This window comes from Streptomyces sp. NPDC060209 (genome assembly GCF_042728155.1).
GTDB lineage: Bacteria > Actinomycetota > Actinomycetes > Streptomycetales > Streptomycetaceae > Streptomyces.
Genome location: NZ_JBHWZS010000025.1, coordinates 1 through 53,805, shown reverse-complemented (window position 1 = coordinate 53,805; position 53,805 = coordinate 1). Strand labels below are relative to the sequence as shown.

Annotated in this window: 53 protein-coding genes and 1 pseudogene; 38 read left to right on the top strand and 16 right to left on the bottom strand. The window is 70.3% G+C overall.

Going from position 1 to position 53,805, the window contains the following annotated elements:
- Positions 1-13: 13 nt before the first annotated feature.
- Positions 14-538 (bottom strand): MarR family winged helix-turn-helix transcriptional regulator, encoded by a 525-nt coding sequence (locus ACFWFI_RS07865; RefSeq protein ID WP_387386881.1) that lies wholly within the window; start codon positions 536-538, stop codon positions 14-16.
- 39 nt (positions 539-577) lie between these two features.
- On the opposite strand from ACFWFI_RS07865, the gene ACFWFI_RS07860 reads away from it, so the two are divergent.
- Both ACFWFI_RS07860 and ACFWFI_RS07855 read left to right on the top strand, forming a co-directional pair.
- Positions 578-1,474, top strand: coding sequence for an EamA family transporter (locus ACFWFI_RS07860; RefSeq protein WP_387386878.1), 897 nt, complete (start codon positions 578-580; stop codon positions 1,472-1,474).
- A gap of 114 nt (positions 1,475-1,588) precedes the next feature.
- Entirely contained in the window at positions 1,589-2,434 is an 846-nt protein-coding gene (locus ACFWFI_RS07855; protein ID WP_387386876.1) for a S1 family peptidase, read from the top strand.
- A 50-nt stretch (positions 2,435-2,484) separates the two neighbouring features.
- Here ACFWFI_RS07855 and ACFWFI_RS07850 read toward each other — a convergent pair whose 3' ends face one another.
- A complete protein-coding gene (locus ACFWFI_RS07850; RefSeq protein WP_387386874.1) occupies positions 2,485-4,107 on the bottom strand; it encodes an N-acyl-D-amino-acid deacylase family protein in 1,623 nt (540 codons plus the stop codon).
- A gap of 41 nt (positions 4,108-4,148) precedes the next feature.
- Positions 4,149-5,450, bottom strand: a complete 1,302-nt coding sequence (locus ACFWFI_RS07845) for a type III PLP-dependent enzyme domain-containing protein (protein WP_387386872.1) — start codon at positions 5,448-5,450, stop codon at positions 4,149-4,151.
- A gap of 139 nt (positions 5,451-5,589) precedes the next feature.
- On the opposite strand from ACFWFI_RS07845, the gene ACFWFI_RS07840 reads away from it, so the two are divergent.
- The 4 genes from ACFWFI_RS07840 to ACFWFI_RS07825 all read left to right on the top strand — a co-directional run bounded on the left by ACFWFI_RS07840 (position 5,590) and on the right by ACFWFI_RS07825 (position 9,471).
- Positions 5,590-6,648 carry a sugar kinase gene (locus ACFWFI_RS07840; RefSeq protein ID WP_387386870.1) on the top strand — a complete coding sequence of 353 codons (1,059 nt, stop codon included), beginning with the start codon at positions 5,590-5,592 and terminating at the stop codon, positions 6,646-6,648.
- Positions 6,645-7,403: an IclR family transcriptional regulator gene (locus tag ACFWFI_RS07835; RefSeq protein ID WP_387386868.1), complete on the top strand. Its 759-nt coding sequence runs from the start codon at positions 6,645-6,647 to the stop codon at positions 7,401-7,403. Before ACFWFI_RS07840 ends, ACFWFI_RS07835 begins: the two co-directional genes overlap by 4 nt.
- A gap of 6 nt (positions 7,404-7,409) precedes the next feature.
- Positions 7,410-7,820 (top strand): RidA family protein, encoded by a 411-nt coding sequence (locus ACFWFI_RS07830; RefSeq protein WP_387386865.1) that lies wholly within the window; start codon positions 7,410-7,412, stop codon positions 7,818-7,820.
- Positions 7,821-7,995: 175 nt separating this feature from the next.
- Positions 7,996-9,471, top strand: coding sequence for a GntP family permease (locus ACFWFI_RS07825; protein WP_387386863.1), 1,476 nt, complete (start codon positions 7,996-7,998; stop codon positions 9,469-9,471).
- Between the two features lie 65 nt (positions 9,472-9,536).
- On the opposite strand, the gene ACFWFI_RS07820 is transcribed toward ACFWFI_RS07825, so the two are convergent.
- Positions 9,537-11,630 (bottom strand): serine/threonine protein kinase, encoded by a 2,094-nt coding sequence (locus tag ACFWFI_RS07820; protein WP_387386861.1) that lies wholly within the window; start codon positions 11,628-11,630, stop codon positions 9,537-9,539.
- Positions 11,631-11,809: 179 nt separating this feature from the next.
- On the opposite strand from ACFWFI_RS07820, the gene ACFWFI_RS07815 reads away from it, so the two are divergent.
- Positions 11,810-13,117 carry an Nramp family divalent metal transporter gene (locus ACFWFI_RS07815; protein WP_387386859.1) on the top strand — a complete coding sequence of 436 codons (1,308 nt, stop codon included), beginning with the start codon at positions 11,810-11,812 and terminating at the stop codon, positions 13,115-13,117.
- A gap of 79 nt (positions 13,118-13,196) precedes the next feature.
- Here the strand turns inward: ACFWFI_RS07815 and ACFWFI_RS07810 are convergent, their stop codons facing one another.
- Positions 13,197-14,930 (bottom strand): chitinase, encoded by a 1,734-nt coding sequence (locus tag ACFWFI_RS07810; protein ID WP_387386856.1) that lies wholly within the window; start codon positions 14,928-14,930, stop codon positions 13,197-13,199.
- A gap of 542 nt (positions 14,931-15,472) precedes the next feature.
- On the opposite strand from ACFWFI_RS07810, the gene ACFWFI_RS07805 reads away from it, so the two are divergent.
- The 15 genes and pseudogenes from ACFWFI_RS07805 to ACFWFI_RS07735 all read left to right on the top strand — a co-directional run bounded on the left by ACFWFI_RS07805 (position 15,473) and on the right by ACFWFI_RS07735 (position 28,809).
- The gene (locus ACFWFI_RS07805) at positions 15,473-16,357 is read left to right on the top strand and encodes a hypothetical protein (protein WP_387386853.1); all 885 of its coding nucleotides are present in this window, start codon (positions 15,473-15,475) and stop codon (positions 16,355-16,357) included.
- Positions 16,358-16,441: 84 nt separating this feature from the next.
- On the top strand, positions 16,442-17,146 hold the full coding sequence (cpaB, locus tag ACFWFI_RS07800) for a Flp pilus assembly protein CpaB (protein WP_387386850.1): 705 nt from the start codon (positions 16,442-16,444) through the stop codon (positions 17,144-17,146).
- A gap of 7 nt (positions 17,147-17,153) precedes the next feature.
- Positions 17,154-18,428 (top strand): AAA family ATPase, encoded by a 1,275-nt coding sequence (locus ACFWFI_RS07795; protein ID WP_387386848.1) that lies wholly within the window; start codon positions 17,154-17,156, stop codon positions 18,426-18,428.
- Complete coding sequence (locus ACFWFI_RS07790; RefSeq protein ID WP_387386845.1) at positions 18,428-18,841, top strand: TadE/TadG family type IV pilus assembly protein; 414 nt, start codon at positions 18,428-18,430, stop codon at positions 18,839-18,841. Before ACFWFI_RS07795 ends, ACFWFI_RS07790 begins: the two co-directional genes overlap by 1 nt.
- A 6-nt stretch (positions 18,842-18,847) precedes the next feature.
- Positions 18,848-19,243: a TadE/TadG family type IV pilus assembly protein gene (locus tag ACFWFI_RS07785; RefSeq protein WP_387386842.1), complete on the top strand. Its 396-nt coding sequence runs from the start codon at positions 18,848-18,850 to the stop codon at positions 19,241-19,243.
- Positions 19,244-19,274: 31 nt separating this feature from the next.
- On the top strand, positions 19,275-20,612 hold the full coding sequence (locus ACFWFI_RS07780) for a CpaF family protein (protein ID WP_387386839.1): 1,338 nt from the start codon (positions 19,275-19,277) through the stop codon (positions 20,610-20,612).
- 11 nt (positions 20,613-20,623) lie between these two features.
- Positions 20,624-21,559 (top strand): type II secretion system F family protein, encoded by a 936-nt coding sequence (locus tag ACFWFI_RS07775; protein ID WP_387386837.1) that lies wholly within the window; start codon positions 20,624-20,626, stop codon positions 21,557-21,559.
- Between the two features lie 13 nt (positions 21,560-21,572).
- The gene (locus ACFWFI_RS07770) at positions 21,573-22,460 is read left to right on the top strand and encodes a DUF5936 domain-containing protein (RefSeq protein ID WP_387386835.1); all 888 of its coding nucleotides are present in this window, start codon (positions 21,573-21,575) and stop codon (positions 22,458-22,460) included.
- 11 nt (positions 22,461-22,471) lie between these two features.
- Complete coding sequence (locus ACFWFI_RS07765; protein ID WP_387386832.1) at positions 22,472-23,785, top strand: sensor histidine kinase; 1,314 nt, start codon at positions 22,472-22,474, stop codon at positions 23,783-23,785.
- 119 nt (positions 23,786-23,904) lie between these two features.
- Entirely contained in the window at positions 23,905-25,041 is a 1,137-nt protein-coding gene (locus ACFWFI_RS07760) for a response regulator (RefSeq protein ID WP_387386829.1), read from the top strand.
- A 224-nt stretch (positions 25,042-25,265) separates the two neighbouring features.
- On the top strand, positions 25,266-25,496 hold the full coding sequence (locus tag ACFWFI_RS07755; protein WP_387386828.1) for a hypothetical protein: 231 nt from the start codon (positions 25,266-25,268) through the stop codon (positions 25,494-25,496).
- A gap of 35 nt (positions 25,497-25,531) precedes the next feature.
- Positions 25,532-26,143, top strand: a pseudogene (locus ACFWFI_RS07750) (pilus assembly protein TadG-related protein); the annotation flags it as partial.
- Between the two features lie 27 nt (positions 26,144-26,170).
- Positions 26,171-26,758 carry a hypothetical protein gene (locus ACFWFI_RS07745; RefSeq protein WP_387386886.1) on the top strand — a complete coding sequence of 196 codons (588 nt, stop codon included), beginning with the start codon at positions 26,171-26,173 and terminating at the stop codon, positions 26,756-26,758.
- A gap of 8 nt (positions 26,759-26,766) precedes the next feature.
- Positions 26,767-27,417 (top strand): OmpA family protein, encoded by a 651-nt coding sequence (locus ACFWFI_RS07740; RefSeq protein ID WP_387386884.1) that lies wholly within the window; start codon positions 26,767-26,769, stop codon positions 27,415-27,417.
- 99 nt (positions 27,418-27,516) lie between these two features.
- Complete coding sequence (locus tag ACFWFI_RS07735; RefSeq protein WP_387386826.1) at positions 27,517-28,809, top strand: hypothetical protein; 1,293 nt, start codon at positions 27,517-27,519, stop codon at positions 28,807-28,809.
- On the opposite strand, the gene ACFWFI_RS07730 is transcribed toward ACFWFI_RS07735, so the two are convergent.
- Together ACFWFI_RS07730 and ACFWFI_RS07725 are read right to left on the bottom strand one after the other, a co-directional pair.
- The gene (locus tag ACFWFI_RS07730) at positions 28,797-28,988 is read right to left on the bottom strand and encodes a hypothetical protein (RefSeq protein ID WP_387386823.1); all 192 of its coding nucleotides are present in this window, start codon (positions 28,986-28,988) and stop codon (positions 28,797-28,799) included. The two genes, ACFWFI_RS07735 and ACFWFI_RS07730, sit on opposite strands and share 13 nt — an antisense overlap.
- An 11-nt stretch (positions 28,989-28,999) precedes the next feature.
- Positions 29,000-29,851, bottom strand: coding sequence for a helix-turn-helix domain-containing protein (locus ACFWFI_RS07725; protein ID WP_387386821.1), 852 nt, complete (start codon positions 29,849-29,851; stop codon positions 29,000-29,002).
- Positions 29,852-30,302: 451 nt separating this feature from the next.
- On the opposite strand from ACFWFI_RS07725, the gene ACFWFI_RS07720 reads away from it, so the two are divergent.
- From ACFWFI_RS07720 to ACFWFI_RS07710, 3 genes are all read left to right on the top strand, one after another.
- Positions 30,303-30,623, top strand: coding sequence for an ATP-binding protein (locus ACFWFI_RS07720; RefSeq protein WP_387386819.1), 321 nt, complete (start codon positions 30,303-30,305; stop codon positions 30,621-30,623).
- 135 nt (positions 30,624-30,758) lie between these two features.
- Positions 30,759-31,301 (top strand): hypothetical protein, encoded by a 543-nt coding sequence (locus ACFWFI_RS07715; RefSeq protein ID WP_387386817.1) that lies wholly within the window; start codon positions 30,759-30,761, stop codon positions 31,299-31,301.
- A gap of 172 nt (positions 31,302-31,473) precedes the next feature.
- A complete protein-coding gene (locus ACFWFI_RS07710; RefSeq protein ID WP_387386815.1) occupies positions 31,474-31,977 on the top strand; it encodes a DUF3885 domain-containing protein in 504 nt (167 codons plus the stop codon).
- 40 nt (positions 31,978-32,017) lie between these two features.
- Here ACFWFI_RS07710 and ACFWFI_RS07705 read toward each other — a convergent pair whose 3' ends face one another.
- The 5 genes from ACFWFI_RS07705 to ACFWFI_RS07685 form a co-directional block, all read right to left on the bottom strand.
- Entirely contained in the window at positions 32,018-32,938 is a 921-nt protein-coding gene (locus ACFWFI_RS07705; protein ID WP_387386813.1) for a hypothetical protein, read from the bottom strand.
- Between the two features lie 119 nt (positions 32,939-33,057).
- The gene (locus ACFWFI_RS07700) at positions 33,058-33,501 is read right to left on the bottom strand and encodes a DUF3592 domain-containing protein (protein WP_387386811.1); all 444 of its coding nucleotides are present in this window, start codon (positions 33,499-33,501) and stop codon (positions 33,058-33,060) included.
- Between the two features lie 20 nt (positions 33,502-33,521).
- Positions 33,522-34,103 carry a hypothetical protein gene (locus tag ACFWFI_RS07695; protein WP_387386809.1) on the bottom strand — a complete coding sequence of 194 codons (582 nt, stop codon included), beginning with the start codon at positions 34,101-34,103 and terminating at the stop codon, positions 33,522-33,524.
- Between the two features lie 20 nt (positions 34,104-34,123).
- Positions 34,124-36,127 carry a hypothetical protein gene (locus tag ACFWFI_RS07690; RefSeq protein ID WP_387386806.1) on the bottom strand — a complete coding sequence of 668 codons (2,004 nt, stop codon included), beginning with the start codon at positions 36,125-36,127 and terminating at the stop codon, positions 34,124-34,126.
- Positions 36,128-36,478: 351 nt separating this feature from the next.
- Positions 36,479-36,919 carry an Lrp/AsnC family transcriptional regulator gene (locus tag ACFWFI_RS07685; RefSeq protein WP_387386804.1) on the bottom strand — a complete coding sequence of 147 codons (441 nt, stop codon included), beginning with the start codon at positions 36,917-36,919 and terminating at the stop codon, positions 36,479-36,481.
- A 118-nt stretch (positions 36,920-37,037) separates the two neighbouring features.
- On the opposite strand from ACFWFI_RS07685, the gene ACFWFI_RS07680 reads away from it, so the two are divergent.
- From ACFWFI_RS07680 to ACFWFI_RS07670, 3 genes are all read left to right on the top strand, one after another.
- Positions 37,038-37,631 (top strand): RBBP9/YdeN family alpha/beta hydrolase, encoded by a 594-nt coding sequence (locus ACFWFI_RS07680; protein ID WP_387386801.1) that lies wholly within the window; start codon positions 37,038-37,040, stop codon positions 37,629-37,631.
- A 173-nt stretch (positions 37,632-37,804) separates the two neighbouring features.
- Positions 37,805-39,256: a Hint domain-containing protein gene (locus ACFWFI_RS07675; RefSeq protein ID WP_387386798.1), complete on the top strand. Its 1,452-nt coding sequence runs from the start codon at positions 37,805-37,807 to the stop codon at positions 39,254-39,256.
- Between the two features lie 111 nt (positions 39,257-39,367).
- Complete coding sequence (locus tag ACFWFI_RS07670; RefSeq protein WP_387386796.1) at positions 39,368-39,742, top strand: hypothetical protein; 375 nt, start codon at positions 39,368-39,370, stop codon at positions 39,740-39,742.
- 178 nt (positions 39,743-39,920) lie between these two features.
- On the opposite strand, the gene ACFWFI_RS07665 is transcribed toward ACFWFI_RS07670, so the two are convergent.
- Entirely contained in the window at positions 39,921-41,210 is a 1,290-nt protein-coding gene (locus ACFWFI_RS07665; protein WP_387386794.1) for a benzoate/H(+) symporter BenE family transporter, read from the bottom strand.
- Between the two features lie 403 nt (positions 41,211-41,613).
- Between ACFWFI_RS07665 and ACFWFI_RS07660 the strand changes: the two genes are divergently transcribed.
- The 4 genes from ACFWFI_RS07660 (at position 41,614) to ACFWFI_RS07645 (ending at position 44,748) form a co-directional block, all read left to right on the top strand.
- Positions 41,614-42,093, top strand: coding sequence for a hypothetical protein (locus ACFWFI_RS07660; protein ID WP_387386792.1), 480 nt, complete (start codon positions 41,614-41,616; stop codon positions 42,091-42,093).
- A gap of 134 nt (positions 42,094-42,227) precedes the next feature.
- Entirely contained in the window at positions 42,228-42,671 is a 444-nt protein-coding gene (locus tag ACFWFI_RS07655) for a hypothetical protein (protein ID WP_387386790.1), read from the top strand.
- Between the two features lie 31 nt (positions 42,672-42,702).
- Positions 42,703-43,890 carry a hypothetical protein gene (locus ACFWFI_RS07650; RefSeq protein WP_387386787.1) on the top strand — a complete coding sequence of 396 codons (1,188 nt, stop codon included), beginning with the start codon at positions 42,703-42,705 and terminating at the stop codon, positions 43,888-43,890.
- A gap of 84 nt (positions 43,891-43,974) precedes the next feature.
- Positions 43,975-44,748, top strand: a complete 774-nt coding sequence (locus tag ACFWFI_RS07645; RefSeq protein ID WP_387386785.1) for a hypothetical protein — start codon at positions 43,975-43,977, stop codon at positions 44,746-44,748.
- On the opposite strand, the gene ACFWFI_RS07640 is transcribed toward ACFWFI_RS07645, so the two are convergent.
- Positions 44,720-45,109, bottom strand: a complete 390-nt coding sequence (locus ACFWFI_RS07640) for a DUF192 domain-containing protein (protein ID WP_387386783.1) — start codon at positions 45,107-45,109, stop codon at positions 44,720-44,722. The two genes, ACFWFI_RS07645 and ACFWFI_RS07640, sit on opposite strands and share 29 nt — an antisense overlap.
- Positions 45,110-45,214: 105 nt before the next feature.
- Between ACFWFI_RS07640 and ACFWFI_RS07635 the strand changes: the two genes are divergently transcribed.
- The 3 genes from ACFWFI_RS07635 to ACFWFI_RS07625 all read left to right on the top strand — a co-directional run bounded on the left by ACFWFI_RS07635 (position 45,215) and on the right by ACFWFI_RS07625 (position 47,455).
- A complete protein-coding gene (locus ACFWFI_RS07635; RefSeq protein WP_387386781.1) occupies positions 45,215-46,006 on the top strand; it encodes a prepilin peptidase in 792 nt (263 codons plus the stop codon).
- A 71-nt stretch (positions 46,007-46,077) separates the two neighbouring features.
- Positions 46,078-46,896, top strand: a complete 819-nt coding sequence (locus ACFWFI_RS07630) for a class I SAM-dependent methyltransferase (RefSeq protein WP_387386779.1) — start codon at positions 46,078-46,080, stop codon at positions 46,894-46,896.
- Between the two features lie 103 nt (positions 46,897-46,999).
- Positions 47,000-47,455: a hypothetical protein gene (locus tag ACFWFI_RS07625; RefSeq protein WP_387386776.1), complete on the top strand. Its 456-nt coding sequence runs from the start codon at positions 47,000-47,002 to the stop codon at positions 47,453-47,455.
- Between the two features lie 18 nt (positions 47,456-47,473).
- On the opposite strand, the gene ACFWFI_RS07620 is transcribed toward ACFWFI_RS07625, so the two are convergent.
- Both ACFWFI_RS07620 and mgrA read right to left on the bottom strand, forming a co-directional pair.
- The gene (locus ACFWFI_RS07620) at positions 47,474-48,652 is read right to left on the bottom strand and encodes a winged helix DNA-binding domain-containing protein (RefSeq protein ID WP_387386774.1); all 1,179 of its coding nucleotides are present in this window, start codon (positions 48,650-48,652) and stop codon (positions 47,474-47,476) included.
- Positions 48,653-48,973: 321 nt separating this feature from the next.
- The gene (gene mgrA, locus ACFWFI_RS07615) at positions 48,974-50,011 is read right to left on the bottom strand and encodes an L-glyceraldehyde 3-phosphate reductase (RefSeq protein WP_387386773.1); all 1,038 of its coding nucleotides are present in this window, start codon (positions 50,009-50,011) and stop codon (positions 48,974-48,976) included.
- A 207-nt stretch (positions 50,012-50,218) separates the two neighbouring features.
- Between mgrA and ACFWFI_RS07610 the strand changes: the two genes are divergently transcribed.
- The 3 genes from ACFWFI_RS07610 to ACFWFI_RS07600 all read left to right on the top strand — a co-directional run bounded on the left by ACFWFI_RS07610 (position 50,219) and on the right by ACFWFI_RS07600 (position 53,746).
- The gene (locus tag ACFWFI_RS07610) at positions 50,219-50,980 is read left to right on the top strand and encodes an isoprenyl transferase (protein WP_387386770.1); all 762 of its coding nucleotides are present in this window, start codon (positions 50,219-50,221) and stop codon (positions 50,978-50,980) included.
- A 347-nt stretch (positions 50,981-51,327) separates the two neighbouring features.
- Positions 51,328-52,650: a PhoH family protein gene (locus ACFWFI_RS07605; protein ID WP_387386768.1), complete on the top strand. Its 1,323-nt coding sequence runs from the start codon at positions 51,328-51,330 to the stop codon at positions 52,648-52,650.
- Positions 52,651-53,038: 388 nt separating this feature from the next.
- Entirely contained in the window at positions 53,039-53,746 is a 708-nt protein-coding gene (locus ACFWFI_RS07600) for an aggregation-promoting factor C-terminal-like domain-containing protein (RefSeq protein ID WP_387386766.1), read from the top strand.
- Positions 53,747-53,805: the final 59 nt, after the last annotated feature.

Sequence of the window (53,805 nt, the reverse complement as noted above, 5' to 3'; positions counted from 1 at the left end):
GTCGTACTCCGGGTCAGGCGTCCGGCCGCGGCGGCTCGACGCGGGCCAGCCAGGCGGTCAGCAGTGTCTCCAGCTGCACGGCCTCCTCCGGCGACAGTGCGTCCAGCAGGCGGCGTTCGTTCTGCATGTGCGCCCCGAAGGCCTGGTCGATCAGGTCCCGTCCGGCCGGGGTGAGCGCCACGACCCGGCCCCGTCCGTCGGCCGTCGAGCGGCGGCGCGTGACGAGGCCGTCGCGCTCCAGGCGGTCGATCCGCTTCGTCATGGCGCCGGTCGTGACCATGGTGTGAGCCGCCAGCTCACCCGGGGCACGCTCGAACGGTTCGCCCGCGCGCCGGAGTGCCGCCAGCACGTCGAATTCGCCCTCGCCCAGACCGTGACGGCGGTACACGGCGCACAGTTGCTCGGTGAGCAGCGCGCCCAGCCGGTGCAGCCGCCCGATCACGGCCTGCGGGCGCACGTCGAGATCCGGGCGCTCCCGGGCCCACTCGGCCTGGATCCGGGCGACGTGGTCCAGCGGTTTCTCGGGATGTTCCTGCATGACTTCACTATAGCTTCCGAGGAAGACATAATAGCTTCCATGGAAGCTGGTCTGCGCTGGACGCTCGTCACGGCTGTGGCACCCGTGTCGTGGGGCACGAACTACTTCGTCACCCAGGCCTGTCTGCCCGCCTCGGACCCCCTCTACGGCGCGGCGATCAGGGCCCTGCCCGCAGGCCTGCTCCTCCTGGCGGTGCGCAGGGAGCTGCCGCGGGACTCGTGGTGGTGGCGCAGCGCCGTGCTCGGTCTGCTCAACACGGGCGTCTTCTTCGCCCTGGTGTACATCGCCGCCCAGGCGCTCCCGACCAGCCTGGCCTCGACGATCATGGCGACCTCGCCGATGGTCATGATGGCGGTGGCCTGGGGGCTCGTCGCGGAACGTCCGCACGCGCGGCACCTGGCCGGTGCGGTCATCGGTGCCGGGGGAGTCGCGCTCATGCTGCTCGGCGGTGCGGCGTCGGCCTCGCCCGGCGGAGTGCTCGCCTCCGTGGCGGCCATGCTCCTGTCGTCCCTGGGGTACGTCCTCGCCAAGCGGTGGGGCGGCGAGGTCGATGTACTCGCCTCGACATCCTGGCAGTTGATCGCCGGCGGACTGTTGCTGCTGCCGTTCGCCGTGCTCGTCGAGGGCGCGCCGCCCCACCTGGACGGGCCGGCCCTTCTCGGCTTCGCCTACGTCGCCGTGGTGGCGACGGCCCTGGCCTTCGCCGCCTGGTTCGCCGGCCTGCGGCACCTGCCCGCCGCGACGGTCGGCCTGGTGGGGCTGCTCAATCCGGTGACGGGGGTGCTGCTGGGAACGCTGGTCGCGGGCGAGACGCTCACGGCCCGTCAGTTCTGCGGGCTCGGCCTGGTGCTGGCGGGGGTCCTCCTCGGGCGGCCGGTGGCCAGGGGAGGGGTCGAGGCCCGTGCGGCCTCGCGGGTGGCGGGGCCGGTGCGCTGATCCGTGCGGCGGCTTGATTTCGCCCCTTGTTGGACCTCCCTCCTGTGCGCAAGCATGCGCATGTCAAAAACCGGAAGAACTCCGGTCACTGGCACATCTGGAGGGGACCCCCACATGAACAAGCCTCTCGTCGGCGCACTTCTTTCCGTCCTGCTCCTCGGAGCGGGCGTCGCACCCGCGGCGGCGTCCACGGCCACGAGCCCGGGCGAGGCCGAGGTCCGCGCCAAGGCCGTCACCTTCGCCGGTACGGTCGCGCTCAGCAACTGCTCCGGCTCTGTCGTCCGGGCGCCGTCGTCGCTGCCCGGCGACCCCGCCCTCGTCCTGTCCAACGGCCACTGCCTGGAGACCGGCTTCCCGGATCCGGGCGAGGTCGTGATCGACAAGGCGTCGACCCGCAGCTTCACCCTGCTGAACGCCGCGGGCAGCGGTGTCGGCACCCTGCGAGCGTCCAAGATCGCGTACGGGACCATGACGGACACCGACGTCTCGCTGTACCAGCTGACCCGCACCTACGCCCAGATCGAGAGCTCCTACGGCATCAAGGCCCTGGAACTCGACGCCGCCCACCCCGTGAAGGGCTCGGCGATCACGGTCGCGTCCGGTTACTGGAAGCGCACCTACAGCTGCGCCGTCGACGGGTTCGCGTACCGCCTCAAGGAGGGGGCCTGGACCTGGAAGGACTCGGTCCGCTACACCTCCGCCTGCCGGACCATCGGAGGCACGTCCGGGTCCCCGGTGATCGACGACGCCACGGGCAAGGTGGTGGCCGTCAACAACACCGGGAACGAGGACGGGCAGCAGTGCACGGACAACAACCCGTGCGAGGTGGACGAGAACGGCACCGTGACCGTGCGCGAGGGCATCAACTACGCCCAGCAGACCTACGGCATCGTGCCGTGCATCGGCACCGGTAACCGGATCGACCTGAACCGGGCGGGCTGCGCACTGCCCAAGCCGTAGGGACGGCGACGGGGCGGGGGCCGGTCAGGTCCCCGTCCCCGCCCCCGCCCTCAGCCCCGGGTGACGCCCGTGCCGCGCACCGCCCGGCCCGCCAGGGTGGAGGTCCGCTTGCCGTCCTCGACGACGAAGCGGCCGTCGATCAGGACGTGCGGGATGCCCACAGGGAGCGTGCGCGGCTCGTCGAAGGTCGACCCGGCCGCCACCGTGGCCGGGTCGAAGAGCACCAGGTCCGCGCGGTAGCCCTCGCGGACGTGGCCGCGGTCGGGCAGGCGCAGCCGCGCCGCGGGCCGTGAGGTGAGGTGGGCGACGCACTCCTCCAGGGAGAGGATGCCCAGCTCCCTCACGTAACGGCCGAGGTACTGGGGGAACGTGCCGTACGCGCGGGGATGCGGCTTGTCGCCCTGGAGGATTCCGTCGCTGCCGCCGGTGTGCACCCGGTGGCGCATGATCTGCCGGACGTTCTCCTCATGGCCGACGTGCTGGAGGATCGTCGTGCCCAGCCGGTCCTCGACGAGCACCCGGCGGGCCGTCACCCACGGCTCCTCGCCGTGCAGCCGGGCGGACTCGGCCACCGTACGGCCGACGTAGCCGGACAGGTCCGGGTTGCCGACGCCGGAGATCTCGATCCGGTCCCACTCGATCGGGACGCCGTGGCAGCCGTCGGAGCCCAGGACCTCCATGTGGTGGCGGATCCGCTCCGCCGTCGCCTCGTCCGCGAGCCGGGTCAGGATCGACTCGGGCCCGCCCTCGCTCGACCAGCTCGGCAGCATCGCCACGAGGGTCGTGCAGCCGGGCGTGTACGGATAGGTGTCGAGGGAGATGTCCGCGCCCGCCGCGAGGGCGTCGTCCAGGAGGGAGAGGAGTTCGGGGGCCTTCCCCTTGTTCACGCCGAAGTTCATGGTGGCGTGGGCGAGATGGAGGGCGCAGCCGGCGTCGCGGGTCAGCTGCACCATCTCCTCGTACGCCTGGAGGGCTCCGGCGCCGTACGAGCGGTGGTGGGGGCAGTAGTAGCCGTCGTGCGCCGCCACCACCCGGCACAGCTCGGTGAGTTCGGCGTCCTTCGCGTACATCCCGGGGGTGTAGGTCAGGCCCGAGGACATGCCGACCGCGCCCTCGGCCATGCCCTGGGCGACGAGCTCCTTCATGCGGTCCAGCTCGGCCGCGGTGGCGGGGCGGTCGTCCCAGCCGACGGCGAGCATCCGGACCGTGCCCTGCGGGATCAGGTAGGCGGCGTTGACGGCGATCCCCTGGCCGCCGAAGTTGCGGTCGAGGCGGTCCAGGTAGCCGCCGACGGTGCGCCAGTCGAAGTCGATGTCACTGCCGTCGCCGTTCCAGCCGGCGATGGAGCGGCGGACCTCGGCGAGGGTGCGGTCGTCGGCGGGGGCGTACGACAGGCCGTCCTGGCCGAGGACCTCCAGGGTGACGCCCTGTGCGGCCTTCGCGCTGTGGTCGGGGTCGCGCAGCAGAGCGAGGTCGCTGTGCGCGTGCATGTCGATGAAGCCGGGCGAGAGCGCGAGGCCGTCGGCCTCCAGGGTGCGGGCGGCCGTGGGGCGGGGGCCGTCGCCCTCCCCGCGGATCTCGGTGATCCGGCCGTCCGTGATGCCCACGTCGGCGCGGTAGGAGGGGGCGCCGGTGCCGTCGATGACGCGGGCGTCGCGGATGACCAGGTCCATGGGTTGTCGCCTTTCGGGGTGGGGGAGCGGTTCCGCCGGGATCAGAAGAAGGTGCGGATGTAGTCGGTGACGGTGCCGTCCGCCTCCACCAGCGGGATCAGCTGCCACTTGTCGAAGGAGGTGCAGGGGTGCGAGAGGCCCATGCCGATCCAGTCGCCGACCTCCAGCTCGGCGCCCGCCTCCGTGCGCACCCAGCCGTGCTGGTCGGACAGTCCGCTGACGGTGATGCCGGTGGCCGGACGCACCGAGCCGTCGCGCGCGGAGCGGACGACCTGCGCCTCGGGGAGGTCCAGGTCGTAGGCGGCGTCGCGCTTGCCGGCGTTGACGAAGGCCTGCTCGGGGGTGGGGCGGGAGACCACCTGGGCCCAGAGGCGGAAGGCGGGCTGCAGGGTGCCCTCCTCGGGGATCCGGTTGAAGGGGGTGAGGTGGCGGTAGTGGCCGTCGTCGTGGCTGACGTACGCGCCGGATCGCAGCAGCTTGAGGACGGGCCGGCTCAGTGAGGGGATCTCCGCGAAGACATCGGCGACCGCGTCGAACCACGCGCTGCCGCCCGCGCTGATCAGGATCTCCTCGCCGTCGGCAAGCGCGCCGAAGCGTCCGGCCCCGTCGAAGTCCGCCGCCAGCGCGACGAGTCGGCGCAGCCACTCCCGTACGCGCTCGGGGGAGGCGTCCGGCACCTCGCCCTCGTAACCGGCGACGCCCACCAGGCGCAGGGTGGACGCGTCGGCCACCGCGTCGGCCACCGCCGCGCAGTCGGCCTCCGTGCGGGCACCGGTGCGGGCGCCCTGGCCGGCTCCCAGCTCCACCACGACATCGACGGGGCGCACGGCACCGGCCGCGCGCAGGGCCTCGTCCATCAGCTCGACGCCGCGTACGGAGTCGACGTAGCAGGCGAACGTGAAGTCCGGGTCGGCGTCCAGCTCGCCGGCCAGCCAGCGCAGCGCCACCGCGTCGACGAGCTCGTTGGCCAGGAAGATCCGCCGGATGCCGTAGGCGCGGTACACCCGGGCCTGATGGGGGACGGCGGCCGTGATGCCCCAGGCGCCGTACTCCAGCTGACGGGCGAAGAGCTGCGGGGACATCGACGTCTTGCCGTGCGGAGCGAATGCCAGGCCGTGCCGCTCCGCGTACGTCTCCAGCAGGGCGAGGTTGGCCTCGACCGACTCGGCGGAGAGGGCCAGCACGGGGGTGGTGAAGCCCCCCGTGAAGAGGTTGCGGCGCTCGGCCGCCAGGGCGCCGACGGTCAGCCCCTCCGCGTCGGGCGGCAGCGCCTTGAAACGGTGGTCGACCCGTTCGCCGGCGAGTGCCGTCACGGACTGTTCGGGGGACTGCTCGGCGGCCAAGAGGATCTCCTCGGGGAAACTAGTCGTTGCATTCTGTGCAACAGGCGTTGCGTATATCGCTCAAGGCTGTCTAACATCCGAGCCGATGCCGGGTCAATGGTGAGCACCGGCGCCCACGGCCGACCATGAGGAGCCCAGAGTGCCCGGATACGCAGCCAGGACAGCCACCGCGGACGTCGTCTGCCTCGGTGAGTCCATGGTGACGTTCCTGCCCTCGCAGCCGGGCCGCCTCGCCGACGTCCCCTCCTTCGGCCGGGGCATCGGCGGCGCCGAGTCCAACGTCGCCTGCGCGCTCGCCGCCGCGGGCCACCGCGCCAAATGGGTCGGACGGGTAGGCGCCGACGGCTTCGGCGACCACCTCGTCGACACGATCGCCGGCTACGGGGTGGACACCTCCGCCGTACGGCGCGACCCGGGCCGCCCCACCGGCATCTACTTCCGCACGGCGACCGACCGGGCCACCGACGCCCACGAGGTGGCGTACTACCGGGCCGGTTCCGCGGCCTCCGCGATGTCCCCGCACAACGTCCCGTACGAGGACCTCCTCTCCACCCGGATCCTGCACCTGTCCGGCATCACGGCGGCGCTCTCCGCCGACTGCCTGGCACTCCTCCACGACCTCACCGCCCCCCGCGACGGCCGCCCGCCGATCTCCTTCGACGTCAACCACCGGCCCGGCCTGTGGCGGGACGGCGAAGCCGGCCCGGAGGTGCTGCTCGACCTCGCCCGCCGCTGCGACCTCGTCTTCGTCGGGGAGGACGAGGCGGAAGAGGCATGGGGAGTCCACGGCACCGAAGCGATCCGTGCCGCCCTGCCGGAGCCGGACGTCCTGGTCGTGAAACGGGGCTCGGAGGGCGTCACCGTCTTCTCGCGTACCGGCGACAGCCCGGAGAGGGACACCGTGACCACGGTCCCCTCCCTCCGTGTCGACGTCGTCGCCGCCGTCGGCGCCGGTGACGCCTTCGCCGCCGGGTTCCTCTCCGCCACCCTGCGGGACCTGCCCGTACGCGACCGGGCCCGGCACGGCCACCTCATGGCCGCCGCCGTCCTCACCGTCCCCGGCGACCTCACCGGCCCCCCGCCCCGCGCGTACGCGGACCGGCTCGCCGCCCTGGACGACGAGGCCTGGGGCACACTTCGTCTCGGCCCCGGCTGGACAGCCGCCGCCGGGGCGAACGAGGAGGTACGAGTCACATGAGCCAGACCGTCGACCGCGCGCTGAGCATCCTGCCGCTGCTCGCCCAGGGCCCCGCCGACCTCGGCCAGGTCGCCGAGCGGCTCGGCGTACACAAGTCCACGGCGCTGCGCCTGCTCCGTACGCTCCACGAGCACGGCCTCGTCTACCGCCAGGAGGACCAGCGCTACCGCCTCGGCGCACGCCTCTTCGCGCTCGCGCAGGAAGCCGTCGAGAACCTCGACGTACGCGAGATCGCCCACAGCCACCTCGTCGCGCTCAACGAACAGTGCGGTCACACCGTCCACCTCGCGGTGTACGAGGAGAACGAGGTCCTCTACATCGACAAGGTCGAGAGCCGCTACCCCGTGCGGATGTACTCACGGATCGGCAAGCCCGTCGCGATCACCGTCGCCGCGGTCGCCAAGCTGCTCCTCGCCGACCTCACCGAGCCCGAGCGGCGTGCGATCGCCGAACGGCTCGACTACCCCATGTACACGTCCCGTTCGCTCCCGAACGCCGGTGCCTTCCTCAGGGAACTCGCCGTCGTGCGCGAACAGGGCTGGGCCACCGACCTCGGTGGCCACGAGGAGTCCATCAACTGCGTCGGCGCCCCCATTCGGGGCGCGGACGGGCGGGTCGTCGCCGCCATGTCGGTGTCCGCACCGAACGTGGTCGTCACGGCCGAGGAACTCCTCACCCTGCTCCCCCTGGTGCGACGCACCGCGGACACCATCAGCCGGGAGTACTCCGGCACCACCCCCACCAAGAAAGCCTGAACCGCCATGACCGAGAAGACCGCCCTCACCCCCAGCACCCACACCGCCCCGCCCGCCAAGTTCTCGCACGGCGTGAGGAAGGGCAACATCCTCCAGGTCGCCGGTCAGGTCGGCTTCCTGCCCGCCGTCGAGGGCCAGGCCCCCACCCCGGCCGGCCCGACGCTGCGCGAGCAGACCCTGCAGACCTTCGCCAACGTCAAGGCGATCCTGGAGGAGGGCGGCGCGAGCTGGGACGACGTGATGATGATGCGCGTCTACCTCACGGACGTCGACCACTTCGCCGAGATGAACGCGATCTACAACGAGTACTTCGAGGAGCAGGGCCTCAAGGCTCCCGCCTCCGCACGTACGACGGTGTACGTCGGCCTGCCCAAGGGACTGCTCATCGAGATCGACGCGCTCGCGGTCCTCGGCTGATCACCTGATCCGCCGACCCGGCGATCCGCCCCCCGGAGAGCCGGCTCCCCCGGACCGCTCGCCCCACCGCACCACCCAGCAGAACGGCACGGCGCCCCACCCCTCCCGCAGAGGGGCGCCGTGCCGCGCTCCCCCCTGCCCCGAAGGACCCCGTCACCAACGGAGTTGACCGCTCATGCTGCTCGCCGCCGCCGCCCCCGCCCCAGAGGTGCCACCCCACACCGGTGGACTGCTCCTCCTGATCGGCGGGACCCCCGGTCTGCTGACCGTCGCCGCCCTCGGGATCGTGCTCCTGCTCTTCCTGATCATCAAGGCCAGGCTGCAGCCGTTCGTCGCGTTGCTCGCCGTGTCCATAGCCGTCGGCCTGGGTGCCGGTCTCTCCGTCACCGAACTCTTCGGCACGGTCCAGAAGTCCGCGGCCGTCTCCGTCATCGAATCCGGCATGGGCGGCATCCTCGGGCACGTCGCGATCATCATCGGCCTCGGCACGATGCTCGGCGCGATCCTGGAGGTGTCCGGCGGGGCGGAGGTCCTGAGCGCCCGCCTGCTGAACCTCTTCGGCGAGAAGCGCGCCCCGCTCGCCATGGGCCTCACCGGCCTCATCTTCGGTATCCCGGTCTTCTTCGACGTCGGCATCTTCGTCCTCGCGCCGATCGTGTACGCCGCCGCCAAGCGCTCCGGCAAGTCCGTGGTCCTGTACGCGATGCCGCTGCTGGCAGGCCTCTCGATGACCCACGCGTTCCTGCCGCCGCACCCCGGACCGGTCGCCGCCGCAGGCCTCTTCAACGTCTCCCTCGGCTGGGTCATCCTGATGGGCGCCCTCGTCGGCATCCCGTCCGTCCTCGCCGCCTGGGGTTACGCCGCCTGGATCGGCAAGCGCATCTTCGTCGAGGTGCCGCAGGACATGGTCGAGGCGGCCGAGGAGTCCAAGGCCGCGGTCGTCGCCGAACAGCGCGCGTCCGGTGTCACCCCGCACGAGAAGCCCGTCCCGCTCGGCACCGTGCTCGCGATCATCGGCACCCCGCTGGTGCTCATCCTGGCCGCGACGTTCTCCTCCATCGCGCTGGACCCGTCCACCCTGCGCTCGGTCATCGAGTTCTTCGGCAACCCCTTCGTCGCGCTGACGATCGCCCTGCTCCTCGCCTACTACCTCCTGGGCATCCGGCGAGGCTGGTCCCGCAAGTCCCTCGAGTCGGTCTCCACCTCCTCGCTGAAGCCCGTCGGCAACATCCTGCTGGTCGTCGGCGCCGGCGGGATCTTCGGTGCGGTCCTCAAGGGCAGCGGCATCGCCGACGCCCTCGCCGACACCTTCAACGACGTCGGCCTGCCGGTCATCCTGCTCGCCTGGCTGATCTCCGTGGCGCTGCGCGTCGCACAGGGCTCGGCGACGGTCGCCATCGTCACCACGGCCGGCATCGTCGTCCCGCTCGTCGAGGGCCAGGGCATGTCGCAGGCCCACCTCGCGCTGATCATCATGGCGATCTCGGCGGGTTCCATCTTCGCCTCGCACGTCAACGACGGCGGGTTCTGGATGGTCTCCAAGTACTTCGGCATCTCCGAGCGCGACACCCTGAAGACCTGGACGGTGCTGGAAACGGTCCTCTCGGTCGCCGGTTTCGCGGTCGCGGCGGCGCTGAGCCTGGTGATCTAGGGCGTCCCGCCCGGATCACGCCGGACCGGTCCGATTGCGGGCCGGTCCGGCCTGGTCCTTACGTCTCAGACCCATTTGACGCAGAGCACCGTCTTGTCGTCGTTCACCTCGAACCGCCAGTAGTCCTCCTGGTCGTTCCGGTTCTCCGAGCAGTAGCCGGGCGGATAGGTCGACTCGGCGCGCCAGCGGCCGGTGATCTCCAGGATCGCGTTGTAGCCCTCGGGCACGGTGTCCTTGCCGCAGCCCCACACCGTCATGAGCCGGCCGTTCAGCATCTGGTCCCCCTCGTGCTTGGCGGGGAAGCACTGCCCCACGCGGAACTGGCGCTCCACACAGAGCGTGGTGCTGAACTCCGATTCGGACCCGGCGTGGGTCCAGAACGACTCGCCGGTACCGCTCGGGCAGTCCGAGGAACTGATCCCGCTGTCCGTCGAGGTCACCCGGAGGTAGGCGTCGCCGGCATCGCAGTCCACGGTCTCCGGAGTATCGGTCGACCAGTCGCCGTACCCGTCGTCGGAGGCGGTGAGGCAGTCCCCGGACGACACCTCGCCGAACGCCTCGTCCTCCGCGTCGGGCGTCGGCTCGGGAGTCGGTCCGGGCTGCTCGTAGCCGGTACCGGTGTTCGTGCCGGTGCCGGCATCGCTGTCGGTGGTCGCGGTGGCACTCGTGCTCGTGCTCACCCTGCCGCTGGAGCCCGTATCGCTGTCGGGCCTGTTGGCCAGCCAGAGGACCAGAGCGACGATGGCCAGCACCACCAGCCAGCCCACGGCGGACGACGTCTTTCCCGCAGGGGCGGGCGGGTGTGTGGGCGTCCGGGCCGGAGTGGGGCGGGGCGTCCTGGCCGGCGCTCCGGTCGAGGCGGAGGACGCCCGGGACGCCTGCTGCCGGGCGCGCGCCCGGGCGGCCTGCTTCTCCGCACGCTCCCGCTCCTTCTTCTCCGCCTTCTTCCGCTCCTGCTCCCGCAACCGCTCCCGTTCGCGCTGTGCCCGTTCCTGCTGGGCGAGCTCGCGTTGGGCGCGTTCCCGCTCGACCCGTGCGCGTTCGGCCTCCTCCTGCTGGACGCGCTCCTGCTCCAGCCGTTCACGTTCGGCCTGCTCACGCCGGGCCTGCTCACGCCGGGCCTGCTCGCGTTCGGCCTGCTCGCGTTCCCGCGTGTACACGCGGGTCGGGCCCGGCGGCGGGACGATGCCCGTGAGCTGGTCGACCGTGACCCCCTCGGGATCCGCCCCGCCCGTGCCGATGCCGGCACCACGGGCCAGGTCCCGCCCATGACGTTCGTACGCGCTGATCAGGTCCGTCCAGCGCTGCGGCAGCCAGCGGCGGCCGCCCTGCGACACCGGAAGCCCGGCCAGCGACTGCCGGAAGAGTGCCAGCATCTCGGCCGGGACGGGCCGCTGCGCGGGGTCGGCCGCCAGGCAGGGACGGATCAGCGTCGTCAGTTCCTTGGGCAGGCCGTCGAGGTCGAGCTGGCCCCGCTGCACCTGGGCCAGCAGGGCGAGCGTGTCGCTGTCGGCCCGGTAGGGGGGCCTGCCGAGCGCCAGATGGAACAGGGTCGCCCCGAGCGAGTACACGTCCGACGCCTCGGTCGACGGCTCACCCCGCGCCTGCTCCGGCGAGGTGAAGGCGATCGTGCCCAGGGTGAGACTCGTGCGGGTGATGTCGTTCGCGTGCGAGATGCCGAAGTCGATCACACGCGGGCCGGGGAGCGGCAGCAGAATGTTCTGCGGCTTGAGATCCCGGTGGATGATGCCCTCGCCGTGCAGCGTGACCAGCGCCTCCGCCGTGCCCGCCGCCAGCCACCTCACGGCCGAGGCGGGCAGCGTGCCCGCCGTTCGCACGAGCTCGGACAGGGGTGGTGCGGCGATGTAGTCGATCGCCATCCACGGCCGTTCCGCCCGCGGGTCCGCGTCACGCACCTTCGCCGTGAACACGCTGTCGATGCGTTGGGCCAGTTCCACCTCGCGGGTGAACCGCCGTCGGTCGACATCGCCGACGACACCCTCGGCGAGCAGCGTCTTCACAGCCACCAGCTGCCCCTCGGCGCTCCGGGCGAGGTAAATGCGCCCCATGCCGCCGGAAGCCAGCCTCCCGATCAGTTCGTAGCTGCCGAGCGTCGCCGGATCTCCGCTCCCCAGCGGATCAACTCGCGCGCCTGCCATGTGACTTCCCCCGTCCAGCGCCCTACGGTCCAGCGCGACAAGCGTCCCACGGGGACTGGGGGAGTGCACCGCTGTCTCCTGTCACGGAACGTCCACAGCTGTCCCGGGGCGGAGGGGGCCTGGCGGGGGTATCACGCGCCCTCTTGTGCGAAGCGGAACTTTACGCTTCGTTGATCGACATGGCGGAGACAAGCGGAACCACAGAGACCGGGGAGCTGGACTCCCGTCCACGTAGATCCAGTTGGAAGTACATCGGGCCCGGCATCGTCGTCGCGGCGACGGGCGTCGGAGCCGGCGACCTGGTCGCGACGCTCATCGCGGGAAGCAAATTCGGCTACACCCTCATGTGGGCGGCCGTGATCGGCTGCCTCGTCAAGATCTCCCTCGCGGAGGCGGTGGGCCGCTGGCACCTCGCGACGGGCCGCACCCTCTTCGACGGCTGGCGCACGCTCGGCGGGTGGACCACGGGCTACTTCGCCGTGTACGTCGTCATCTGGGGCTTCGTGTACGGCGCGACGGCCATGTCCTCCAGCGCCCTGCCCATCGTGGCGCTCTTCCCCGACGGTCCGGGCCTCAAGACCTGGGCGATCATCACCGGGCTGATCGGCCTGGTCTTCGTCTGGTTCAACCAGTACGCCGTGTTCGAGAAGGTCATGACGGTCCTGATCGGCGTGATGTTCGTCGTCGTGGTCTACGTGGCGATCCGCGTGGTGCCGGACGTCGGCGCATCGTTCGCCGGGCTGCTCCCCGTACTCCCGGACGGCTCCCTGATCTACACGCTCGGCCTGATCGGCGGGGTCGGCGGCACCATCACCATGGCGGCGTACGGGTACTGGGTGAACGCCAAGGGCTGGTCCAACTCCTCCTGGATGAAGGTGATGCGGATCGACAACCGGGTCGCCTACATCACGACGGGCATCTTCGTGGTCGCGATGCTCATCGTCGGCGCCGAGCTGCTGCACTCCTCACAGATCGCCCTGACGAAGGGCGACCGGGGGCTGATCGACCTCGGCCAGATCCTGGAGGACCGCTTCGGTGCGGGCACCGCGAAACTGTTCCTGGTCGGCTTCTTCGCGACGTCGTTCTCGTCGCTCATCGGTGTGTGGCACGGCGTGAGCCTGATGTTCGCCGACTTCGTGGAGCGGATCCAGGCCGCCGGCCGTGGTGACGCGGGCGTGGAGAAGGCGGGCAGCGGGACTGTCGGCCGGCAGGAGCGGTCCGTGCCCTTCCGCGCGTACCTGCTCTGGCTGACCTTCCCGCCGATGACGCTGCTGTGGCTGGACGAACCCTTCGGACTGGTCATCGGCTACGGGGTGCTGGGGGCGTTCTTCATGCCGTTCCTGGCACTGACCCTGCTGTGGCTGCTCAACTCCGACCGGACACCGAGGGAGTGGCGCAACGGCTGGCTCAGCAACGGAATGCTGAGCGCGGCGGGACTGCTCTTCATCGTGCTGTGCGTCCAGCAGGTGCGCGAACTGCCCTGGTGACACCGGAGTACGGATCCACACGCACGCAGCAGCGCCGCCGGGGGAGCGGCGGCGCTGCTGGATCGGAGGTCCGACAGGGTTACGGCAGCCCGTGGACGTGCGGGCCGACCGCGCTGGACCAGGCGTTGCCCGCGGTGGCGTCCCAGTTCGTGGACCAGGTCATCGCGCCGCGCAGGTCCGGGTAGGTCCTGGAGGGCTTGAAGGAACCGCAGGAGGTTCCCTTGGCCAGGCAGTCCAGGGCCGCGTTCACGACGGACGGGGCGACGTAGCCGCTGCCCGCGCCGCGGGTCGAGGCGGGGACACCGAGGCCGACCTGGGACGGGGCGAGGCCGCCCTCCAGCTGGATGCAGGCGAGCGCGGTGAGGAAGTCCACCGAGCCCTGGGAGTAGACCTTGCCGTCACAGCCCAGCATGGAACCGCTGTTGTAGTACTGCATGTTGACGACGGTCAGGATGTCCTTGATGTTGAGCGCCGTCTTGAAGTACTCACCGGAGGTCGACTGCATGTCGATGGTCTGCGGCGCCATCGTGATGACGAGGCCGGAGCCCGCCTTCGACGAGAGGGAGCGCAGCGCCTTCGTCATGTAGGTGGAGTTGAGGCCGTTCTCGAGGTCGATGTCGACGCCGTTGAAGCCGTACTCCTGGATGAGCGCGTACACCGAGTCGGCGAAGGCGGTCGCGGAGGCGTCGCTGTTGACGGCGACGGCCCCCTTCTCGCCGCCCACCGAGATGATGACGTTCTTGCCCGCGGTCTGCTTGGCCTTTATGTCCGCCTTGAACTGGGCGACGGTGTAGCCGTTCAGCCCCGCCGAGTCCAGGTTGAAGGTGACCGCGCCGGGCGTGGCCGTGGCGTCCGCGAAGGAGACGGCGATGATGTCGTAGTTCGCGGGGACGTCGCTGAGCTTCTGGACGGTGGCGCCGTTGTTGAAGTTCTGCCAGTAGCCGGTCACCGCGTGCTTGGGCACCGAGGTGACCGGGCCGGGGCCCGGATCGGTGGCCTTCGCCGTACGGCCGCTCACGGTGGCCGACTTCACCGACTCACCGGCGGAGTTGGTCGCGCTCACGGAGAACTGGTACGCGGTGTCGGCGGCCAGCCCGGTCACCGTCGCGGAGGTGCCGGTGGAGGTCGTCGCCTTCGTCCCACCGCGGTAGACGGTGTAGCCGGTCGCGCCGGAGACCGCGTTCCAGGTCAGGGCGACGGAAGAGGTGGTCGTCGCTCCCACGGTCAGCCCGGCGGGGGTCCCGGGGATCGCGGGCTCCGGGTCCGTGCCACCGCCGCCGTCCGGCCCGGTCACCTGTACGTCGTCCGCGAAGTAGGCGGCCTGGCCGTACCAGCCGTGGGTGTAGACGGTCACCGAGGTGGTGGAGGGGCCGGTGGTGAAGCTGGTCTTCAGCTGGGTCCAGGCGCTGGACCCGGGCGACCAGGTGGAGACGTCCGTCGTGCCCGTGCCGCTCGCGCCGATATAGGCGTAGCCGCCCTGCACCCAGGAACTCAGCGTGTAGGTGGAGCCGGGCTTCACGGCCACGGTCTGCGTGCACTTGGCGTTGTCCTGCCCGGCCGGGGTGGCCTTGAGCGCGGAGGTGCCGCCGTGTACGGGGGAGGAGACGGTGGCGCCACTGCCCCCGGAACAGGTCCAGTTGGCGAGCCCGGACTCGAATCCGGCGTTCTTGGCCACGTTGACATCGGCCGCCTGCGCGGTGCTGACGAGCCCGGTGACGGCCAGTGCCCCGGCCGCGACGACGGCGACGGCCCCGCCGAGGAGCGGCCGGACCCGGCGTCTTCTGTGCCTGCTGCTGCCTGCGGAGCGTTCCACTTGCTGCCTCCGGTGGGGGAGTTGGGGGTGCTGGCGGGAACGGTGGCCACCGTTGGCCGATAAACTGGTCCAGACCAATCGAGTTGTCAAGACCTCTGGTGGTACGGATGCGTACGGCGAGGCGTAACCGGAGGGTCGGGCCGTGTTCACCCACACCTTCGGGTGACCGAACCCGCGCCCCCGGGGTGCACTCGCGCGGGTGAAGTGGCCGGGGCTCCCGGACCGTGACGGAGTGGATATCCTGGGGTGCGGGGGAAAGCGGGTGGAGCCCGTTCTGACGTGGGCGGATGAATTCCCGCAGATTTCAAACCCGAACGGGCCGGGTAACTCTGTGCAGTGGTACAGGAGTTAACGACTCTGCTTTTCGTCCGATTTCGTACGGAGGCGTTGCGAACGCCTGTGCCGCACGAGTTCGTACTGGGTTCCGATATCTGTTCTCTGCCTGGTATGACGTGGCTAAAGTGCTGGGGAAGAAGCACGGAGCAGGAGCGATTGCGGCCGGAGTCACCCCAGACGACGGCCGGAGCCGAACGGGGAAGAGCGTGCCCACCGCAATAGCAGTGACCAGTGCTGATCTGGTGCTACCGCCGACGGATCAGCAGACGCCCACAGCGGCCTTGCTGCAGGCGCCCGAAGCCCAGCCCCTGGATCTCGCGATCGGTGACATGCACCTGCTTCTGGAGCAGCACGGCTATGTGATCGCGGTCTATCCCACGGGCATCAGCCCCGCCCATGAACGCAGGCTGCACGCCATTCGCTCGGTCCTGGAGAGCGACCGCATCGCCCTGCTCAAGGTGGACCTGCCGCCGCTGGGCGTGGCCGTACTCGTGCGCCAGCTGCGACAGCTGTCCATCTGCGACTTCAGCCCGGGAGTCGTGGCCTCGGCGGCCAGGCTGCTCGCCCACTACATCCACGCCGGAGCCCTGCTGAACTCGGTGGCCAGGCTCGACCGGGTGCCTGTCAGCCTCAAGACGCACGCCAAGTCCTGGGTGCCCGGCTCGACGTTCGCCGTACTCGCCGGCCCCAGCCCGCAGCTCATCAAGGTCGGCCCGTCCGTGGAACCGCCGGCCGGGCCGTCGTTCGCCACCCAGCTGCTGATCGCCAAGGGACAGCTGACATCCGAATGGGTCCAGCAGACCCTCGCTCCGGCATGGGGGGTGCAGGCCGTTCAGGAGTGCGCGCTGCCCTCCGGTTCGCCGCGCTGGTGGGGGACCGGGAAGCTGATCGAATTCGCTTCCTTCCTCCCGGACATCTCCGTGATCTATCAGCTCGTTTCCTCCGTACGACGGGAAAACTGCCACTGGTGCGGAATGGAGCTCATCGGCGACCGCTGCGGGTTCTGTTCCTCCCCCCTGGCACCGCCGGAGAACCGAATGCACTCCGCGGGTGTCCTGAACCATGGAGCGCCCGCGCCACCGAGCTCCTAGCGCGCCCAGGGCTCTCCGCAGACACCGCGCATCCCTCTCTGTCCGCTGCTCCACGCATCCGATTCGAACGAGGTTGTCCGGCCCATGAACTCCCGCCAGCGCCGCGGCGTGATACTCCTGCTCCTGTCGGTCCTGTGCGCCTTCGGCGCGTTCGCCGGGGTGCTCTCGGTGATCAGCGACGTCAACTCGAAGGTCGGGCCCGAGGTCGACGCCTACCGGCTCAAGATCGACGTGGCCCCGTACACGGCCCTGGCCGCCGGGCAGTTCGAGAAGGTCTCCATGCCCGAGCGCTGGCTGTCGGACAACGCCGTCACGGAGATCGACGAGATCGACGGAAAGATCGCCGTCACCGAACTGCAGAAGGGTTCCCTGATGCAGTCCGACATGATGGTGAAGAGCCCGGAACTGAGGCCGGGCGAGCAGGAGATCGCCATCATGATCGACGCGGCGACGGGCGTGGCGGGCAAGATCCGGCCGAACGACAAGGTGAACATCTACGCCACCTTCGCGGGCGAGCAGGACGGCGAGGTGTCGCAGTCCAAGGTCATCGTCTCCAACGCCAAGGTCCTCGACGTCGGCGAACTGACCGCCCTGGACCCGGGGAAGGACGACAGGAACCAGGCGACGGAGGCCGTGCCGATCACCTTCGCGCTCAACACCCTGGACACCCAGCGCGTTGCCTACGCCGAGTCCTTCGCCCAGCACGTACGTCTCGCACTGATCGCTCCCGGCAGCGACGGCACCATCCGTCCGGGCGACCGGACCTACACGCTCGACAACGACAAGTGAGGCTGGGATGACCACCAGAATCCTCCCGGCAGTCGGTGACGCCGACGCGGCCAGGTCCGTGACCACCCTGCTCAGCCAGCTCCCCGACGCCGAGCCGGCGGCTCCGGCCGGTGACTCGACACAGCTCATCGACACACTCGCCCGCCTCGCGAGCGAGTCCATCGAGGAACTGCCCGAGGTCGTACTGGTTCATGAGCGGATCGGCCCGGTGCCCGCCCTGGAACTGATCCGGGAGGTTTCCCTGCGCTTCCCCGCCGTAGGGGTCGTGCTGATCACCGCCGACGCGAGCCAAGTCCTGTTCGCCGCCGCCATGGATGCCGGGGCACGGGGCCTGGTCACCCTCCCGCTGAGCTACGAGGAACTCGCCAACCGGGTCCAGGCCGCCGCCCAGTGGTCCACCGGCGTACGGCGCCACCTCGGAGCGAGCGGTGATGTGTTCACCGGCCCCGGCGGCACCGTCGTCACCGTCACCGGCGCCAAGGGCGGCGTAGGGGCCACCGTGACGGCCGTCCAGCTGGCACTCGCGGCACAGGCTTCGGGCCGTACGGCCGCACTCGTCGACCTGGACCTCCAGACCGGCGACATCGCCGCCTATCTCGACGTGCAGTTCCGGCGTTCCGTGGTCGACCTGGCAGCCATCACCGACATATCACCGAGGGTCCTCTCGGACGCCGTCTTCTCGCACGACACGGGCTTGGCGCTGCTGCTGGCGCCCGGGGAGGGTGAACGCGGTGAGGAGGTCAGTGACCGCTCCGCCCGCCAGATCGTCAGCGCCCTGCGCTCGCGCTACGAGGTCGTCGTCATCGACTGCGGAAGCCAGATGAACGGTGCCAACGCCGCGGCGATCGAAATGGCCGACACCGCCGTGCTGGTGACGACCCCGGACGTCGTCGCCGTGCGTGGCGCCAAGCGCATCGTGCGGATGTGGGACCGGCTCCAGATCCGCAAGGCCGAGGAGACGGTCACACTCGTCAACCGCTTCAACCGCAACACGGAGATCCAGCCGCCCCTGATCCAGCGGATCACCGGCACCCGGATGGCGGGCACGGCGGTACCGGCGAACTTCAAGGAGCTCCAGGGAGCGGTCGACTCCGGCCGGATGCACGAACTGGACCCACGCTCCACCGTGAAACAGGCCCTGTGGGCCCTGGCGGGAGAGCTCGGACTCGTGAAGCCTTCGCAAGGAGCGGAGTCGCGCGGCGGCATGCTGCGCGGCGACAGGGGCTCGATCGGGGGCCGCCGGCGCAAGGGCGGCACGACCAGCGGGGGAGGCCGACAGTGATGAGGAACAGGGGAGAACCGGGCCGGATACGGGCACGGCTGAGAAACGACCGGGGACAGCTGAGCGTCGAGTTCACCGGGATGGTGCCGATCATCCTGGTGACGCTGGTGCTGCTCTGGCAGGCGGTGCTGGTGGGCTACACCTTCACCCTGGCGAGCGGCGCGGCGGACGAAGGCGTACGCAAAGCCGTTGCCTCGGGCGCCTGGGACCGGCGGAGCCGGTGCGAGGCGGCCGTGTACGAACGGCTCCCGAGCGCCTGGGAAGGGCCTGCGGAGATCCGCGAGTGCGGGTCCGAGGGGAGCGACATGGTCAAGGCCACCGTCAGGCTGAAGGCCCCCGTCCTGTTCCCGGGCTTCGCCAGCCTCCCCATCCCCGTCGAGGCAACGGCCGGCGCGGCCGCGGAAGGGAAGTGACGTGTCATGGCGCCCGTACGCATCCCACGCGCGGCCGCATCGAGAGCAGGCAGGGGCCGGGACCGCGGCTCGACCGCCATCGAGTACCTGGGCTTCCTCCCCATCCTCATACTCATCGGCCTCGCCGGCATTCAGCTCGGCCTGATCGCCTACACCGCGCAGCAGGCGGGCACCGGAGCCAGGGCCGCCGCTCGTACCGCCGCGCAGGAGGACGTCTCCGGGTCCTACGAACGGGTCGGAAGGGCATCCATGACCGGCTGGGTCGCCGACCGGGCCCGGATCTCGCCGCCGGTCCGTGGCGACGCGATCACGGTCAAGGTCACCGTCGCCATCCCGGACGTCCTGCTCGGCCTGCTCGGTGACCGGACCGTCGAGAAGTCCGCCACCATGCCGCGCGACTGAGCTCACCCATCCCATCCGAGGAGTACCACTCATGAGCCTGCGGGCACGCATCACCGCCCCCGAGGAGCGCGGAGGGGGACGGGAGGACGGCCATCTGGTCGCCACGTACCGCGCGAAGCTCCTCGAGGAGATCGACCTCGCGGAGATGTCCTCGCTGGCCGCCGCCGACCGGCGGGCCCGACTGGAACGCGTCCTCGGCCACATCATCAGCCGTGAGGGCCCGGTCCTCTCCACGGTCGAACGCTCCCAGCTCATCCGCCGGGTCGTCGACGAGGCGCTCGGGCTCGGTGTCCTGGAACCGCTCCTGGAGGACGCCTCCATCACGGAGATCATGGTCAACGGCCCCGACCAGATCTTCGTCGAACGGGCGGGCAGGGTCGAACAGCTCCCGATGCGCTTCGCCAGCCACGAGCAGCTCATGCAGACGATCGAGCGCATCGTCTCCACGGTCAACCGGCGCGTGGACGAGGCCAACCCGATGGTCGACGCCCGTCTGCCCAGCGGTGAGCGCGTCAACGTCATCATTCCGCCGCTCTCGCTCACCGGTGCGACGCTCACCATCCGGCGCTTCCCCAGGTCCTTCTCGCTCCAGGAGATGATCGGCTTCGGCTCGCTGGACCAGCAGATGCTGCTGCTGCTCGCCGCCCTCGTCCAGGCCAAATTCAATGTGATCGTCTCCGGGGCCACGGGTACGGGGAAGACCACTCTGCTCAACGCGCTCTCCGGACTCATCCCTGAGGGCGAACGCATCGTGACCATCGAGGACTCCGCCGAGCTCCAGCTCCAGCAGGGTCACGTGATCCGGCTCGAAACCCGCCCGGCGAACGTGGAGGGCAAGGGCCAGGTCACCATCCGCGACCTGGTGCGCAACTCCTTGCGCATGCGCCCCGACCGCATCGTCGTCGGTGAGGTCCGAGGCGGTGAATCGCTCGACATGCTCCAGGCGATGTCGACCGGGCACGACGGTTCACTGGCCACCGTCCACGCCAACAGCGCGGAGGACGCGCTGATGCGACTCCAGACCCTTGCGTCGATGTCCGAGATCAAGATCCCTTTCGAGGCCCTGCACGACCAGATCAACAGCGCCGTGGACGTGATCGTCCAGCTGACCCGGCACGCCGACGGCACCAGGAAGGTCACGGAGATCGCGGTGCTCGACTCGCACGGGCGTGACCCCTACAAGATCGTCACCATCGCCCGGTTCAACGGCCGGCCGATGGGGACCGACGGTGTGATCCACGGCGAGTTCCAGGCCCTCCCGCTCCCGCGACGTATCGCCGACCGGCTCTACATGGCCGGACAGCCGATCCCCCAGGCCTACGGGGTCGCTCCGTCAGACGAATACCTCGCCACCCGAGAGGCCAGATAGGTACCCCCGACATGGACAACCTCGCACCGCTCACCATCGGCGTCACGCTGCTGTGCTGCGTCCTCGGCGTCCTTGGCCTGCACGCGTACAACTCGGGCAAGGCCCAGCGCGAAGCCCTCGTCGACCGGCTCTCCTCGACCGGGCAGATCGAGATGGGCCCGCAGCGCCGCTTCCGGACGCTCGACCGCCGGCTGCGCCGTACGAAACTGGGCAAGAGGATCGAGCTGAAGCTCGCGGCCACCGGTCTCGACGTCACCCCGGGCGAATACCTCGTCTACATCGTGGCCTCGGTAGCGGCTCTGTGGCTGATCGCCGCCTCCGTCCTGGCCTCGTTCTTCGGACCGCTCGCCGGAATCGCCGCGATCTGGGGCGCCAACACCTTCCTGAACTGGCACCGCACCAAACGCACCGAGGCCTTCATCAGCCAGCTGCCGGAGATCTCCAGGGTGCTGGCCAACGCCACCCAGGCCGGCCTCTCCCTGCGCACCTCCATCGCCATGGCCGCCGATGAACTCGAAGCCCCCGCAGGCGACGAACTCCGCATCGTCGCCGACCAGCTGGGGGTGGGCCGCACGCTCGACGACTCGCTGGACGAGCTCGCCACCCGCCTGCCGTCCCGCGAACTGGTCGTGCTCGTGGCCACCCTGATCCTCTCCAACCGGGCCGGCGGCCAAGTGGTCTCCTCGCTGCGCAACCTCACCATCACCCTGGAGGAGCGCAAGGAGACCCGGCGCGAGGTCCGCACCCAGCTCTCGCAGATCAACGCCACCGCGTACGCCGTCCCGGCCATCGGCGTCGGCGCGATGCTCCTCGTCAACGCGATCCTCCCCGGAGCGCTCGACCGGATGACGGGATCGGTCGTCGGCCAGATCGCCGTCATCGTCTCGCTCGGCCTCTACACCGTCGGGTTCATCGCCATCCGCCGCATTTCCAAGATCGATATCTGAGGAGGGGACCGGTATGGAACTGCTGCTCGCTCTCGTCGTCGGCCTCAGTGTGTTCGGCGTCTTCAAGGGTGTACGGATGTACCGCGCCGAGGCCACCCTCCCCGGTGACCTCGCGCTCGCCCTGGAAGTGGGCTCGACCCGCACCACCGCGGTGGGCTCCGGCATCGACCGGCTCGGAATGCGCTGGGCACCACTGGTGCTCCGCCTGATGGGGCCGAAGAAGGTCACCGAGAAGCGCCGCAAGATCGACATGGCCGGCAACCCCGGCGGGCTCACCATCGACCGCTACGCCGCCCGCCGGGCCGTCTACAGCGTCCTCGGAGGATTCACCGCCTTCGTGATGCTCACCAGCGGCCAGTTCTTCATGGCCCTCCTCATGGTCGCCTTCGGCCTCTTCTGGGGCGAGGTCGGCATCTGGGCCGCCGTACGCAAGCGCAGGGACGACATCGACCGCACGCTTCCCGACTTCCTGGACGTCCTCGCCGTCGTCGTCTCCGCCGGACTCGGCTTCCGCCAGGCACTGGACCGGGTGTCGGAGAAGTACAAGGGCCCATGGGCCGACGAACTGCGCATCACCCTGCGGCAGATGGACATGGGCGTCAGCCGCCGCCAGGCCTTCGACGAACTGCGCAAGCGTAACGACTCCGAACAGGTCGCCATGTTCGTCACCGCTCTCCAGCAGGGTGAGGAACTCGGCGCGCCGATCGTGGACACCCTCATCGCCATCGCGAACGACATGCGCCGCACCGACGCGCAGAACGCCAGGCGCAAGGCGGCCAAGGCGGTCCCCAAGGCCACCCTGATGGTGACCACGTTCATGATCCCGGCGACCGTGCTCCTCATGGGCGCCGCCATGCTGCTCGGATCCGGCACCGACTTCGGATCCCTGACGGGGGAGTGAGCGGCCGGCCGATGACCATCTCCCTGCAGCCGGGACCGGAACCCGCGGACTCCCGCCACACCCTGTCCACCCCGGTGGGCCCGGCACCCACGGTGTCGATCCAGGTCAACGCCCTCCAGGCGCTGGCCCGGCAGGTGTTCCTCTTCCGGCTCGCCATGATCGCCATCGGCACCCCGCAGGCGCTCGGCAACAGCGCCCCCGGCCTCGCCGGCTGGCTGGTGGGATCGGCCGTCCTGGTGACCTTCGTCGGCTCGTACGCCCTCTACCGCGACTGGGAGCGCTTCGGGCCGCTCCTGGTGCGCTACCCGCTGCTCCTGGGCGTCGACACCGTCTTCGGCGCGCTGCTCCTGTTCACCGCCACCCCCGAATCGACCCTCGGCTACGCGGTCGTCTGCACCCCGCTGCTCGCCGGACTCCTCTACGGCTGGCGGGTCGCCGGTGTCTTCGCCGTCGTACAGAGCCTGATCCTGGCAGCGGCCTACGGCGCCGACAACCGCCCACAGACGAGCCTGGCCGAGGTGCTCCTCCTCCCCGGATTCTGCGTCCTCGCAGGAGCCGTCGGCGTCGCCCTGCGCAACCTGATGCTCCGTGTCGGTGCCGCCAGCCAGGCACTGACCGAGACCCGGGCCCGCCTCGCCGTCAGCGTGGCCGTCGAGGACGAACGCGCACGGCTCGCCCGAGAGATGCACGACTCCGTCGCCAAGACCCTGCACGGCCTGGCCCTCGCAGCCGACGGCCTGGCGCGCTCCTCCGACCGGATGGACCCGCGCACCGTCAGACACCAGGCAGAGCTGGTAGCCAGGTCCGCCCGCCGGGCTGCCGCCGAATCCCGTGAGCTCCTCTCCGACCTGCGCCGCGAATCCGGCCTGGACGGCGGCGTGGACATCGTCACCGAACTGAGGGCCAGGACGGAGGATTTCACCCGACGCCACGGAATGAACACTGTGTTCCGCACCCTCAGTGAAACGCCTGTACCCCTGGTCCCCCAGGTCGTCGCCAGACAACTGCTCACCGTCGCCTCCGAGGCGATGGAGAACGCCAACCGGCACGCCCACCCCACCTACCTCGTCGTCCTCGCGGGCATCAAGGGCGACGTCCTGCGCGTCAGCGTGTACGACGACGGTCAGGGTCTGCCCGCAGGCATCACACTCGACGACCTGAGGCGGGCCGGCCACTTCGGGCTCGTCGGCATGGTCGAACGCGCGGCCTCCATCGGCGCGCGCATCCGCATCGGCAAGGGACGGGCGGCCAAGGGCACCGAGGTACGCGTGGAACTGCCGACCGCCGCTCTGATCCCGGCCCGGACGACGGCCTCGGACCCGTAACCGCATCGGTAGTCGGTACGCGGGCCGAACCGCTCCTGCTCCACCGCTTCTGCTCCACCGCTCCTGCTTTACCGCTCCCCGCACCTTCGTCCCCACGACACCTGAGAGGAGGTCGCAGAATGCAGGACGACGTATCCCGCGCGTCGGGCCAGGACTGGGCGGCACAGCACCACGCCTCCCAGCACACGTCCTCGCACCGCACTCCGCTCAGCACGGAAGTCAGCTCCCCCGCATTCCCGGCCACCCAGCCCCCGCCGGGCCATCAGCAGGCCTCGGCAGCCGAACCATCCGCGACATCCGCCGGATCGGCCTCGGCGCCCCAGCCAATGCCCGCGTTCCCCGCCGCCCCAGACAGTCCAGCCCCCGGGCCCCTGCGGGTCGTCGTCGCGGACGACAACCCCGTCGTTCGGGCGGGACTCGGGGTCCTGCTCAGCGGCCGCGTGGACATCGAGGTCGTGGCCGAGGCCGCGGACGGGCGCGAAGCCTACGAAGCCGCTGTACGCCACCGGCCGGACGTCATCCTGCTCGACGTGCGCATGCCCGGAGTGGACGGCCTCTCCGCCTTGCCGCACCTGGTGCAGGTTGCACCCGTGATGATGCTGACGTACAGCCGCGAGAGCGACATCGTGCACGAGGCACTGCGTCTGGGCGCGGGCGGCTACCTGGTGCACGGCGAGTTCACCGCGGATGAACTCGTGCAGTCCGTACGCGACACGAAGAGCGGCCGGGCCCCCTTCACCGCAACAGCGGCCAAGGCGCTGCTCGCCCATATGCGCCAAGGGGCGGACCGGCAGCCGAGGCAACTCCCGGAGGGGCTCGGAACGGCCCTGACGACAGGCGTTCCGCCCCACGGCCCCGGCTCCGTGGCGCAGCCACCGGGCGCCGGTGCCTACGACGCACAGGCCCCCGCGCGGCCTCCGGCGCAACCGGCAGGACATTCGCAAAGCCTTTCGCAACTGCAACCTGTTGTGGCACAGTCTTCGACTGACGGGGGACCCAACAGACAGCAGGCGCCCAACGGGCGTCCGTACGACCTCAGTTCGAGGGAGGTGGAGGTCATGGAGCTCATCTCTTCGGGCATGAGCAACCAGCAGATCGCCGCCACCTGCTTCATCAGCGAGAAGACAGTCAAGAACCACATCAACAGGATCTTCACCAAGCTGCACAGCGGCAGCCGTAGTGAGGCGATAGCCCGATGGCTCGGCACGGCGCCGGGGTCGGGACCTGGAGCGAGGGGGACAGGCAGCCATGGCTGAACGGGGGAGGAGCCCCGGCACGGGGGTGCGCGCAGGAAGATGGGCCCAACGACCGCTTTGGGCCCGGGTTTGGGCCCTGGGGCCCTCCGCCGGACGGGCCGTCCCGTCGTACATTTCTCATGTCGCCGACGGAACCGGCCAGGAGGAAGCCGGTCCCAGAAGCGGCACCACAGAGACATACGCGTCGGCCGGCCATCGGTCGGCCGGACCCGGAGGGGAACACCATGAGCAACCTGATGCTGAAGGCTTCCGTCAACGCCAAGGTCTGGGCGAACACTTCGGTGGAGCGCATGAAGGCCCGGGCCCAGGCGGACCGGGGGCAGGGCGCGGTGGAGTACCTGGGCATCATCGTGGTGGTCGTGGCGCTCATCGCGGCGCTCATGCTGACGAACATCGGCACGACGATCGGAACTGCCATCACCGGGCAGATCAACAAGATCACTGGCGGCAAGTAGAAGCCAGACAGAGGTGCGAGGCAGGGCAGGCTTTCCCCATCTACATCATGGTGGTGGCGGGCCTGCTCTTCCTTGCGTTCGCCTACTTTGCCGTCGGCCAGGCATCGATGAAGAAGAACGAGGCCCAGACCGCCGCTGACGCGGCTGCGCTCGCGGCGGCGACGGACGCGCGAGACGCGTGGAAATGGCCCGGGGCCTTCGACCTCAAGGAGTGGGACGACCTGCTGGGCGGGCGCGGAGCTTTTTCGGGTTCCTGCGATGCCGCCGGCCGGCTGGCGGCCGACAACGATGCCCACATCCGCGAGAACGATTGCTATGCGGAGGACTGGCCAGAGGTCTCGTACACCGTCACGGTCGAGACGAACAAGCCCGTCGGCGACTCGGTGATCGCCAGTACGACGACGACGAAGGCCACGGCTACCGCACGAGCGGTGATCGAGCCGCGCTGCCGTATCGAAGAGGACACACGTCCCGCGCCGAGCCCTCCGACGGATGACGACGAGGGCGACACGGATGAGTCCGAGGAGCGGAAGGCGTACAAAGCCGTCTGCGATGACGAAGACTTGGACTTCGACATCGACCCGAAGAACCTCAAGCTCCTGCCGGACCTGGCAGACCTGTTCTCCGTCCACCTGGCCGACAAGTAGATGAACGACACCGAGAGGACCACGCCGATGCGTGCAGCCATGACCCGGATTCGCTTCAAGGGGGCCGCTGTGGCGGCTGCCTCTGTAGCCATGGCTGTCGTGCTGACGGCGTGTGGCGGCGACGGGGGGTCGGACGACTCGGAGGGAAAGACCAAAGAACCGTCCACTTCCTCCGACAGCAAGAAGAGTGAGGCGCCGGGGCCCGAGGCAGAGGATGAGAGCCAGGTGCTTGCCACGATCAAGGGCAAGGACGGCGTTGAGGTCACTGTCAGCTCGGCCAAGCGTGAATCCGGAGGGTTCGTCACCGTCAAGGGGCGGGTGAAGAACGGATCGGAGCAGATCTGGGCTGCTGCCGGCTGGCAAGGGCTTGAGCAGGAACTCGTGAACAACGGCGCATCCATGGCGGGCGCGACCTTGGTGGACCAGGTCGGGAAGAAGCGCTATCTGATCCTGCGTGACACTGACGGCCGTTGCCTGTGCACGAAGTTCGAGGGACTTGAGCCGGATGCCGAGGCACCGTTCTTCGCCCAGTTCCCCGCCCCGCCTCAGGCGACCACCGAAGTCGACCTCCAGATCCCGACCATGCCCACCGCGTCGATCAAGATCTCCGGGTGATGACCACCATGCAGCCACCCACCCCCACCCCACACACATCACGAGGCGCGCTGCGCCGCCGCGTCGGACTCTGCGTCGCGGCAACCGTGGTCCTCGGCACGTCAACGCTCTGGGGAGCCGCCTCCGCGACGGCGGACGACAATCCCACGGCCGTGCCCAGTGCCTCGCCGCCCATCGAGATCGACGCGAACTCGCCCGGGCTGATGCTCGGCGACGGCGCGACCCTCGGCGATGTCCGCGTCCTCGACATCAAATCCGTCGTCGAGGATCTGGGCGGGGAGGAACGCCGCGAGGACACCAACGTGGACATCACCTTCGCCCTCCAGGCCGAGGTCCTCTTCGGCAAGGACAGCGCGAAGCTGAGCGGTGAGGCCAACGCCCGCATCACCGCGATCGCGCAGGAGATCAAGAACCAGAACGCCACCAAGGTCCGAGTCTTCGGCTTCACCGACAACCTCGGCTCCTCCGCCCACGGTGACGTCCTCTCCAAGGAGCGGGCCAACGCGGTGCAGGGAGTACTGTCCCCGGGGCTCCCGAACGTCATCTTCGAGATCCGTGGCTACGGGGAGCAGTACCCGATCGCGAGCAACGAGACCGAAGAAGGCCGTAAGAAGAACCGGCGTGTGGAGGTCACCTTCCAGCGCACCGGCAGCTCGTAGAGCCGGTGGACAGCCCCGGGGGCTCGGTGCCGTGACCATTCGGTCAGGGGCACCGAGCCCTCGTGTGAACGGTTCCCAGTGTCGGAGGAGAAGAGCGGAATGATGTCGAGGCCCGGAGGCGGTGCGCTCGTCGGAGTGGCAGCGCTGCTCTGCGTACTGCTGCTGCCGGGCACCGCAGCGGCACACCTGCGCGCGGACGATGCTCCGGGAGGCGCCTCCTCGTACCGGCCTGCGCAGGGGGCGCTGCCAGTCACCGGCACGGAGTCGAGTGCGGACGGGCCCCAGCTGGAGCGGGCGAAGATCTACTCCGACACCATCGGCCCGGGCGAGAAGAAGTACTACCGGGTCCGGCTGGACGAGACCTCCAACGCGTTCGTCTCCACCGTGCTCGCCCCGCCCCCGGGTACCAAGAGCGGCATCCTCGACGGGATCCAGCTGTCCTTGACGTCGGCTGACGGAACGCCGTGCAGTTCCAGTCCGGCCATGTACTTCGGGGGCGACACCACACGTCCGATCGCGGGCTACGCGTCGCGTCGCATCGGGGACGACAGCACTGCCTGCCGGCAGGCCGGCGACTACCTCTACACCGTGGCATGGGCGGGCCCGCAGACCAGCGGCGCTGCCAAGTGGCCCATCGAGCTGACCTACATGGCCGAACCCGGGCTCAAGCCCGGTGCGGCGGAGCCCCAGGCGCCGACCTCATGGAGCTCGAAAGCACCGTCCGCGGGCGGCGAGGGCACTCCGCAGAAGGTGAATGGCGGTACGGGGTTCAACGACGCGGTAGCCGTTGACGACGGGACCTGGAGGGACGACCTCCGGCCCGGAGACAGCCGGTTCTACAAGGTGCCGGTCGCCTGGGGGCAGCAGCTCTTCCTGCGGGCCCAGTTGGCCAACTCGACGTCGGGCAGCTCGGCCTTCTCCGCCAACGGGCTTCGCCTGGCGCTGTACAACACCGCTCGTGGCCTCGTCTCCGACAAGAGCACCGGCTATACGGGTACCCCTACCGGAGTCGATCTCGGCACAGCCCCGGCTGCCTACGCGAACCGGTTCGCGAGGGCCTCGGACGGGGAGTCGGCCATGCGGTTCGAGGGCTGGTACTACATTCAGGTGAGCCTCGACCCCAAGGTGTCCAGCAGTGTTCCCATGACGTTGAACGTCGGCCTGGAGGGAACGGCGCAGCAGGGCCCACCGTACGACGGCGATGCGGAAGCGGCAGGCTTCGGCCTCGGCAGCACGGGTTCCGGCAGCGGTGAGGCCCTCACGATGCGCGCGATCGGCTTCGCCGGGATCGGCACCGGAACCGTGCTGGTCCTGGGCCTGGGCGCCTGGCAGCTCCTGAGCCGTCGCAGGCGCCCGGTGGCCGGGGATGCGGACGCCGCCTACAGCAGGTGATCGGCCTTGCCGGCCTTGATGTCCCGGATCATCTGCTGGAGGGCCTCGCGGCTGTCGGTGAGGTAACGATCCTCCGCCCCCACGAGGGCGATGTAGCCGTTCCCTTTTGTGTCGGTGCCTATCCGGAAGCAGGAGTTTCCTTCTCCGCAGAACGGCTCTTCCCACTGCACTTCGGACATCCGTCTTCTCCTCAGAGTCGCCGTGTGATGGTGTGAATGACGTCCCGCGAATCATCGGGTGACAGAGCAATCCGCTCCATCCAGTCCAGATGAGCCCTGTACTTGGCCAACTGGGTCTGCGAGTGGACGAAAAGCGGACCGTGCGAGTTGTCGATCTGTACGGTGTCCAGTTGCGGGGCCGCGCCCTCCGCGTACAACACCGTTTGCCCCGCGCCGGGAAACTCTCCTGCTGCGAAGGGGATGACGAGCAACCTGACGCTGGGGTGCTCGGATTTCTTGAGCAGGTTCCCGAGCTGGGCTTGCGCCACCGCGCGACCGCCGAACTGCATACGCAGGGCCGCCTCGTGGACGATGGCGGTGTAGGAAGGCGGCGAGTCGCCGTCAAGCACGCCTTGACGTTCCACCCGGTGGGCCAGGCGCAGTGTGATCTCCCGCTCCGGCAGTTGCGGAATGACGACTCGGAACAGGGCGAGAGCGTGGTCGGTCGTCTGGAGAAGGCCAGGCATATGCATCGCGTAGGCGGCTCGCATCCGGAGGGCGTGGGCCTCCAACTCGGCGATGTCGAAGAGTCCCTGGGGCAGCGTGCCCCGGTACTTCTCCCACCATCCTCGGCTCGAGGGCTGTGCCATCTCGACGAGCGCGTCGATGTACTCACGGTCGGTGCAGCCGCAGTTGTGGGCCAAGGTGCGCAGGCGATCCGGGCTGATGGGCCGCGCACCCGCCTCGATGTTCGAGATCTTGCCGCGATCGACGCCCAGGAGCCCGGCCGCGGACTCGGCCGAGACGCCGGCCGACGTGCGCAGTATCCGCAGCTCTGCCCCGAGGCGCTTCTGCCGTTCAGTAGGGGCCGTCCTCGCTGCCATGCCGTTCCTCTCCGCGTGCGGTCACCGGCAGTCTGCCGCCTGTGCATGTGACTCATCCTCGAAAGGGTTCAGTTCTCCTTTCGTGGGGGCAATTTTGCCCCCTCGTGACTACATTGAGTACCGCACCGCACACGCTGCGCCAAGTCGAAGTGCATCGCGCCGCCCTGCCCGCACCTCCTGCCCTGGGAGGGGCAGGTCCGCGTCAGAGAGACAGGCCACAACTCGGCCGCAGCAGCGGCGACCGTCAACTCAGCCCCGTACCCGGGAGTCAGCCATGCGCCCGTACTCGCCACCACCCCAACGCACCGCTCTGTGTCCCGCGAGGTCACTACGGCCCGCCCCGCACCTCGAGCCGCCGAGCCCCCGCCCGCACCGAGGGCTCGTCCTGAGCCTCACGCTGCCGGGTGACCCACGCAGTGCGGCGGTCGGGAGGCACGCGGTCACGGCCGCGTTGTCCACGTACGGGCTGCGCTCCCACGGGTGGCCGGCCACGCTCGCCGTCACCGAGCTGATCGCCGTCAACGCGGCGCTCACGCCCGGCCGCGAGCTCTACCTCTCGCTGCGACACCGTGACGACGCCCTCCGTCTCGTCGTCTGGGACCAGCACCCCCGCCACGCCGATCCGGACACCCTCGCCCTCTGCGAGGTCCGGCGTCGGCGGGCCCTCTGGCTGCTGGCGGCCGTCGTCGACGACTGGGGCGGTGACTGGGGCGTCGGCGAGGCCCGGCCACCCCATCAGGGGGTGAAGTCCTGGGTCCTCCTCCCGCAATGACGCGGGGACTCGCTGAAGGGCCGTTGGGATGTCACGGACGGATTGTGGCCCGGGATGTCCGGTATGGGTGTCATTGACTTCTCCGCGACTGGGGGGCCGTGGGTCGTGGGTGCGGTTGTTGGGTATCTCGGGGGCATGGGGACCGTGCCGGGGGATCGTTCCGAGCCGACTGCCGCAGACGCGCACATACGACACCTCCGCGCGGAGGTCGAGAAGATCGTCGGCGAGGCGAGCATCGGGGCCAGGAGGGCGCAGCGGCGTAGCAAGCTGTGGAACGCGACGTACCTGTTCCTCGGCTTCCCGGCAGCGGTTCTCGCGGGGATCTCCGGTGCCGCGGGGCTCGCCTCCGCCGGGGCGCGCGTGCCGGCGGCCGTTCTCGCCCTCCTGGCGGCGGGCTTTTCGGCCGGGGCGACCTTCCTGCGTGCCGATGTACGGCAGACGGCGAACCTCCGCAGGCGATATGCGTGGCAGCAACTGGAGACCCAGGCCAGGTTGGTACTCGCGCATGAGGCCTATGTGGGCGTTCGGGAGCTGCACGCGGCGCTCATCAGGCTGGTCGAGCTCCGGGCCGCCGTCCCGTCCAGTGCTCTCGTGCTGATCGAACAGCAGGGACCGGCACCGCAGTTGCCGACACAGTCGATGCCGACGATCAGCCCTCCTGATCCCGGAGCGCCGTGATCGCGCGGGCCGGGCTGTGCGTGCGGTATTCCGTGGCGGCCGAGGGCGAGGACCGGCACCATGGTGGCCGGCAGGTGCGGACGCGGGAGGGTGAGTGGCGCGGGTGGCCGGGGATGCGCGGGCGGCAGTGCTGACGGAGCTGTGGGAGCGGCGATGGCCGCTCTGTCCCCCCGTGGGGTACAAGCTGCGTGACCCCTACCGCGACGTGTGGATACGGTTCCACAGCCTGCCGGAGTCGAAGCGGTACGCGGAGGACGAGAGCGAGTACGGCATCCTCCTGGAGCGGTACAACACCGTCCTGGACCAGCTGTTCGCCGGTGGTGACGTGTATGTGATCACGCCCGTGTGGGCGACCGAGCCGTCGGCCCCGACTCACCGGCCGGATGCCAACTACTGGCGGAGCCTGCTGGTGGAGGACGATCCCGACCCCGAGTTCCGCACGTACTGCCACCTCTTCGCCGCCCGCAGGCCATGGCGGCACGGCTGCATCGACGCGACGCTCCGTGATGTGGCCGACGACAAGGTGGGGGGCGTCCTCATCACCGACACCGCGATGCGACGCATCCATCACCCCTATGACGGAGGTGCGGATGTCTTCCTCGCCACGCCCGAGGAGCGGGACCGGTTGCGGGACCGGTACGCCACCTGGCTCTCCAGCCACCCGGAGGGCCTCTGAGCGGACCGGGCCGCGGGCGGGCGCTCCCGGCGATTCCACCTCACGCCGGCACCGTGCTCGCCAGCGCCGCGCGGATCTCGCTGATCATGCGGTCGGGTGTGCGGAAGACCGTCACGGCGGGGAAGCGGAGGATCAGCCGGACTCCGGGGCAGGCGCTCAGCGCGTTGAAGCGGTCCAGGTCGCGGCGGTGGGCGCCACGGCCGCCGTGGTAGGCATAGCCCTCGATCTCCACCACCACGCCCTCCCGTACGAAGAGGAAGTCGGCCCGGATCCGGCGGCCCGCGGGGGTCAGCAGTTCCGCCTGGCTGAGCGGGTGCAGGCCGGCATCGTGCATGCGTAGCCGGGCCACCGTCTCGGCGGGTGAGCCGCTCTGCGGATCGGCCAGTGCGAGCCATCCTTGCGCCCGCGGCAAGCGGTGGCGGCGGGTGGGGTGCGTCGCACAGGCGGCGGTCAGCAGGTCGGTGGTGACCAGGCGTGCACGGCGGATTCCGCCCACCACGCGGGGACTCAGCGCGGAGTCCACAGCGACCAGCGCCGCGTCCCTCGGACCGGACAGGAGCAGGTCGCGCAGGGTACGCAGCGGAGTGGTGGCCCGCAGCCCGCGGCGTGCGCAGATCTCGGCGGGGGTGAGAAACGTACGGTGCACCGTGAAGCCGTGGCGTCGACCGGTGGTGCTGGCCGGGTCGGTGAACTCCAGTGCTTCCCGGAGGAGTTCGATCAGGTGGAGTGACGCCGCGGCGCCATGGCTGAGGGTGTGGCCCGGGTGCAGTATCTGTACGGCGCGGGCCTTCACCCACGGTGTCAGCTCGACGCCGGGCGCCGCCCAGGCCCCCGTCACCACGCGCTGCCAGCGCCCCGCGTGCAGCGATCGGCTCAGCTGCCGTGCTTCCACACCGGCGGCGACGACCTCCCGGGTGAGTAGAAGGCCCCACCGGGCGAAGTGCTGAAGGTTCCCCGTCATGGAGAGAGGATGCCTCGCGGGCCGGATTGCTGCCTGGGCCTGTGGATAACCGGGGCCGTCGCGATGCGGGGGAGGGTGCCGACGCCGGCCGGAACGGCCTGCCTGCACGACGGACGCGCTCAGCTCACCGTCGCCGCGAACGCGACAAGCAGCCCCAGCGAGAACAGCCCGAGCACCGTGGCGAACACCGCCGGCATCAGCACCGGCCCCCATGCGCCGGGTCCCGCCACAGTGGCCCGCCGGTCCGGGGCCGCCGGGTCGTAGGTCACGCGCACCGGCGCCCCGACCTCGAAGCCGAAGGGACCGGGGGCATGGTCCGTGAACTCGACCTCACTGCCGTCCGGGGTGCGGAAGGCGAAGACGTACTCGGTGCGGTAGCGGTTCTCCGTCCCGGATCCGCGGTCCACCACGCGCCGGTCCGAACACCGGCCCTCGATTCGTTCGCCGTGCCGGACCAGCCGCAGCACGCGGAAGAGCCGGAGGCCGGAGCGGACCGCGAACGCGCCGAGGAACAGGCCGAACAGCAGCAGGAAGGTGGCCGTGCCACCGGGCAGTGCGTCCATGAACGAGGCTCCGGTACGGGTTACTTGACGGTGATGGACTCGACGAACGAGTCGAGGTCCGCCGGACTCAGCGCGTCCTTCACCGCATTGATCCGGATGGCGAACGGTACGTCCTTCGAGTCGACGCCGGCCACCACGACGCCTGTCATCCGAGTCCCCTTCGCCGGGGTCGACTCCTCGCCCGTCGACGTGAACTCGTAGTCGATCCGACGCGCTTCACGGGCGCTCTCCTCACCCGCGAGTCGCACGTCCTGGGTGTCCTTACGGGTCGCTCCGAGGCCGATGCCGGCGCCGGCCGCGGCGGCGGCCTCACCGGCGTCGCTGACGCCCGTGGCGAAGTTCAGCTGGACCGAGACCATGCCGGTGCGCACCCCCTTGTCCTCCTTGAGCGCGACCGCCGCGTTGGCCTTGCTCCGCTCGGTGGCGGGCTGCGGGGCGTACCCCTCGTCCTCGGGGTAGCCGACGGACACGCTCTTCGTGTCGAGCGTGCCCCAGCCGTCCGGGACCGTCGCGGCGTCCGTGCCGCCGCAGCCGCTGAGCAGCGTCAGGCCGAGGGTGGCGGCGACGGCCGCGCCGAGCGCCCTGGAGTTCGTCAACGTCATCGCCTCTTCGTCGCGCGTGTTCACTGCGCGCAGTAGCTGTACGGGAGGTACGTGCGCTTGTCACCCTGCGGAGCTCCGAGGAACTGCGCGTCCGTCAGTGTCTCCTTCTTGTGCTCGTCGGAGATCGAGAATCCGAGGCTCATACCCAGGGAGACCTCGAAGCCGAACTCCTGGGCGTCGGTCTCGCCGTGGTACTGCATCGTGCTGGACAGGCCGTCCTGGAACATGAGCTGCTCGAAGGGGTCGGTCCCGGCGGGCTTCTTCTGCAGAGAGTTGTCGCCGAACATGTACTCGAACGGGGCGGTGTTGTTGCCGGATCCGTCGAGCCACTCCTCGGCGAGGGAGCGCTTGGCCTCGGTGATCTTGTCGGTCTCCTTGCCGAAGACGATCGAGTTCGTCTGCACCTCGATGCCCGTGTCCCCGGAGGAGTCGGTCACGCTGCCCTTGCCGCCGCGCTTGTCCTTGTCCTTCTTGCCGTTGTCGCCGCCGGCCTCGCCCTTGTCGGACGTCGAGGTCTTCTCCACCGTTTTCGTCATGTCGATCCGGACGATCTTCCCGGACTCCTGGTCGCGGGTGACGGTGATGGCCCCGGTGTGGGTGTCCTTGGCGCCGGCGGTGCCGCCCAGCGGACCGGCGTTGCCGCCCACCTTGCCCTCGATCTCGAGCTTGGCGGTGTAGGTGTACGACTCGTTGCCGTTGACGTCGTCCTTGGTGATCGTCACGTCCGGCGAGAACTTGGCCTTGCCGCCCAGCTTGGCTCCGAGCTTGGTGTCGTCGCCCGGCTTGATGGAGAGACCGCCGTCCGCGTACAGGTTGATGCCCAGGGTCGAGTAGGAGATCTTCTTGTCGCCGATCTTCTTCTCGATGTCCTCCTTCTTGTCGGCCCACTTCATGCCGGAGTACCAGCCGCTGCCGTAACTGCCGCTGTGCTTCATCGAGGTTTCCCACATCTTCATTTCCTCGATGTCGTCCCGCATCTTCTGGGCGTCCGCCTCGCTCTTGAACACCCAGGTGTCACCGTTGGTGATCTTGATGCCGCCGCCGATGTCGACATCGGCCTTGCCCAGGCTGCCGAGCTTGACGCCGGGGGTGCTGGCGTTGAGGCCCGCGGACGCGGCGTCGGTGAACGTCATGTAGACGAGCTTGTCGTTCTCGTCGACCTTTCCGTCCTCGTTCACATCGGTGTTGGCCTGGGCGACCTTCTGCTGGAAGCCGTACTCCTCGCCCCATTCGAACCAGCCGATCTTGACCTTCCCGCCGGCGGTGTCGGAGATGTTGGAGACCTGGCAGAGCCTGGGTTCGTAGTCGGCGTCGGTCTTCGGCGTCGCCGTCCCGTCCCCGCCCGTCGTGCACCCGCTGCCGTCCCCGGTGAGCGTGCTGATGGCGCAGCGGATGCGTTCCCCGATCCGGCCTCCGATCCCCGCCATGGCGAGCGCGCCGACCAGCGCGACGATCAGGACGACGACGCCGAGGTACTCGGTCGCCGTGGCGCCGCTGTCACGCCAGTTGTACGAGCGTGTGTACGACGGGGGAGCGGAACGCGAATCGCCCCGGTCCTCGAAGAGGCGGTCCAGAGCCACCCCGACGGCCGCGCCGGTGACCATGGCCACGGCCGGCATCAGGAGGCCTTCGGTGCCCACGACGTCCCACGCCACGGCATAGCCGTACGCGAGTCCGGCGACGGGGACGACGAGCGAGCCGAGGAGGTACAGGCGGCGGGATTCCCGGTGCCGGTCGGGAAGGGAGCGGGCGGCCGCCAGGACCGTCAGTGCGGTCACGAGGACGCTGGGCAGGTGCAGCAGGGCCAGTCGCCAGCCGAACTGTTCGAGCCGTTCGTCGGTGGCGAGAGTCTCGACGAGCATTCGCGCCATCAGGAACCCGGCGATGACGTAGGCGAGGGCGCCGGCCGCCCAGCTACGGCTCAGGGGGAAGAACCAGCCGCCCCCGCCGCCACCCGGCCCGCTGGCGGTGCCCGGCGGTATATGGCCCGGGACTCTGCCTCCCCAGTCGCTGCCACCGCTCACGGTTCACCCTCTCGCCGACACCTGCCTTCTGGCCCCTCGGGGGTGAATGTACGGCCGGCAACCGCGTTCGACCTGGGCCCTGGGCCCCAAAGAAGGGCCCAACTCCGGTCACGGTCAGGCCGGTCGGGGGCCGCTGCGGTCAGCGGCGCGCGACGCACCGACCGCCCGGCGTGCGAGGCGCTTCGACCGTTGGGCCCGTGGGCCCACGACGGTGAGGAGAGCGCCCGCGCCGGGTGTCAGCCGCCCGCAGGCGTGTGGCGAGCGCCGTTCAGCACGGAGTCGAGCAGTTGGGGGAACAACGGGAGGTTCCGGAACTGCCGGTCTTCGCGGGACGGGCGATGAGCCTGCCGCCTACTCCGTAGGCAGCGGCTTGGGCGGGTAGCTGCGCAGGACGAGTGAGGTGTTGACCGGTCCGTAGCGGGCGAGGGAGTCCACGACCTGTTCGAGGCGCCCGGCGTGGGGGCAGTGCACGTCGAACAACAGGCAGTCCTCGCCGGTCACGCGGAGGGTCGTGACGACTTCGGGAATCCGGGTCGCGAGGGCGAGTGCCTGGGGCAACTGGGCGTGGGTGGTGCGCAGACGGACGACGGCATGGATGTTCAGCCCCACCGAGGCCGGCTCGACCACGGCCCGGTAGCCGGTGATGGTCCCGCTCTTCTCCAGGCGCTGGATCCGGGCGCTCGCGGCCGGCTGGGACAGCCCGACCCGGCGTCCGACCTCGGCTCCGGTGAGCCGGCCGTCGGTCTGGAGCAGGTCCAGGATGGCACGGTCGATTTCGTCGAGTGATTCCATCGTTGTCGCCCCCACTCTCTTCGACATCACTTGCTGAGGACGTTCGCTGCCACCCGGCCTCGAAAATGGCCTCGATGCCCCAAGGGACAGGCGGCACAGGAAGAAAGGGCGGCAGGCGATGGTCGCGTACGTCATCATCCCCGGGATCGGCGGCTCGGACGAGCGGCACTGGCAGAGCCTGTGGGAGGACCGTTGGGGGACCTCGGCGGTCCGCATCGCACCGGGCTCCTGGACCGCACCGGACCTGCGGGACTGGGTGGACTCCGTCCAGACCGCCTACGAGCTCGCTTCCGGGCGGGACGAGGGGCGGGACGAGGGGCGGGGCGAGGGGCGTGACGGCCGCGTGGTGCTGGTGGCGCACAGCCTCGGCTGCTGGGCGGCCGCTCAGTGGCTGGACCGGGCGCGGCCCCGGGGGGTCGCGGCGTTCCTGGTCGCGCCGCCCGATCGCCGGGGGCCGGCGTTTCCGCGTGAGGCGGCGTCGACGTTCCTGGACCTGACCGCTCGCCCCCTACCGGGCCGGAGCCTGATGGTGACCAGTGACGACGACCCCTACTGCGACCCGACGGCGTCCGCGACGCTCGCCGCGGGGTGGCAAACGCCATGGCGCTCCGTCGGAGAACACGGGCACATCAACTCCGGCAGCGGTCTCGGCGACTGGCAGGCCGGCCGGGAACTCCTCCGTGCGCTCGTCGACGGGTCCGCCGCCTCCTGAAGCCGCGCGGAGGAGCTGTGCGTGGGCACCCGGTCCGCGTAGTTGGGTCCGTGGGCCCAAGACGGCGGCCCTGTGCGGTAGTTAGCGTCTTTCGTATGTCTCGTCCGGGGGAAGTGCGTCGTCGGTCGCGCCGTTGGTCGCGGGGGAAACTGCCCCGGACAGGGGTGCACCTCTTGGGGTTGCGCCGGGGTCAGCGTGGTCAGGGTGCGATCGAGTACGTCGGCCTGGTCATGGTGGTCGTGGCGATCATCGGCGCGCTGGTGGCGACGGGGATCGGTGCGGAGCTCTCGGAGAAGATCAGCGCGCAGGTGTGCCGTGTCACCGGCGGTGGGGACTGCGGTGGCGGTGGTGGAGATCCCGAGGCGCAGGATTCGCCGGGGGACGGCAAGCCGGTCTCCGACGACGGCACCCCCAAGTCCCAGTCGCAGATCGATTACGACGCCGCGCTGAAGGAGCTCCAGGACGCGCGGAACGCGGAGAAGACCAGTTCGGACAAGGCGTTGGAGGCGGCCAAGGAGCTCGCCAAGATCCTGGCCGAGGAGCTGGGGATCACCGATGCGCTGGACTGCATCACCAAGGGCGACATGGGCGCCTGCACGGAGACGTTGATCAATGTGCTGCTGAGCCTGATCGGGGGTGCGGTCGGGAAGCTCGCGGCGAAGTACGGGGCGCCATGGAAGTGGAAGAAGGCCGCGAAGCTGATCCAGGCTCTCAAGAAGCACGGCGGGGATCTGTACGACGGGCTGAAGGGCCTGGTCAAGAACCGCAAGAAGGTCAAGGACGCGGAGAAGAAGCTCGCCGACGCGCAGAAGAAGCTCGACGCCGAGAAGAAGGACCCGTCCAAGAAGGACCCGAAGGACGACAAGCCGACCACATGCCCTGCCGCGCACAGCTTCCCTCCCGGAACTCCGGTCCTGCTGGCGGACGGGCGGAGCATCGGGATCGAGAAGGTCACCGCCGGCTCCCTGGTCCACGCGACCGATCCGGAGACAGGTGCCGCCGGGCCCCGTGAGGTCGAGCGGCTGATCACGACCCACGAGGACAAGCACTTCACGCGGCTGGTGTTCCGCACGCCCACGGGACCTGCGGTGGTCACTGCCACCGACACCCACCCGTTCTGGTCGGTCGACCGGCGGCGATGGCTGGACGCCGGTGACATCCGCCCCGGGGCCGGTCTCCGCACCCCGGACGGCACCGCGGTCACGGTCGCCACCGTCTCCCGCTACACGGAGCGGCAGACCACCCACGACCTCACCGTCTCCGGCCTCCACACCTATTACGTGCTCGCGGGGACGACGCCGGTCCTCGTGCACAACAACGACTGCGGTGTGTCGGCGGAAACCCTTGAGCAGGCCTGGCAGACGTGGAACACGCCGGCGAACCTTGAGCACGTGATCGATCCGGCCAAGCACGGGTTCGGGGACCTCGTGGCCAAGTCGGGGGGCCGCGAGCAGGCCCTTCGCTCGATCATGGACAGCCTCAAGGGCGCTACCGACCTGCCGGCGGCGGGAAAGTACGAGGTGAGCCGGGTGATCGGGGGCGAGACAGTGACGATCCGGGGAGCCGTCGTCAACGGAGTTCCCAGACTCGGGACCGCGTTCATACCTGGAAAGTTCCCCGGCTGAGGGACAGCACCGGGGAAAGGCCCTTCACGGCGCACTGCCGACGGTGTGCTGAGATTCGAAGAACATCCGCCGCGATCGCCCCGACAGGGCGGCTACCCGGAGGCTCCACCCGTGCCCGTTGCGATCACTCCCCGCCCGTTGGACCCGGCCGAGAGGGCCGTGGTCGAGCTGCTTCTCGCCAATGAGTTCCCTGGCGCAGCCGAACTGCGCGCCCAAGTCGGCCTCGTGCGGGTCGTCGCGCGATGGGGGGCGCATTCCGCGAGCGTCGACCTGATGGTTCCGGAGGGTGCTCCGCGGTCCTCGGCGGGCTCCGGGGTCGTTCCGGTGGACGCCACAGTCGTGGACGCGTCGGGCTCGCTCTTCGGGGAAATCCTCCTCTGGACCACCGCCGGGCATCTGTCGGCCATCGAATTCGCCTGGTACGGGGACGAGCCGCCCAGCGCTCTTCCGGATGTCGAAATGATCACTACCGAGGTCCGGAGCTAAGGGCTGTCCCGTAATGCCCGGTGGATCAGCGCGCGGCGTCGGATGCGGTGCATCGCAAGGCGGAGGGGCGTCCTCATACCGGGCGTATTCGGGCGATCCGACAACGCGGCGAGGTGCCGTAGCTGTCGTCGTGCGCCCGCCGGTTGTTACGGGACAGCCCTTGGGGCCTTCGTTCGGATCAGGGCGCGGGGTCCGGTGCCGTGCGTCGTCGTCGGTCGGCCGGCCCGCGGCGAAGCCGGCCGTTGAGCGCGTTGTGTGCGGCGACTCCGAACACCAGCCCCCAGAACGCCGAGCCGATGCCGAACAAGGTGACTCCGGAGGCCGTCGCCAGGAAGGTGATGAGCGCGGCCTCCCGGTCCTTCTCCTCCCGCACCGCGCCCGTCAGCCCGCCGGACAGCGCGCCGAGGAGGGCGACGCCGGCGATGGCGGCGACCAGTTCCTTCGGCAGGCCCGCGAAGAACGCCACGAGGGTCGAGCCGAACGCACCGACCACCAGGTACACGGCACCGCAGGCGACTCCGGCGACGTAGCGCCGCCGGGGATCGCGGTGGGCCTCGGGTCCCGTGCAGATCGCGGCGGTGATGGCCGCGAGGTTCACCGCGTGGGAGCCGAAGGGGGCGAGCACGGCGGAGACCAGTCCGGTGGAGCCGACCAGGAGGCGGTCGTCGGGGCGGTACCCGGACGCGGAGAGCACACCGACCCCGGGAGCGTTCTGGGAGGCCAGTGTCGCCAGGGTGAGCGGTACCGCGATACCGACCAGTGAGGCCACGGAGAAGGCGGGTGTGGTGAACACCGGCTGCACCAGGCCGACATGGTCCAGCCGGACGTGCAGCTTCGAGCTCGCGGCGCTGCACACCACACCGGCGGCCAGCGCCAGGAGCACGGCGTACCGGGGGAGCCACCGCTTTCCCAGCAGGTAGGCCAGGAGTACGGATCCGGCGATGACCGGGGTGTGCTCCAGCGAGGTGAACACGTCCGCGCCGAACGAGAACAGGATGCCCGCGAGCATGGCGGACACCACCGCGCCGGGCACGAGCCGCATCAGCCGCCCGAAGACGCCGGTCACCCCGATCAGGGCGATCACGACGCCTGACACCACGAAGGCGCCGATGACCTCGCCGTACGCGTACGAGCCGATGCTGGTGACCAGGAGCGCGGCGCCCGGGGTGGACCAGGCGGTGATGACCGGCATGCGGGTGCGCAGGCTGAGGGCGATGCACGTCAGTCCGCTGCCGATCGAGATCGCCCAGATCCACGACCCGGTCTGCCCGGCGTCCAGGTGCCCGGCGCGGGCGGCGGACAGCACGATGACCAGCGGGCCGGAGTAGGAGACGACGACCGCGACGACGCCCGCGAGTACGGCGGACAGCGAGAGGTCGCGGACCAGCCGTGGCCGCGGCGAGGGCTCACCGGAAGTGGGCTGCTCCGTACGTTCCTCCGCCGTCGGTACCGATGGACCGGCCGTCATCCGCTGTCGCCCTTCTTCCGCGCTGTCCGGGCTCCCGCTGTACGAGCGACGCCCGCCGTACGGGTCGTACGGACGCCCGAAACCCTCGCACGACGTGCCACGCCCGTTTCGCCGGGTCCGGCACGCGAGACGGGGGAGGGACACGCGGGCTTCGGGTGCGAGCGGCGCGGGTCGCGGGCCGGAACCCTGCCGACGGGGCCTGTTCGTGCGCTCCAGGATCCGGAAGGGTGTCCAGGTGTCGACGGAACGGGACAGGGACCATGCCTGGTGATGAGCGCGGAATCGGTCTGCCCGGGCGTCTGTGTGCTCCGCACTCCGCCGTGCGCGGTGACACGACGTCCGCAGCGGACCTCGGGAAGGCCGGCCCACGGGCCATGAAGCACCGAGGGGATCTGGGACGCCGATGGCCGATTACACGTTCCTGACGGTGCACCGGTGCTCGCCGGACGCCATGGCGGCGGCCCTCGCCGCGGTGGTGGGGGTGACGGCCGCCGAAGTGGACGTCGCCGACGATTCGGACGGGCACCGGGACTGGGCGGCCGTGGTGCTGTGCGACCGCATGAGCCTGGCCGGTGACCTGGCGCTCTCCTGGGAGGTCCATGTGTCGGCGGACCTGGTGCCCGCGCCGCCTGCCGAGGCCGAGGCGGCACTGCGGCTCGCGGCCAGGCTCGGTACCACCGTGCTCCATCCGGCCGACGGGGTGCGCCCCTCGGCCTACTGGGCGGCCACACCGGACGGCATCAGGACACGGGCGCGGGTACTGGACGGGGACACGGGCGGGGACGACCGGCCGGTCCTCACCGTGGACGCCGTCGAGAAGCCGGTCGGCCAGCTGCCCCGGGCCCGGGTGGAGCGCATCCTCGAAGCCGGCCGGGACGGTTGAGGGCCCGGGTTGGGTCCCTGGGCCCAAGACGGTGGGACCGCCGGGACACTAGCGTCTGCGCCGCAGGTGATCGACGCCCGTCCCGGCGCACCCCCACGGCGCCGGGCCGGGCCGCAACCGGAAGGTGAAGGCGCGTGCCCACGGCTGAGCAGCTGACCCTGAACGACGAGGAGTCCCGTCTCCTCCAGCAAGGGCTGATGGAATGGTGCGGCCCCGCCCGCTGCACCGAGGAGTTCGCCGTGGCCATGGGCTTCGACAGCGCCCAGGACCTGAGCCGCCGCGGCATGTCGATCCGCAGTGCCCTGGCGGAGAGGGAGGCGCTGGACCCGATGGACTGGGCGCGGGCCCTGCTGGCGACCGAGCTGGCCTTCGCCAGTGAGGTGGTCGGCTCGGGGTACGAGTGGTCCACCACGACGGGCTGGTCCGACGACACCACGTTGCGCGTCCTGCGCTCGACGCAGCTGAAGCTGATCCGCACGGTCGCCCCGCTGGTCGGCCGGGGGCTCGGCACCCGGCAGGACCCGCACACCGAGGTCCTGCGGGCCGGAGGAGGGCCACCGCCGGGCCCGGCTTGGTGATCTCGGCGGCGGCGGGCTCATAATCGGCCGCATGCCCGATCAGCAGACGCGCTCCCGCTCGGTGGCGCCCGAATCCCGCAGCACCCCGCACCGTGCCATGGCCCTGCTCACCGCCGCCGCGCCCGCTCTGGGCGCCTACGCGGCGGTCAGGGCCGTCGGGATTCTCGTCCTCTGGGTGTCGGCGTCGGTCGCCGGGAAGGACGCCCTGCACCTGCTGGGCGGGCGCTGGGACTCCGTCTGGTACCAGCGGATCGCCGAAGACGGCTACGGGTACACCGTCACCCTCCCCGACGGCGGCGTCCACCCCGACCTGGCCTTCTTCCCGCTCCTGCCGGCCCTGGAGCGCGCCCTCGCCACGGTCACCCCGCTCACCGCGCAGGGCGCCGGGATCGCCGTCGCCTGGCTGGCGGGGCTCCTCGCGGCCTGGGGGATCTTCGCCGTCGGAGCACGGCTGTACGGGCGGCGGACCGGGGTGGTGCTGGCCGCGCTCTGGGGGGCGTACCCGACGGCGTTCGTGCAGTCGATGGCGTACACCGAGACCCTGTTCACCGCACTCGCCGCCTGGTCCCTGTACGCCGTGCTCAGGGACCGGTGGATCGCCGCGGGCGCGCTGTGCGTGCTCGCAGGGCTGACACGCCCCTCGGCCGCCGCACTCATCGCGGCGCTCGCCCTCACGGCCGCCGCCGTCCTCGTCCGGGAGTGGCGGGCGGGCGAACGGCGAGGTCTGCTGCGCCGGAACGCGCGCATGCTGCTCGGAGTCTGCCTGGCACCGCTGGGATGGCTGGCCTATGTGGTGTTCGTCGCCGTACGGGAGGGCGGCCCGTTCGCGTATTTCGACGTTCAGGCGCAGTGGGGCAACAGCATCGACGGGGGCCGGGCGCTGGCTGCTTTCATCGCCGGACTGCCGCTGCCCGCCGCGCTCGGGCTCTGTGCCGCGCTGGGGCTGCTGGGATGGCTGGTGTTCCTGTGCGTACGGCAGCGGCAGCCGCTGCCCGTGCTCGTCTACGGCATCGCGGTCGTCGTCGTCTCGCTCATCGGCTCCGGCTACTTCGGCTCCCGGCCGCGTCTGATGATGCCCGCGTTCCCCCTGCTCCTGCCCCCCGCAGTCGCGCTGGCACGGCTGCGTACGGCGGCCCGCACGGGCACGGTCTTGGGCGCGCTGGCCATCGGCTCCGCCGCGTACGGGGCATGGACGCTGCTGGGGCCGGGACCGCCGTGAGTTGGGCCCACGGGCCCACGCGCCGCGGGTGCCCCGGTTGTTAGCGTGCTGATCCGGTGCACAGCGGGTCGGGAGCGGTGAGCGATGAAGGTATGCAGCACTGTCGTGGCGGCGAGCACGCTCGTCCTCTGCCTGGCGGCTGCCGGCTGCGGGCCGGACGACGGCGAGGACAAGGGGGCCGGCAAGAAGGCCACCGCCTCACGGACACCGGCCTCGGACTCCGGCACCACCGCCACTCCCGAAGCCGGCTCCACCCCCGCCGCCCCGCCCACCAGCAGCGGCAGGACGCTCACCGAGGCCGAGCTCGCGAAGGTGGTCCTCGCCACGGGGGAGGTGCCCGGCTACGAGATCGCCCCCCTGCAGGGCGCCGACGAACGCGGCACCGAGAAGTCCGAGAAGGAGGCCTGCCGGCCGATCGCCGCGATCATCAACGGCTCGCCCGAACCCGCCCCGGCCGCCACGGTCTTCCGCACGGCGATGGACACGGCGGAGGAGGGCAAGGACGACCAGACCGTCGTGACCGAGATCCTCACCTCGCACCCGGAGGGCGGAGCCGAGGAACTGCTGCGATCGGTCCGCGACGCGGTGCGGGCCTGCGCCGACGGATTCCGTACGACGAGCGAGGACGGGCCGTCCACCTACACCGAGGTCAAGACCCTCCCCGCGGCCGGTGCCGGCCAGGAGTCGTTCGCCTATCAGGTGACAGGCAGCCTGGAGGGGGCCAGGGTCCCGCTCGTCTTCCACCTCGTACGGACCGGATCGACGGTCGTCACCTTCTACGCGGCCAACTTCCTCAACGAGACGGCACCGGAGGTCCCGGCCGCACTCGTCACCGCACAGGCGGCGAAACTTCCCTGACGGGTACGGAGACCCGCACCCGCGTCCCGGGCCGCAGACCCCACCCGTCCATCGCCCCGGCCTCCGACTCCACCACATGGCGGGCGCGGAGCCTGGGCAGGCCGAGCCGGCCGGGCTTCATCGTGCGCACCGCCAGGACGTTGAACCTGCGGTCCAGGTACGCCACGTCGATGGTGAACCGCATCCGGAAGGTGTGCACGCTCCCGCACGGGGTGATCAGCAGGGCGCCGTCGACTCCGTCCGCGCCGAGCAGCCCACGCGCCCGCGCCCGGTAGGAGGCGGCGATGCGCAGTGGCACCTCCCGCACCTCGGAGTCCGCCCCGACCGTCAGTGTCCCGCCGCCGTCACGCCATTTCCCCATGGGAACCGACCGTAGCCCTCCCGGCCGGCGTGTGGGTCCCGAACGGCCCGCAGTGGGCCCCAGGGCCCAAGACCCCGCCGTGCGGGCCGGATTAGGGTCGGGTCCGTGGACGCCACACTGATTGCGGTCGCCGCGCTCTGGGGCGCCGCCGCCGGACTGCTGCTCCCGCGCGCCGCGTACCGCTTCTCCGTCGAGCCCGAGGAGCCCTGGCGGGACGCCTGCCCGGCCGGTCACACGCTCACGGGGCCCGCCCGGGGCTGGCTCGGCTCGACCAGATGCGCGGCGTGCGCCGTGGCCGTCCGCTCGCTCCCGGGAGGCGCGGCGCCCGGGGCCCCGGCACCGGCCGGGCGGCGCCGCTACGCCCCCGCCGTCGTCGCCCCGGTGGCCACCGTGCTCGCCTGCGTGGCCCTCGCCGCCGCCACCGGGACCCGGCCCGAGGCCGTCGTCTGGCTGCTCCTGGCCCCCGTCGCCGTGCTCCTCGCCGTCATCGACCGCCGCGTCCACCGGCTCCCCGACATGCTGACGCTGCCCCTCGCGGGTGCGGCCGCGGCGCTTCTGGGGGGTGCGGCCCTGCTGCCCGAGCACGGGGGCTCCTGGATCTCCGCCCTGCTCGGCGGAGTGGCGCTCGGCGGCTTCTACTTCCTGCTCTTCCTGATCAACCCGAACGGCATGGGCTTCGGTGACGTGAAGCTCGCCCTCGCGCTTGGCGTGGCACTCGGCTGGTACGGCTGGGCTGTGCTCTTCGCGGGTGGCTTCGCCGGCTTCCTGTTCGGTGCCCTGTACGGGGCGGGACTGATGCTGGTGCGGCGCGCCGGGCGCAAGACGGGCATCCCGTTCGGCCCTTTCATGATCGCGGGGGCACTGATCGGCCTGTTGTTCGGTGGCCTCGCCGCCTGAGCTTCACCTGGCGCACGGACATACGGAATATAGGGTCGCGCCGGGCCGTGGCGGGCTGACACCCTCCCCGTATGACCGGATCGTCCGCACCCTTCGCCCCCTCCGCCTCCGACGCGCGCTTCGACACCCTCGTCGCGGAGGCCGACGCCGTCTCCGTCGACGGCTGGGACTTCTCCTGGCTCGACGGACGAGCCACCGAACAGCGGCCCTCGTGGGGTTACGCGCGCGCCATGGCGGGCCGGATGGCGCGGGCCGGGGCCGCGCTCGACATCCAGACCGGGGGAGGAGAGGTGCTCGCCTCCGCGGCCGTACTGCCGCCGCTCACCGTGGCCACGGAGTCCTGGCCGCCGAACATCGCCCGCGCCACCGCCCTGCTCCACCCGCGCGGCGCCGTCGTCGTCGCGGATTCCGACGAGCCGCCGCTGCCCTTCGCCGACCATGCCTTCGACCTCGTCGTCAGCCGGCATCCGGTGACGACGTGGTGGGACGAGATCGCCCGGGTGCTGGCCCCCGGGGGCACGTACTTCTCCCAGCAGGTCGGCCAGGAGAGCGTGTTCGAGCTCATCGAGTACTTCCTCGGCCCGCGGTCCCCCGAGGAGCGCGGCGCCCGCGACCCGCAGCGCGCGCGGGAGGACGCGGAGGCCGCCGGGCTGGAGGTGACGGACCTGCGCGCGGAGCGGCTGCGTATCGAGTTCCTCGACATCGGCTCCGTCGTCTACTTCCTGCGCAAGGTCATCTGGATGGTGCCGGGATTCACCACCGGTGACTACCTGCCCCAACTGCGTTCACTTCATCGGCAGATCGAGGAGGAGGGGCCGTTCGTCGCGCACAGCGCCCGCTTCCTGATCGAGGCGCGGAAACCGGATCAGTCGCCAACGGGCCTACGCTGAGCGCGGCTTCACAGGCCGCGGGTGCAACGGCATCACCTGCCTCTCCGTCCTACCCATCAGTAGTGCGACCCTGGTGGTTGAGCGCACAACGAAGGAGCAGGTCATGTCGGTGGGAAGGGAAATGTCGGGCGGAGAGATCAGCCCGCCGGCCGGCCGGCCGCGGCACGGGAAGGCCGACTGGCTCACGGGCGCGCGGATCACCGCCGTCCACGGCCTGTTCTACCGGCCCGAGGGTCGCGCGGGGGAGCCGGAAGCCGTCGAATTCGTGCTGGAGAGCGGGCAGTCGGTCCTGCTGACCTGCGCCTCAGACCGGACCCTGAGCATCACCTCCGGAGCCTGGCCCGGCCTCCCCGACTGGTGTGTGCCCGCGGGCCAGTGGCAGTTCGAGCACCTGAGCCGGCTGCCGCCCCCTCCGTACGGCGGGGCCTGGACGGTCACCGGCACGCAGGAGCTCCGCGACGAGCACGGCGAGGTGCGCGAGGCCGTGATCCGCTGCGAGAACGGCGACTTCGCGGTCCTCGGCGGCGACACGGTCGCGATCCGCTTCCTTCCCCGCTGACCCCTGCCGGGCCCCGGGCTACGCGTGACCGCCCACGGTCACCTTTCCAACCGTCAGCTCCGGGGCCCCCTCCAGCGCCTTCCCCAGCCCCTCCACCTGTTCCTCCAGCGCCCGCGTCCGCCCGGCGTCCAGAGGGCTCAGCGGTTCCACGGTGACCGCGATCCGCTTGCCCGAGCGCCGCTGGTGCCACACCCCGGCGACCGTGCCGTCCACCAGCAGCACCGGGAAGTTGCCCGCCTGGCCGCCGGACAGCGCGCGTTCGTAGGCCGCGCCGGGGAAGAGCCGCTCACGTGGCCGGGAGGCGATGGCGAACGCGTCGAAGTAGGGGAGCAGCCGCACACCGCGCGGCGGCGCCGACGGGAACCGGGTGTCGCCCGCCGCCACCCAGGCCGCCCCGCAGTCCTCGAACGCCACCTCCTCGATCGCGCCGGCCCCGGCCAGGTCCTCGAAGAGCTGCCCGGCCCAGCCGCGCGGCGCCCCGAGCCACTGGGCGAAGTGGGCCGGCGTGGCGGGACCGTACGCCCGCAGATAGCGCCGTACGAGCGCGTCCGTGGCCTCCCCTGCGGGCATCGGGACGGCCCCGGGGTTGGTGTAGGTGGCCTTCCGGCCCCGGTTCGGCGCGTAGCACAGGGCGCCCCGGTGGCCCGCCAGATGCAGCACCTGGCGCCAGCGGGGCCACATCCCCTGGAACGCGGGCATGACCAGGTCACCCGCCCAGGGGCCGGTCCGTGCGATCACCTCGTCGGAGAGCTCGTCGATCGTGAGCTCGGTGCCCGTCAGGGCGTCGGCCACCGCGGCCACGACCGTTTCGACCTGGTCCGGCGTCATCCGGGCGTCCTTGGAGAACGGGCTGCTGCCCGCCGGCACTGCCGACAGGGCTCCGGTCCACATCGGCAGCTCATCGGCGGGCAGCAGATGCACGGTGCCGCGCGGGCCGAACGTCTTGACGAGGGTCCGGTCGGTCCACAGCGCCGTACGCACGTCTGTACGTGTCACCCCCGGCGCGCGGAGCCCGGCCGAGAGCTCGGCGGCGGACAGCACCTGCGCGTGCGCCCCGAGCATCGCGGCTACGGCGCCGGTCACGTCATGTGCGGCGCGGCCGGCGGACGGTGCGCCCCCGGAGAGGGACTGCCGGTCCAGGCGCCTGGCGTTCGCCTGGGACCAGCTCACGGTCATGCTGCGGGCTCGTGTGGTCATGGGCCGAATGTAGGACGCCTACAGGTCAGGAACTGTCCTGTAGGACCGCTCCGGTGCGCCCCGTGTGGCGCCCGAGGTGTGCCCGCAGCGCAGTCCGTCGAATCCGGAGAGTGATTATTTGGTGGCGTGGCACGCAGCATCACTTACGAAGGGTTATGGTGGAAACCCCCCCTCGGGCCGGTCCGTAACCCCCCCCACGGACCGGCCCGTTTTTTTGTGCCCGGAACGCGTTCCGGATGTGAGGCCCGTGTGCAGGCCCGGCGGCGGCTCCGTGCCGGGCCCCGGAAACGTACGGGATCCGGTGGCGGGGAGGCCCGCGGATCAGCCGCGGTTGGCCCAGATATTGGTGCTCGCGGTGTCCACGGCGAAGGTGTCGATCTCCTTCAGCTCGGCGGCGGTCAGCGCCGGGGCGGCGAGCGCGGCGACGTTCTCCTCCAGCTGCCTCACACTCGACGCGCCGATGAGGGCCGAGGTCATACGGCTGTCACGCAGGACCCAGTTGAGTGCCAGCTGAGCGAGGGACTGCCCACGGCCCCGCGCGATGTCGTTCAGCCCGCGCAGCCTGCGCACCATCTCGTCGGACAGCAGACCCGGATCCAGGGACTTGCCCTGGCTGGCGCGCGACCCCTCGGGGATGCCCGCCAGGTACTTGTCGGTGAGCAGCCCCTGGGCGAGCGGCGCGAAGGAGATGCAGCCCATACCGGCGGTCTCCAGCGTGTCGAGCAGCCCGTCGGCCTCCACCCAGCGGTTGACCATCGAATAGGACGGCTGGTGGATCAGGGCGGGCACGCCCATCTCCCGGAGGATCCGCGCCGCCTCGGCGGTCTGCTCCGCGTTGTAGGAGGACACACCCGCGTACAGCGCCTTCCCCCGGCTCACGGCGGAGGCGAGGGCGCCCATCGTCTCCTCGAGCGGGGTGGAGGGGTCGAAGCGGTGGGAGTAGAAGATGTCGACGTGGTCGAGGCCCGTCCGCCGCAGGGAGGCGTCGAGCGAGGACAGCAGGTACTTACGGGATCCCCACTCCCCGTACGGGCCGGGGTGCATCCGGTAACCGGCCTTGGTGGAGACGAGGATCTCGTCCCTGTACGGGGCGAAGTCCTGGCGGAAGAGCTTGCCGAAATTCAGCTCGGCGGAGCCGGGCGGCGGGCCGTAGTTGTTGGCGAGGTCGAAGTGGGTCACGCCGAGGTCGAAGGCGCGGCGCAGGATCGCCCGCTGGGAACCGAGGGCGCGGTCGTCGCCGAAGTTGTGCCAGAGGCCGAGCGAGACGGCGGGCAGCTTGAGTCCGCTGCGGCCCGTACGGCGGTACTCCATGGAGTCGTAGCGCGACGGGTCGGCGAGGTAGGAGAGGGAATCAGTCACGTTTCACTCCTTATCACGGACTTGTGACAGACCGGGTTGGGCCCCTGTGACCCGTCCGCAGTAATGTGGCCGCTTCGGGACATGCCGATCCGCGGCGCGAGAGCGCGGTGCGCGGACCGCACGGTGATCCCCCGGGGGGCGGCCCCGGACCCCCGGTGAGGGGGAGGACGGGCCTCGGGCCCGTACGGAACCGAGAGGGTGAACTCAGTGAACTTGCGCGACCTGGTGTACGGGCTCTACGCACGCCGGGTGGGAGGCCGCCTGGATCACGATCAGGTGCCCAAGCACATCGGAGTCATCCTCGACGGCAACCGGCGGTGGGCGAAGGCGTCCGGCGGCTCAGCCGTGCAGGGACACCAGGCCGGGGCGGACAAGATCTCGGAGCTGCTCGGATGGTGCAGCGAGACCGATGTCGAGGTCGTCACCCTCTGGCTGCTGTCCACGGACAATTTCGACCGGCCGGAGGCGGAGCTCATCCCGCTGCTCGGCATCATCGAGAACACCGTGCGCCAGCTGGCGTCCGACGGGCGGTGGCGCGTCCACCACGTCGGCACGCTCGATCTCCTGCCCGCCAGGACCCAGACCGTCCTCAAGGAGGCGGAGGAGGCCACGGCGGGGGTCGAAGGGATAATCGTCAACGTCGCCGTCGGCTACGGCGGGCGCCAGGAGATCGCGGACGCGGTCCGCTCCCTCCTCCTGGAGCACTCCTCCCGGGGCACGACCTTCGAGGAGCTCGCCGAGGTCGTCTCCACGGACCTGATCTCCGAGCACCTCTACACCCGCGGACAGCCCGACCCGGACCTCGTGATCCGTACCAGCGGGGAGCAGCGGCTGTCGGGCTTCATGCTCTGGCAGAGCGCCCATTCGGAGTACTACTTCTGCGAGGTCTTCTGGCCGGCCTTCCGCAAGGTCGACTTCCTGCGCGCCCTGCGTGACTACGCGGCGCGTCACCGGCGTTACGGGGCCTGAGCGGCGCGGCGCACCCGCCGGACGGCGGAAGGACGGGAACGAGGCCCGGGGGCCGGTCAGGCGCACCTTCTCGCAGGCCGGGGCATGGCTTCGCGTGTTCGAGGGAATACAGCTCTCAGGTCGATGTCCGGTCAGCAACCAGGCGGACGTCGCAGCCAAGTGAGCGGCACCCAGCCCGCTCGCCCGGGAGGCCCTTTGCACACGAAGGACCGCACACCGTGCGGCCGACGCGGAGGGCCGGCGTTCGGCCCGCGCACGGGGTCCGAACCCGGTCCGTCCTCTCCCTTTGGGAAGTTCCGCGACGTCCGTCGCACTCCCCGACCTCGTCCGAGGGGGTACGTCCTTCCGTGGTGACCAGCACTAAGCGCCGCATGCCCGACAGGCGCACCTATGTTCTCGACACCAGCGTCCTGCTGGCCGACCCCAAAGCCATGACCCGGTTCGACGAGCACGAAGTCGTGCTGCCGATCGTCGTGGTCACGGAGCTGGAGGCCAAAAGGCACCACCCCGAGCTCGGATACTTCGCCCGGCAGGCCCTGCGCCTCCTGGACGACTTCCGGGTCCGGTACGGCCGGCTGGACGCCCCGATCCCGCTCGGGGATCTGGGCGGGTCGCTCCGTGTCGAACTCAACCATTCCGACCCCGGCGTCCTGCCCGCCGGCTACCGGTTGGGGGACAACGACTCACGGATTCTCGCGGTCGCACGCAATCTGCAGGCCGAGGGGTACGACGTCACGGTCGTCTCCAAGGACCTGCCGCTGCGGATCAAGGCGTCCTCGGTCGGTCTCCTCGCCGAGGAGTACCGCGCCGAGCTCGCCGTCACCGACTCCGGCTGGACCGGGATGGCGGAGCTGTCCCTCGCCGCCGAACAGGTCGACCTGCTGTTCGGCGAGGAGAGCCTGTACATCCCCGAGGCCTCCGAATACCCCGTGCACACGGGGCTGGTCCTCCAGTCCGAGCGCGGCAAGGCGCTGGGCAGGGTCACGGCCGAGGGCAATGTGCGCCTCGTACGCGGCGACCGGGAGGCCTTCGGGATCCACGGCCGCAGCGCCGAGCAGCGCATCGCGCTCGATCTGCTCCTCGACCCGGACGTCGGCATCGTGTCCATGGGCGGACGGGCGGGCACCGGCAAGTCGGCCCTCGCTCTCTGCGCGGGCCTGGAAGCCGTGCTGGAGCGTCGGCAGCACAAGAAGGTGATGGTCTTCCGGCCGCTGTACGCGGTCGGCGGGCAGGAGCTCGGCTATCTCCCCGGCAGCGAGTCCGAGAAGATGAGCCCCTGGGCGCAGGCCGTCTTCGACACGCTGTCGGCGGTCGCCGGCCGCGAGGTCATCGAAGAGGTGCTGGGACGCGGGATGCTGGAGGTCCTGCCGCTCACCCACATCCGGGGCCGCTCGCTCCACGACGCGTTCGTGATCGTGGACGAGGCGCAGTCCCTCGAGCGGAACGTCCTGCTGACCGTGTTGTCCCGTATCGGGGCGAATTCGCGGGTGGTGCTCACCCACGACGTGGCGCAGCGGGACAACCTCAGGGTCGGCCGGTACGACGGAGTCGTCGCCGTGGTCGAGAAGCTGAAGGGGCATCCGCTCTTCGCGCACGTCACGCTCACCCGGTCCGAGCGCTCGCAGATCGCCGCACTGGTGACCGAAATGCTGGAGGACGGGCACATCTGACCCTGAACGCCCCATAGATGCCGCCCGGCGAGCCAAGGAGCTTAGCCGGGCGGCATTGTGCTGCGCCGTCATTTCCGAAAAAGTTGTGCGCCAAACGAGGTGTGAGCTTTCACACGCAACACAGAATTGCAACGCACCGTGTCCTTCCGGCAGAGTCTTGCTTCCGTCAGGCCCCGCATACGGCACTTGGGCACCTCCGAAGGCGCCACGCACCACACAACTCAACAATCGCCGTCCGTATGCCGCCCGCGAGTACCACGCGGCACTTCCGCAAGGAAGTGCCCACCGGGCCCGTGCCTCCCGTGACCCATGCAGTAGGGAGGCCAGTGTCAAGGGCACGATTGCGCCCGCGAGGTCACCTAAGCGGGCGATGCTGGAAGGACACCGTGTGAGCCGGATCTCGGTCCGGGGGTTCGCCGTGGCATCTGCCACCGCGGTCACCACCGTAGGCGCCGTCGTAGGCGTTGCGTCGGGCAGCACTCCCGCTGTAGACGACAACAACTTCGAGGCGGCCGCAGCCGACACCACGCTGCTCGCAGACATCCCCGCGGGCCAGCAGGCCCAGGTTCAGACCGCTTCGCTGACGCAGCAGGCGGACGCGCAGGCGTCCGCGGCGGACGCGGCGGCCAAGAAGTCTGCCGAGGAGACGGCCCGCATCCAGGCCGCCAAGGACGCCAAGTCGAAGAAGCAGGCGGCCGAGGACAAGCTGGAGGCGGAGCGCGAGGCCAAGGAGAAGGAGGCCGAGCGCGCGAGCCGGTCCTCCGTCCGTGACGCCTCCTCGTTCTCGGCGCAGGGCTCCTACAGCGTGGCCGAAGTACAGGCCATGGCCCGCGCGATGATGCCGGCCGACCAGTTCCAGTGCTTCAGCAACATCGTGGAGCGCGAGTCGGGCTGGAACTACCGGGCGACCAACGCGTCCTCGGGTGCCTACGGCATCATGCAGGCGCTGCCCGGTTCCAAGATGGCGTCGGCGGGTGCGGACTGGCAGACCAACCCGGCCACTCAGATCAAGTGGGGCCTGAGCTACATGAACAGCGACCGCTACGGCAGCCCTTGCGCGGCCTGGTCGTTCTGGCAGGCCAACCACTGGTACTAGGAGCCCCGCGAGGTTCCGCGCTCAACTTCGAGATGCCCCGCACCGTCCTACGGCTGTCT

Bases quoted from the DNA above. Each gene is read 5' to 3' on its own strand.
- ACFWFI_RS07865 (WP_387386881.1), bottom strand. From the start codon at position 538: ATGCAGGAACATCCCGAGAAACCGCTGGACCACGTCGCCCGGATCCAG.
- ACFWFI_RS07860 (WP_387386878.1), top strand. From the start codon at position 578: ATGGAAGCTGGTCTGCGCTGGACGCTCGTCACGGCTGTGGCACCCGTG.
- ACFWFI_RS07855 (WP_387386876.1), top strand. From the start codon at position 1,589: ATGAACAAGCCTCTCGTCGGCGCACTTCTTTCCGTCCTGCTCCTCGGA.
- ACFWFI_RS07850 (WP_387386874.1), bottom strand. From the start codon at position 4,107: ATGGACCTGGTCATCCGCGACGCCCGCGTCATCGACGGCACCGGCGCC.
- ACFWFI_RS07835 (WP_387386868.1), top strand. From the start codon at position 6,645: ATGAGCCAGACCGTCGACCGCGCGCTGAGCATCCTGCCGCTGCTCGCC.
- ACFWFI_RS07830 (WP_387386865.1), top strand. From the start codon at position 7,410: ATGACCGAGAAGACCGCCCTCACCCCCAGCACCCACACCGCCCCGCCC.
- ACFWFI_RS07825 (WP_387386863.1), top strand. From the start codon at position 7,996: ATGCTGCTCGCCGCCGCCGCCCCCGCCCCAGAGGTGCCACCCCACACC.
- ACFWFI_RS07820 (WP_387386861.1), bottom strand. From the start codon at position 11,630: ATGGCAGGCGCGCGAGTTGATCCGCTGGGGAGCGGAGATCCGGCGACG.
- ACFWFI_RS07815 (WP_387386859.1), top strand. From the start codon at position 11,810: ATGGCGGAGACAAGCGGAACCACAGAGACCGGGGAGCTGGACTCCCGT.
- cpaB (WP_387386850.1), top strand. From the start codon at position 16,442: ATGAACTCCCGCCAGCGCCGCGGCGTGATACTCCTGCTCCTGTCGGTC.
- ACFWFI_RS07795 (WP_387386848.1), top strand. From the start codon at position 17,154: ATGACCACCAGAATCCTCCCGGCAGTCGGTGACGCCGACGCGGCCAGG.
- ACFWFI_RS07790 (WP_387386845.1), top strand. From the start codon at position 18,428: ATGAGGAACAGGGGAGAACCGGGCCGGATACGGGCACGGCTGAGAAAC.
- ACFWFI_RS07785 (WP_387386842.1), top strand. From the start codon at position 18,848: ATGGCGCCCGTACGCATCCCACGCGCGGCCGCATCGAGAGCAGGCAGG.
- ACFWFI_RS07780 (WP_387386839.1), top strand. From the start codon at position 19,275: ATGAGCCTGCGGGCACGCATCACCGCCCCCGAGGAGCGCGGAGGGGGA.
- ACFWFI_RS07775 (WP_387386837.1), top strand. From the start codon at position 20,624: ATGGACAACCTCGCACCGCTCACCATCGGCGTCACGCTGCTGTGCTGC.
- ACFWFI_RS07770 (WP_387386835.1), top strand. From the start codon at position 21,573: ATGGAACTGCTGCTCGCTCTCGTCGTCGGCCTCAGTGTGTTCGGCGTC.
- ACFWFI_RS07765 (WP_387386832.1), top strand. From the start codon at position 22,472: ATGACCATCTCCCTGCAGCCGGGACCGGAACCCGCGGACTCCCGCCAC.
- ACFWFI_RS07760 (WP_387386829.1), top strand. From the start codon at position 23,905: ATGCAGGACGACGTATCCCGCGCGTCGGGCCAGGACTGGGCGGCACAG.
- ACFWFI_RS07755 (WP_387386828.1), top strand. From the start codon at position 25,266: ATGAGCAACCTGATGCTGAAGGCTTCCGTCAACGCCAAGGTCTGGGCG.
- ACFWFI_RS07745 (WP_387386886.1), top strand. From the start codon at position 26,171: ATGCGTGCAGCCATGACCCGGATTCGCTTCAAGGGGGCCGCTGTGGCG.
- ACFWFI_RS07740 (WP_387386884.1), top strand. From the start codon at position 26,767: ATGCAGCCACCCACCCCCACCCCACACACATCACGAGGCGCGCTGCGC.
- ACFWFI_RS07735 (WP_387386826.1), top strand. From the start codon at position 27,517: ATGATGTCGAGGCCCGGAGGCGGTGCGCTCGTCGGAGTGGCAGCGCTG.
- ACFWFI_RS07730 (WP_387386823.1), bottom strand. From the start codon at position 28,988: ATGTCCGAAGTGCAGTGGGAAGAGCCGTTCTGCGGAGAAGGAAACTCC.
- ACFWFI_RS07725 (WP_387386821.1), bottom strand. From the start codon at position 29,851: ATGGCAGCGAGGACGGCCCCTACTGAACGGCAGAAGCGCCTCGGGGCA.
- ACFWFI_RS07715 (WP_387386817.1), top strand. From the start codon at position 30,759: ATGGGGACCGTGCCGGGGGATCGTTCCGAGCCGACTGCCGCAGACGCG.
- ACFWFI_RS07705 (WP_387386813.1), bottom strand. From the start codon at position 32,938: ATGACGGGGAACCTTCAGCACTTCGCCCGGTGGGGCCTTCTACTCACC.
- ACFWFI_RS07700 (WP_387386811.1), bottom strand. From the start codon at position 33,501: ATGGACGCACTGCCCGGTGGCACGGCCACCTTCCTGCTGCTGTTCGGC.
- ACFWFI_RS07695 (WP_387386809.1), bottom strand. From the start codon at position 34,103: ATGACGTTGACGAACTCCAGGGCGCTCGGCGCGGCCGTCGCCGCCACC.
- ACFWFI_RS07685 (WP_387386804.1), bottom strand. From the start codon at position 36,919: ATGGAATCACTCGACGAAATCGACCGTGCCATCCTGGACCTGCTCCAG.
- ACFWFI_RS07680 (WP_387386801.1), top strand. From the start codon at position 37,038: ATGGTCGCGTACGTCATCATCCCCGGGATCGGCGGCTCGGACGAGCGG.
- ACFWFI_RS07665 (WP_387386794.1), bottom strand. From the start codon at position 41,210: ATGACGGCCGGTCCATCGGTACCGACGGCGGAGGAACGTACGGAGCAG.
- ACFWFI_RS07660 (WP_387386792.1), top strand. From the start codon at position 41,614: ATGGCCGATTACACGTTCCTGACGGTGCACCGGTGCTCGCCGGACGCC.
- ACFWFI_RS07650 (WP_387386787.1), top strand. From the start codon at position 42,703: ATGCCCGATCAGCAGACGCGCTCCCGCTCGGTGGCGCCCGAATCCCGC.
- ACFWFI_RS07645 (WP_387386785.1), top strand. From the start codon at position 43,975: ATGAAGGTATGCAGCACTGTCGTGGCGGCGAGCACGCTCGTCCTCTGC.
- ACFWFI_RS07640 (WP_387386783.1), bottom strand. From the start codon at position 45,109: ATGGGGAAATGGCGTGACGGCGGCGGGACACTGACGGTCGGGGCGGAC.
- ACFWFI_RS07630 (WP_387386779.1), top strand. From the start codon at position 46,078: ATGACCGGATCGTCCGCACCCTTCGCCCCCTCCGCCTCCGACGCGCGC.
- ACFWFI_RS07625 (WP_387386776.1), top strand. From the start codon at position 47,000: ATGTCGGTGGGAAGGGAAATGTCGGGCGGAGAGATCAGCCCGCCGGCC.
- ACFWFI_RS07620 (WP_387386774.1), bottom strand. From the start codon at position 48,652: ATGACCACACGAGCCCGCAGCATGACCGTGAGCTGGTCCCAGGCGAAC.